We start from the raw sequence: 57301 nt of genomic DNA, 5'->3' as shown, positions 1-57301 counted from the left end.
TCGTACGGCACGAGGCCGTTCGCCCAGCGGAACTGCTGGCCGGGGATGATGACCCCGTTCTGCTCCAGCGCCACCGCCTCGGCGGCACTGACCTGCTTCGACTCGATGAGGTCGAGGATGATGTCGCCCTCGAAGACGGGCCGTCCGTCGACCTCGGTGTACTGGACGGCCTTCGGCCCCTTGCCCGCCAGCTGTACCAGACCCGCCTGCACCTCCGGGCCGACCTGGTACGGGCCGAACCCCGAACCGGCGGCCGGCGCGGTCGTATCGGCTGCCATGCGTTCCCCCTTACTGACGTTGTTCCCCCAGTGGTCGTGAGGTGCTCAACGTCGACGAGGCGGGCCTTTGCGTCAATGGCGGGCGTAAGCGGCTATTGCCTCGTATGGAAGGGCTACGGCACGCGGTACGTCACGCCGTACACCTTCCACTCCAGCGGGGTGCGGAGGTCCAGGTTCCCGTCGTACAGGAACCTCCGCTGAGCCGTGTCCACGCGGGTCGTGTCGCGTTTCTCGGACTTCATGGTCGCGCGGCGGGTGTCCAGGAAGATGTCGAGGTAGCTCTGCTCGTCGCCGCCCTCCGCGGGGGTGTCGGCCTCGGCCATGGCGCGCTCGCGGATGCCGTGGAAGCCGGGGTCGCCGGGACCGTGCATGACCATGGCGTCGTAGTAGATGAACTGGCCCAGGGCGCCCAGGCCGTCACGCTTGGCGAGGCGGACCGCCGGGTCGAAGTAGACGCGGTCGCGCTGGGAGTCCTGGACGCGCTTGAAGGCGTCCTTCTGAGCCTCCTCCTTCCAGGCGGCCGTGAAACCGGGGTCCAGGCCCTCGTGGGAGTCCGAACCGTCGACCGAGCGAAGCGCCGGGAGATACCGCTCCAGGGCGTTGTCCGGATGGGACTCGGTGTACAGCTCGACCAGCGTGAGCAGGTCGTGCGTACCGGTGGTGAAGCCGATGATCCCTGCGGTGTAGCCCCGGCCGTCGCCTATGTCCTCGATGTAGTCGTACTGGGCACGCCAGTCGAGGCTGGAGTTCTCGGCGCTCGACACGATCCGCTGGGCCAGCTCCTTCACCTTCGGGGAGTCCAGACCGGCCGCCGACCCGGAGGAGGCCGACGGGGAGGAGGAGCTCCGGCTGTCGGAGGGCCCGTCGTCGCCCTTCTGACCGGGCACGGCGACGTACACCGTCACCGCTACGAGAGGGACGGCGACGAACATCAGACGGCCAGCGCGTTTCATGGGCAAAGAGTACGATCGGCCCGGAGTGCCGTGCCGCATCGGGTGGAGAAACCAGTGAGCATCGGGGGAGGACCTGTGAGCGCGGAGGAACTGGCGCTGCTGCGGGCGGAGTTGGGCGCTCCACCGCCGGAGAGTTTCGGAACGCTGGACGACGCACAGACCCGGACCCTCACACAGGCACTGCGCCGGGCACGGGAGCGCCGGGCATCCGGGCTGAACGAGGCCGTCGAGGACGCCCTGACCCTCGTACCGGCCCTGACCAGGGAACCCCTCCGCCGGATGCTCTTCCGTTAGCCAGGAGACCCCTCCCGCATGGACACACTGCGCAGCAGGGCCGAGATCCTCAAGCTCGCCCGCCTGCTGGACGTCGAACCACGGCAGCTGGCGTTCCTCGAAGAACTGCCCGTCGAGGACGTGCGCGCCTTCCGCGAGAGATCCGTGGCCGCGCTCTTCGACGACGCACCCCGGATCCTCGACCGCATCGCCGCGAAGACGAAGCTGCTGCCGGCGGGCATCGCCGCGGGCATCTCGCAGAAGGCACTCGGACCGCGGCTGGCCGCCGCCCTCGCCGGACGCCTCGAACCGGGCCGCGCCGCCGACATCATCGAGCGGCTCCCGCCCGAGTTCACGGCCCGCTGCTGCCACCACGTCGACCCACGCCGGATCGCCGGGATCATGGGCAGACTCGACGACGACATCGTCGTACGGATCGCCCTCGTCCTCGCCGACCGCCGCGACCACCTCACGATGGGCCGGTTCGTCGGGCATCTGCGGGACTCCGCTCTGCTGCGGATCCTGCCGCGGCTCGACGACACGACCCTGCTGCTCACCGGCTTCGTCATCGACCACCCGGAACGGCTCGGCCACATCGTCGAGCTGCTCGGCGAGGAGCGGGTGTCGTCGGTCATCGCGTCCGCCGCCGACGGCGGGCTGTGGCCCGAGGCCATGGCCGTCGCGAGCATGGCCTCCGGTGAACAGCGGGCCAGGATCGCCTCCCTCACCGCCGCCCAGCCCGAGGCCCGGCTCGACTCGCTCGTCCGCACCACCGCCGAGCAGGACCTGTGGGAGTCGCTCCTGCCGATCGTGGCCGCGCTCGACGAGGACGAGCTGCGGGCCGTCGCCGCGCTGCCCGCGCTGCGGGACCGTGCGGTGCTCGACGGGCTCGTCCGCGGGGTGGTGGCGACCGGGCTGTGGGCGGAGTTCCTCCCGATGGTGGCGGCGCTGCCGCCGACCGCCAGGCGGACCGTCGCCAAGGTTGCGGGGGCACTCTCCGATCCCGATCTCGACGCGCTGGCCGTCGGCGTCGAGAAGGAGGATCTGTGGGAACTGGTGTTTCCGCTGGTCGAGTTGATGGGGGACGGGGCCAGGCGGCGGCTCTTCGAACTGCCGGCGTTCCGGGAGCGGGCGGCCGGTTAGGCTCACCCGGTCGGATCATGGCCGGAAGGAGCCCGCATGGCCGGGATCAGCCTCACCAAGGTGGAGGAGACCGCACCCGCGCTGGTCAGCCTCTACAAGAGCGCGGGGGTCTCCCTCACCAAGCACGGCCTGAGCGGGCAGCGGGCCGCCGTCTATCTCGTCGTCGACTACTCGGGGTCGATGAAGCCGTACTACGCCGACGGCAGCGTGCAGGCGCTCGCCGACCGGGTCCTCGGCCTGAGCGCGCACTTCGACGACGACGGGACCGTGCCTGTCGTCTTCTTCTCCACGGACGTCGACGCCGTGACCGACATCGCGCTCGACAGTCACGCGGGGCGTGTGGAGCGGATCGTCGCCGGGCTCGGGCACATGGGGAAGACGAGCTACCACCTGGCGATGGACGCCGTCATCGACCACTACCTCGACAGTGGCTCCAAGGACCCGGCCCTCGTCGTCTTCCAGACCGACGGCGGCCCGATCAACAAGCTCGCCGCGGAGCGGTACCTGTGCAAGGCCGCGAAACTGCCCCTGTTCTGGCAGTTCATCGGCTTCGGGGACCCGTCCAGCAAGCAGTTCGACTTCCTGCGCCGGCTCGACGACCTGGCCGTTCCGGGCAAGCGGGTCGTCGACAACGCCGGGTTCTTCCACGCCGGTTCGGATCCCCGCCGGGGTGTCTCCGACGGTGAGCTGTACGACCGGTTGCTGGGCGAGTTCCCCCGGTGGCTGTCGGCTGCGCGGGCGGCGGGGATCGTCGAGTGACACGGGTGTCTGAGCCGGTGGGTTGGCTGCGGGCCGGTGGGGGCTGGTCGCGCAGTTCCCCGCGCCCCTGACGGGGCGCGGTCGACACACGGCCCCAGCCACGTCCTTGTTGGGGGCGCGGGGAACTGCGCGACCAGCCCCCACCGGGCCGCAGTCGAATCGGGAACCCCGCAACCCCTTTGGCTTCGCAGACCCCCGTGACACTCTGAACTGAGCCTATGGGGAGGGCCAGGAATGGACGCGCGGAGCAATGGGCGAGCGGCACAGACGGGCAAGGGCGAGAAGGTGGCCGACTGGGCCGACGGACGGCTCGGTGTCTACTCCCTGGCCAAGACCCAGATGCGCAAGGTGTTCCCGGACCACTGGTCCTTCATGCTGGGCGAGGTCTGCCTCTACAGCTTCCTCATCCTGATCCTCACCGGCGTCTACCTCACCCTCTTCTTCGAGCCCAGCGCCGCCGAAGTCGTCTACAACGGCTCGTACGAACCCCTCAACGGCATCATCATGACCAGGGCGTACGAGTCCACGCTCGACATCAGCTTCGACGTGCGCGGCGGACTGCTGATCCGGCAGATCCACCACTGGGCCGCGATCGTGTTCGTCGCCGGAATGCTCGTGCACATGATGCGCGTGTTCTTCACGGGCGCCTTCCGCAAGCCGCGCGAGCTGAACTGGCTGTTCGGCTGGACCCTGCTGTTCCTCGGCATCATCACCGGCCTGACCGGCTACTCGCTCCCCGACGACCTGCTCTCCGGCACCGGCCTCCGCTTCGCCCAGGGCGCGATCCTGTCCGTGCCGATCGTGGGCACGTATCTCGCGTTCTTCCTCTTCGGAGGGGAGTTCCCGGGACACGACATCATCTCCAGGCTGTACCCGATCCATGTCCTCCTGCTGCCCGGGATCATGCTCGGCCTGGTCGTCGCCCATCTGATCCTGGTCTTCTACCACAAGCACACCCAGTACCCCGGGCCCGGCCGCGACCAGAAGTCCGTGACCGGCATGCCGTTCATGCCGGTCTACATGGCCAAGGCCGGCGGCTTCTTCTTCCTGGTCTTCGGCGTGCTCTCGATGATGGGCGCCATCGCGACGATCAACCCCGTGTGGGCCTTCGGGCCCTATCGTTCCGATCTGGTCACCACCGGCGCCCAGCCCGACTGGTATCTCGGCTTCTCCGAGGGACTGATCCGGGTGATGCCGGGATGGGAGATCAACGCCTGGGGCCACACCCTGAACCTGGGCGTCTTCATCCCCTTCTCCCTCTTCCCGCTGATCATGGTGGCGATCGGCGTCTACCCGTTCATCGAGGCGTGGATCACCGGGGACAAACGCGAGCACCACATCCTGGACCGGCCCCGCAACGTCCCCACGCGCACGGGGCTCGGCGTGGCCTGGCTGAGTCTGTACGGCGTACTGCTGATCGGCGGCGGCAACGACATCGTGGCCACGCATCTGCATCTGTCGATCAACTCGATCACCTGGTTCGTACGGATCGCCTTCTTCGTGGTGCCGGTCATCGCCTTCGTCATCACCAGACGCTTCTGCATGGGGCTCCAGCGCAGCGACCGCGACAAGGTGCTGCACGGCAGGGAGTCCGGCGTCATCAAGCGGCTGCCGCACGGCGAGTTCGTCGAGGTGCACGAACCCCTCACCCCGGCCCAGTTGTTCACCCTCACCCAGCACGAGCAGGACCCGCCCTACGACGTGGGCCCGCTCGTCGACGCGAACGGCGTCGAGCGCAAGGTCAAGCCGTCCCAGCGGCTGCGGGCCCGGCTGGCCCGGGCCATGTACGGGCAGAACGCGCAGATCCCCAAGCCGACCGTCGAGGAGTACCGCGAACTCACGAGCAGCGACGACCACCACCACTGAGCGCGCGGCTCCTCGCAGGGTCCAGCTATTTGAGGACCAGTTCCCGGCACTCCCCGGGCGTGCCCCAGGCCGTGCGCAGCGCGCGGGCCTTGGTCAGCCACAGCGACAGGTCGTACTCCGCCGTGTAGCCGATCGCACCGTGCAGCTGCAGGGCGGTACGGGCGGTCGCGTACGCCGCCTCGCAGGCCGTGACCTTGGCGGCGGCCACGTCGGCGGGCTCCATGGTCAGGGCCGCACCGAAGAGGAGCGGGCGCGCGAACTCCAACGCGACCTTGGCGTCCGCCAGTCGGTGCTTGACCGCCTGGAACGAGCCTATGGGGACGCCGAACTGGCTGCGCTGCTTGACGTACGCCACGGTTCTGTCGAGCAGGGTCAGTCCCACACCGAGCGCCTGCGCGGCGGTCGCGAGCCGGGCCCAGGTCAGGGCGTGGGCGGCGGCCGCGGTGACCTGGGGGCCGGTCGCGAGGAGTTCACCGCCCACCTCCTCCAGCCGGGTGAGTCGCCGTGCCGGATCCATGGACGTACGGACCGGCCCGGGCCCGTATCCCTGGGCCAGCCTCAACTCGCCGCCTGCACCGCCTTCACCACGCTCGCCGTCCTCGCCGCTCTCGACCGTGAGGTGGATGGTGGCCGCGTCTCCGTCCAGCGCGTACGAGCCGTTCAGGGCCATCGTCGCGATCGTCTCCCCGGATGCCAGGCCCGGCAGGAACCTCTTCGCCAGGCCCGGTTCCGTCAGCAGTGCGGCCGCCGCCACCGTCTCCACGAGCGGGCCCGGTACCGCGTGCCGCCCCAACTCCACGAAGGCGACGGCCAGTTCGACGGGGAGCGGCCCGACCCCCTCGTACGCCTCGGGGACCGCCAGCGCGAACACTCCCGCGTCGGCGATACGGGTCCACAGGGCCCGCCCGGCCGTATGGTCACCGGCGCCCCACGACCGTACGACCGACGGGGTGTCCGCCGCCGTCAGCAGGGCGTCCAGGGAGTGGGCGAAGGCGCGCTGTTCGTCGTCCAGGAGGAAACGCATCAGCGGCGTCCCTTCGGCAGGCCCAGGAGGCGTTCGGCGATGATGTCGCGCTGGATCTCGTTCGTGCCCGCGTAGATGGGACCGGCGAGGGAGAAGACGTATCCCTCGGCCCACCCGCTGTCCTCGTCGTCAGCGGTCGCCGCCAACTCCCCGTCCCCGCCCAGGAGATCGAGTGCCGTCTCGTGCAGCGCGATGTCGTACTCGGACCAGAAGACCTTGTTCAGGCTGGACTCCGGGCCGATGGGCTCGCCGTCGAGGAAGCGGGAGGCGCCCGCGTAGGTGAAGAGCTGGTAGGCGCGGGCGCCGATCACCGCGTCGGCCACCCGGTCGCGGGTGAACGGGTCCCGGCCGCGCGCCCGCCAGAGCGCGGCCAGGCGGTCGGCCGAGGCCAGGAAGCGGCCGGGGGAGCGGAGGGTCAGACCGCGTTCGTTGCCCGCTGTCGACATGGCGACCCGCCAGCCCTGGCCCGGCTCGCCGATCACGTCCTCGTCCGGTACGAACACGTCGTCCAGGAAGAGTTCGGCGAAGGCCGGCTTCCCGTCCAGGCGGCCGATCGGGCGGACGGTCACGCCCGGCGCGCGCAGGCCGAACATCAGGTAGGTGAGGCCCTGGTGGGGCTTCGGGGTGTCCGGCTCGCTGCGGAACAGGCCGAACGCGCGGTCGGCGAACGCGGCCCGCGACGACCACGTCTTCTGCCCGCTCAACAGCCAGCCGCCGTCCGTACGCACCGCCCGGGACCTGAGGGAGGCGAGGTCGGACCCGGCCTCGGGCTCGGACCAGGCCTGCGCCCAGACGACCTCGCCGGAGGCCATCGGCGGCAGGATCCGGGCCCGCTGCTCCTCGGTGCCGTGGTCGAAGAGGGTCGGCGCGAGGAGGTTGATGCCGTTCTGGCCGACCCGGCCCGGCGCGCCCGCCGCGTAGTACTCCTCCTCGAAGACCAGCCACCGCAGGAGCCCCGCGTCCCGTCCGCCGTACGCGGCCGGCCAGGACACCACCGACCAGCGGTCCGCGGCGAGTTCGGCCTCCCAGACGCGGTGGGCCGTGAAGCCCTCCTCGGTCTCCAGGGAGGGCAGCGGCGGCGACGGGACGTGCGCGTGCAGCCAGGCGCGCGCCTCGGCGCGGAAGGCGTCCTGGTCGGCCGTGAAGTCGAGGTCCATCAGCGGCGATCCTTCCCTAACAAGTGTTTGGTAGGTTAGCGTGGCGTCATGACAGGCGTCGAGAGTCCGGCATATGTGCCCGGGCACGGGCTGCTGAAGGGGCGCACCGCTGTGGTGACCGCCGCCGCGGGCGCGGGCATCGGCGGGGCCACCGCGCGCCGCTTCCTGGAGGAGGGCGCGCGCGTGCTGATCAGCGACGCGCACGCGCGACGGCTCAAGGAGTACGAGGCCGAGCTGGCCGGCGAGTTCGAGGGCGTCTCGGCGCACGCGTGCGACGTGACCGACGAGGCCCAGGTGCAGACGCTCTTCGACGCGGCCGTGGGGCAGCACGGGCGGCTCGACATCGTCGTCAACAACGCCGGTCTCGGCGGGACTTCGGACCTCGTCGACATGAGCGACGAGCAGTGGTCGAAGGTGCTCGACGTGACGCTGAACGGCACCTTCCGGTGTACGCGAGCGGCCTTGCGGCTGCTGAAGGCGCAGGCGGACGGCGGTGTGATCGTCAACAACGCCTCGGTCGTCGGCTGGCGCGCCCAGGCGGGGCAGGCGCACTACGCGGCGGCGAAGGCGGGGGTCATGGCGCTGACCCGGTGTGCGGCCCTTGAAGCCGCCGCGTTCGGTGTGCGGGTCAACGCCGTCTCGCCGAGCCTCGCCATGCACCCGCACCTGGTGAAGGTGACGACCCCCGAGCTGCTGGAGGAACTGACGGCCCGCGAGGCCTTCGGGCGGTACGCCGAACCGTGGGAGGTGGCCAACGTGATCGTGTTCCTGGCGTCCGGCTACTCCTCGTACATGACCGGCGAAGCGGTCTCCGTCAGCAGCCAGCATGCGTGAGCGCTCCGCTGGGTTGGGTGGGTTGAGTGAGGTGGCGGTGTGGTGATTCGTCTGCGGGGCCGTCGTGGCTTGTCGCGCAGTTCCCCGCGCCCCCTGAGGGGCGCGGCCGTTGCCCACGCCCCGCGGACCACAATGGAACCGTGCCTACCAAGAAGAAGCCCCAGGTGACCGCCGCGCTCGACCGCCGTCGCGAGCTCCTCGACACCGCCGCCGAGGTCTTCGCCGAGCAGGGCTACAACGCCACCACCGTCCGCAGGATCGCGGACCACGCGGGCATGCTCGCGGGCAGCCTCTACTACCACTTCGACTCCAAGGAATCGATGCTGGAGGAGATCCTGCGGACCTTCATGGACGAGCTGTGGGACGGGTACGACACCGTCCTGGAGGCCGAGCTGGGCCCGCGCGAGACGCTGGAGGCCCTGGTCACCGAGTCCTTCCGGGAGATCGACCGGCATCGCGCGGCCGTCGCGATCTACCAGCGGGAGTCCAGGCACCTCGTCGCGCAGGAGCGGTTCGCGTTCCTCGCCGAGTCGCAGCGCAAGTTCGAGAAGACGTGGCTGTCCACGCTGGAGCGGGGCGTGGCCGGCGAGGTCTTCCGGGACGACCTCGACATCCGGCTCACCTACCGGTTCGTGCGCGACACGGTGTGGGTCGCCGCGTCCTGGTACCGGCCCGGCGGACAGCACAGCCCGGAGGAGATCGCCCGGCAGTACCTGTCGATGGTCCTCGACGGAATCGCCGTACGGACGTAGCCCGCTGGACCTGCTCAACCCACTGAACCTGCTCAACCACTGGACCCACCGAACTCATTGGAACCCACTGAGGAGCCTGAGGAGTCGTCATGGCCGAGGCCTACATAGTCGAAGCGGTCCGTACGCCCGTGGGGCGCCGGAAGGGGGGCCTCGGCGGGGTCCATCCCGCCGATCTGGGCGCGCATGTGCTGAAGGCCCTGGTCGCGCGGTCCGGTGTCGACCCGGCAGCCGTCGAGGACGTCGTCTTCGGGTGTCTGGACACCGTCGGGCCGCAGGCCGGGGACATCGCGCGGACGGCCTGGCTGGCGGCCGGGCTGCCCGAGGAGGTGCCCGGGGTGACGATCGACCGGCAGTGCGGCTCCTCGCAGCAGGCCGTGCACTTCGCCGCGCAGGGTGTCCTGTCCGGCACCCAGGACCTGGTGGTCGCGGGCGGCGTCCAGAACATGACGCAGATCCCCATCGCCTTCGCCTCCCGCCTGGCCGCGGAGCCGCTGGGGCTCACGGAGGGGCCGTTCGCGGGGAGCGAGGGGTGGCGGGCGCGGTACGGGGACCGGCCCGTCAACCAGTTCTACGGCGCCGAGCTGATCGCCGAGAAGTGGGGGATCAGCCGGCGGGACCAGGAGGAGTTCGCCCTGCGGTCGCATCAGCGCGCGCTCCGGGCGATCGACGAGGGGCGTTTCGAGCGGGAGGTCGTGCCGTTCGGGGACGTCGCCTTGGACGAGGGGCCGCGGCGGGACACCTCGCTGGAGAAGATGGCCGGGCTGAAGCCGGTGGTGGACGGCGGCACCATCACCGCCGCCTGTTCCTCCCAGGTGTCCGACGGCGCGGCCGCGATGCTGCTTGCCTCCGAGCGGGCCGTGCGGGAGCACGGGCTCACGCCTCGGGCGCGGGTTCACCATCTGTCGGTGCGGGGGGAGGATCCGATACGGATGCTGTCGGCGCCGATTCCGGCTACCGCGTACGCCTTGAAGAAGGCCGGGATGTCCATCGGGGAGATCGACCTCGTCGAGATCAATGAGGCGTTCGCGCCTGTGGTGCTGGCGTGGTTGAAGGAGACCGGGGCGGATCCGGACAGGGTCAACGTCAACGGGGGTGCGATCGCCCTTGGGCATCCGCTGGGTGCCACGGGCGTGAAGCTGATGACGACCCTGCTGCATGAACTGGAGCGGACCGGGGGGCGGTTCGGGTTGCAGACGATGTGTGAGGGCGGGGGGCAGGCGAACGTGACGATTGTTGAGCGGCTTTAGGTTGTTCGGTTGCGTGCGGATCCGTCGTGGCTTGTCGCGCAGTTCCCCGCGCCCCTAAAGGCCTTGGCTTGTCGCGCCCACGCGGCGGAGCCGCAGAGTGTCACAGCCCCGCGCCCCTGAAAGACGGGCGCTCATGGTGAGCCGGGGTCCGGGAGGGTGCGGAGTGTTTCCTGGGCTTCTGTCATCACCCGGGCCACCAGTTCCGCGCACGACGGCAGGTCCTCTATCAGGCCCGCCACCTGGCCCGAGGCCATTACTCCCAGGTCCGTGCGGCCCTCGACCATTGACGCGCGCAGGAGCATCGGGGTGTTGGCGGCGAGGAGGACCTGGCTCCAGGTCAGGTCCTTGCCGTGTTTCATGGCCAGGCCGTCGCGGATCAGCTGCTGCCAGCTGAGGTTCGAGAGCTTGCGGAAGCGGGCGGCCCGGCGGATCGCCCGGGTCAGGGTTCTCGTACGGCCTGCCTCCTCAAGGGAGTTGACCAGGTCCGTGCGGAGCATGCGGTGGGGGAGGCCGTCCACGGCGGTCGTCACCGTCACGTCCTTCACCGTGGCCGCGAGGTACTGGGCCTTCACCGCGTCCGGGACCGTGGAGTCCGAGGTCAGGAGGAAGCGGGTGCCCATGGCGATGCCCGCCGCGCCGTACGCCAGTGCCGCGACCAGGCCCCGGCCGTCGAAGAAGCCACCCGCCGCGATCACCGGTATGTCCACGGCGTCCACGACCTGGGGGAGGAGGACGGTGGTCGCCACCTCGCCGGTGTGGCCGCCGCCCTCGCCGCCCTGCACGATCACCGCGTCCGCGCCCCAGGCCGCGACCTTCTCGGCGTGACGGCGGGCGCCGATGGAGGGGATGACGACCACCCCCGCGTCCTTGAGCTCGGCGATCAGCTCACGGGAGGGCGCGAGCGCGAACGAGGCGACCTTCACGTCCTCCTCGACGATCAGACGGACGCGGTCGCGGGCGTCCCCCGCGTCCGCGCGCAGGTTCACACCGAACGGCGCGTCCGTACGGGACCTGACCTCCCGCACCGCCGCCCGCAGCTGGTCGAGGGTCATCGTCGCGGAGGCCAGGATGCCCAGCGCTCCCGCGTTCGCCGAGGCCGAGACCAGACGTGGGCCCGCCACCCAGCCCATCCCGGTCTGCACGATCGGGTGCCGGACGCCGGCCAGTTTCGTGAGCGCGGTCTCCATCAGCCCGGGACCTCACGGTCGCGCAGCCCCCGCGGGTCGATGACCTCGCGGATCAACTCCAGCTCCGCCGGGGTCGGTTCGCGGGTGTACGGGACGTCGTCGGGAACCGTCGGCTCGAACCCGGTCGCCGCCAGGACCTCCTCGACCGTCACCCCCGGATGCAGCGAGGCGAGCCGCATCGAGTGGTCCGGGGTCGCGAAGTCGAACACTCCCAGGTTCGACACGACCCGGGGGATGCGGTGATAGCGGGTCGCCGTGGGACCGGCCGCCGCCGCGCTGTCGTACCCCACCCCGCTGATCATGTCGACCTTCGCCACGAAGACCCGCGTCGAGTGCTTGGGCACCCAGTAACTCACCGGGTTGTTCAGGGTGTTGACCGGCGCACCCCGCACCCCGAGCAACTGCCGGGCGGGCCGCTCCCAGTCACCGATGCAGGAGATGTTCTGGTTGCCGAACCGGTCGATCTGGCTCGCGCCCATCATCACGTGCCGACGCCCGCCGGTGACCATCGTGAGATGCCTGCGGTAGGGCAGCCAGCCTTCGGGCGTGCCGTCCGGACCGACCAGCATCGCCTCGCCGTCGGTGAGCAGGAGATCCGGGGCGAAGGTCCGCCGGGCGAGCCGGGCGCCGACCGAGGGGACGGCACCCATCGGGCTCGCGAGCACCTCGCCGTTGTCCCGCCACGCCTCGGCACAGGCGATCACGCAGTACTCGGCGCGGGTGGGCGGGAGCAGCGGGCCGCGGGTGGACGGGGGAACAGGGGCGCCGGTGGGCGGGGCAGGAGGTGTGCTGGCGGGCCGGAGAGGGCCGGGTCGGGTCGCGTCCGTCATCGCCGCTCCTCGTGCCAGGCCTGTGCGGCCGACTGGTAGGCCTTCTCGTCCCCGTACAGGAACCGCTCGGTGAACTCGGGCCACGGTGTCGTCGCGTACAGCTTCTGGAAGGGCTCGTCGCGGTCGTGGTCGGGGACGCAGGAGGTGGGGTGCGCGCCACCGGGCGTCTCGACGACTCCCGTGACCGAGTGCCGGTTGACGAGGAGGGTCTGCGGCACCGCGTCGTCGAAGCGGTCCACCAGCCGCTCGCAGGAGACGTACGCGTCGTCCGCGGCCTCGCAGAAGAGGTCGTCGAAGTACGGGTCCGGGCCCAGATACTGGCCGTTGCCCGAGCGGTCCGCGCGGTTGACGTGGACGAGGGCCGCGTCCATGCGCAGGGCCGGCATGGCCACGAACGTCTCCCGGATCCCGGTCGACGGGTCCTCGTACGGTGAAGTGACCGTCCGCAGACCGGGGTTGACCCGCATGACGTCCGAGCCGATGCCGGCCCGGACCGGCATGAAGGGCAGCCGGTTCGCGGCGGCGTGCAGCCCCCACATGAACATCGCCTCGTCGACCTCCGTCAACTCGAAGGCCCCGCTCTGCCGGGCGGCACGGAAGTGCGGCTCCAGAGGGATCGAGTCGAGCGTCACGAAGGCCGCGACCAACTTGCGGATCCGCCCCGCGGCGGCGAGCATCCCGACGTCCGGGCCGCCGTACGACACGATCGTGAGGTCGGTGACCCGGGAGCGGAGCAGTGCTCTCACCAGGGCCATCGGTTTGCGGCGCGAGCCCCAGCCGCCGATGCCGAGGGTCATCCCGCTCCGCAGCCGGGAGACGACCTCGTCGGCCGTCATCGTCTTGTCGCTCATTCCGTACCCCCTCCTTCCCGGTCCTTCCCGAACGTGTCCCGGACCCGGTCGCCCACCCCCGCGAGGTTCGCCTCGAACGTGAAGCCCTGCTCGAAGCGGTAGCTGCGGCGTACGTCCACGGGGTCGATGCCGTTGATCGCGGCCTTGGCCAGCCGGATCAGCTGCCCGTCCTTGCTCGCGATCTGACCCGCCAACTCCAGTACGGCGGCACGCAGTTCACCGCGCGGCACGACCCGCCACACCGACCCGTGCCGGTGCAGCTCGGCGGCGGTCGCCGTGCGCGAGGTGTAGTACAGCGCGCGCATCAGATGCTGCGGCACCAGCCGGGCCAGATGGGTGGCCGCGCCCAGGGCGCCCCGGTCCAGCTCGGGCAGGCCGAAGGTCGCGTCCTCGCTCGCCACGATCGCGTCCGCGTTGCCCACCAGGCCTATTCCGCCGCCCAGGCAGAAGCCGTGCACCTCCGCCACCACGGGCACCTCGCACTCGTACACCGCGGCGAAGGCGTCGGCGCAGCCGCGGTTGGCGCCGAGCAGCGCGCTGCCGCCCTGCGCCTGTATCTCCTTGATGTCCACGCCCGCGTTGAACCCCCGCCCCTCGGCGGCCAGCACCACACAGCGGACCTCGGCGTCGCGGCCCGCCGCGCGCAGGGCGTCGGCCAGCTCGAACCAGCCGCGCACCGGCAGCGCGTTCACGGGCGGGAAGTCGACCGTGACGACGGAAATCCCCTTTTCCGGGGACGAGGTGGAGACACCCATCAGCTCATCAGCTACCTTTCGACCAAACATTTGTTAGGTGCGCCGGTTGTGAAGGTAACAGCGAATACCGACGAGTGGGAGGCCCTGTGGACAAGCCGTCGGACAAGCCGTCGGACAAGCCGTCCGGCAAACGGCTCGTGGTGGTCACGGGCGGCACCCGGGGCGTCGGCGCAGGCATCGCCCGCGCGTTCGCCGAGGCGGACACCGAGGTGGTGGTCTGTGCGCGCAGACCGCCCGAAGTGCCGCTCGACGGCGTCGAGTTCGCCCCCCTCGATCTGCGGGACCCACCGGCCGTACGCGCCTTCTTCGACGGGCTGCCCCGCGTCGACGTCCTCGTCAACAACGCGGGCGGCGCCCCCCACCGGCTGCTCGCGGAGACGGACGCCGAGCGGCACGCGCGCGTGATCGAACTCAACCTCACCGCACCGCTGACGGCGTCCCTGGCGGCGTACGAGCAGCTCAGGCGTGCGCGTGGCTCCGTCGTGATGATCGGCAGCGTCAGCGGGACACGGCCCTCGCCCGGCACGGCGGCCTACGGGGCGGCCAAGGCGGGCCTGGAAAATCTCGCCCGCTCGATGGCCGTGGAGTGGGCGCCGGACGTGCGGGTGAACACCCTCGTCGTAGGCATGGTCCGCACCGAGCTGTCCCACCTTCACTACGGGGACGAGGACGGCATCGCGGCCGTCGCCCGCACCGTCCCGATGGGGCGGCTCGCCGAGCCCCTGGACGTCGGCCGGGCCGCCGTTTTCCTCGCGTCGGACGCCGCCGCGTACATCACCGGGGCCGGCCTCCTCGTACACGGCGGGGGCGAGCGGCCCGCCTTCCTGAACGCGGCGACCGCCAACAAGGAGAAGCCCAACGAGCAGAAGCCCAACAAGGAGAGGCCCAGCAAGGAGAAGGCCGACGAGGGGGAAGAGAGAGGGGAAGCGGGATGACTGCAGGCAGCGGGATCTGCGACGGGCGGGTCGTGATCGTCACGGGTGCGGGTCGCGGGCTCGGGCGGGCGCACGCGCTCGCCTTCGCGGCGGAGGGGGCGCGCGTCGTCGTCAACGACCTGGGCGTCGGGCTCGACGGTTCGCCCGGCCCCGACAGCCCGGCCCGGCAGGTCGTCGAGGAGATCACGGCGGCGGGCGGCGAGGCGGTGGCGCACGGCGGGGACATCGCCACGACCGAGGGCGCCGCATCCCTCGTACGCACGGCAGTGGACGCCTTCGGGCGGCTCGACACGCTCGTCAACAACGCCGGGTTCCTGCGCGACCGGATGCTCGTGAACCTCGACGAGGACGACTGGGACGCCGTCATGCGCGTCCACCTGAAAGGCCACTTCCTGCCGCTGAAGCACGCCGCCGCGCACTGGCGGGCGGAGGCGAAGGCGGGGCGCGTGCCGCAGGCGCGAATCGTCAACACCAGTTCCGGAGCAGGCCTGTTGGGATCCGTTGGGCAGGGGAACTACAGCGCCGCCAAGGCCGGGATCGTGGGGCTCACACTGGTGGCCGCCGCCGAGATGGGTCGCTACGGAGTACAGGTCAACGCCATCGCGCCCGCCGCGCGGACCCGGATGACCGAGGGCACCTTCGCCGAGACGATGACGGCACCCGACAGCGGTTTCGACGCGATGGTACCCGGGAACGTGTCGCCGCTCGTCGTCTGGCTCGGCTCCGCCGCGAGCGCCGGCGTCACCGGCCGCGTCTTCGAGACCGAGGGCGGCCGCATCACCGTCATGGAGGGCTGGCGGCCCGGCCCGAGCACCGACAAGGGCGCGCGGTGGACCCCCGCCGAGGCCGGGGACACGGCGCTCAAGCTGCTCGCGGAGGCGCAGGCACCGCAGCCGGTCTACGGAGCGCAGTAGTGCGATCGGCGTACGACACCTAGGAGGCCGACGCGCGGGGAACCCTTTGACCGCGCACCGCCCGCTCGCGAGGATGCCCAGCAGGGCGGGCCGGGCGGAGGTGGCTCAAGGTGGAGTTCGTAGGGCGAACGGACAGCCTCGCGCTCCTCGCGGCGGCCCGCGAGCGCGCCCGCGCGGGACACCCGCAACGCGTACTCGTCGAGGGCCCGGCCGGCATCGGCAAGACCGCCCTGATACGCCGCTTCCTGCGCGATGACACACATGTGCTGTACGGGGCGGGGGAGGAGGCCGAGTCGGGGCTGGCCTTCGGAGTACTGGAGCAACTGCTGGGCCGGGGCGGCAGTGGCGCCGGCGGCGGACGTTGGGCGGATGCGCACGCTGCCGGGGCGGCACTGCTGGAGGCCCTGGACGAGGCCCAGGGGGCGAGCGGTGGCCCGGGCTCCGACGATCGGGCAGCACGTGGCCCCGACGTCCCGGGCTCCGACGATCGGGCAGCACGTGGCCCCGACGTCCCGGGCTCCGACGATCGAGCCGCACGCGGCCCCGACGCCCCGGATACTCCCGCTCCCGCCACCTCCGCTCCCGATACCCCCGCCCACGCCACCCCCGACACTCCCGCCCCCAACACCCCAGTCACGCCAGTCACCCCCGTCAAACCCAACACCCCCGTCACCCTCGTCCTCGACGACGCCCAATGGGCCGATCACCTCTCCCTCCAGGCGCTCGCCTTCGCCGTGCGGCGGTTGCGGGCCGATCGGGTGCTCGTTCTCGTCGTCGTGCGGGACGCCGAGGACACGCGGCTGGCCGCGGGGCTGCGGAGGCTGTTCACGGCGGACGACGCCGTGCGGGTACGGCTCGACGGGCTCGGGCCCGCCGAACTGGCCGAACTCGGCGGAGGACTGGGCGTACAGGGACTCACCGCGCGGGCCGCCGCACGGCTGCACGCGCACACCGCCGGCAACCCCCTCCACGTGAAGGCACTCCTGGAACAGGAAGGGGCCGGACTCCTGGAGGCTCTCGGCGAGCCCGATGTGACGCCGCCGGCCCCCAAGTCGTTCACGGCCCTCGTGCTGGCGAAGCTCGCAGCCTGCTCGCCGGCCGCCGACGCCCTGGTCTGCGCGGCTGCCGTACTGGGCACGCACTGCACGCCGGCCGACGCCTGGGAGGTCGCGGGCGCGGACCTGCTCGACGAGGAGCGCAGGGCCGCCGACGTCCTCACCGCACTCGAAGAGGCCGTCCACACAGGCTTGTTGACCGAAGCCCCGGGCGATCCGGTGATCCGCTTCCCGCACCCCCTCGTACACGCCGCCGTCTACCACCAGCTCGGCCCCTCGCGCCGCGCCGCCCTGCACCTGAGCGCCGCCCGCACCGTCCGCGACCAGGCACACCGACTGCGCCACCGGGCGCTCGCCGCGGCCGGCCCCGATCCGGAACTCGCCGCCGAACTCGCCGCCCTGGGACGCAGGTTCGCCGCCGAAGGAGCCTGGGCGAACGCGGCCGGACAGCTGACGGCCGCTGCCCGGCTCTGCCCGGACCCGGCGGTGTACGAGCAGTACACCCTCGAAGCCGTCGAGTGCGCGCTGCTCGCCGGAGACGTACCGGACATGGGCGAAGTCGCCCAGCGGATCGCGCAGTTCACCCCCGGCGGCTGGCGCAGCTATCTCCTGGGACGGCTGAGCCTGTTCGACCTGGACCGCGCCGAGGCACTGCTCACGGACGCCTGGCACCGGTGCGATCCGGAGGCCGAACCCGTCCTAGGGGCACGTATCGCGGGCCAGTTCGCGGCACTGCACGGCAGCATGTCGCACGGCGCCGAGATGGCCGAGTGGGCCGACCTCGCGATCCGCCTCGCGCCCGACGACACGGCCACCGACATGATCCGCGTCCTGCGCCTCAACGGCCTTGCCATGAGCGGCCGGGCCCCGCAGACGCTCGACGCACTCGGCCCGCTGCCCGACCCGGCGCTCGCCACCCCCGCCCAGCTGGAGGAAATCCTCGGCCGCGGCACCCTGCGCGAGTGGACCGGCGACCTCACCGGCGCCGTACGGGACCTGGGCGGGGTCTTCGGAGCCTGCCACGGGCGCGCGGCGTCCTTCAGGGTGGTCGCCGCGACCGCGCTCGCCTCCGCCGAGTACCGCGCGGGCCGCTGGGACGACGCGATCGTCCACACCGACCTCGCGCTGTCCCTGGCCGCCGACACCGACCAGCCGCACATCGCCCTGTACTGCAGGATGCTCGCCGCGCAGGTGCACGCGGTGCGCGGCGCGTTCGCCAAGGCACAGGCACACGCGCGCGTGGCCCGCGTCTACGCGGCCGGCGGCCATGTGAACCCCACCCTGTGGGCCGCTCTTGCCGAGGCCCACCTCGCCCGCGCCCAGGGCCGGCCCGAAGAGGTCCTCACGGCCCTGGGCCCCCTGCTCGCGCTCGCCCCGCGAGGCGATCTGGAGGAGCCCGGCACGGTCCCCTGGGCGGACCTGCTCGCCGAAGCCTGGGCCGCCCTCGGCGACGAGAAGCGCGCCGTCCAGGCCCTCGCCCCGTACGAGGTCCTCGCCACCCGGCGCGGCCACCACGGCGCGCTGCTCGTCGCCGCCCGGGCCCGCGGCACCCTGGAGGCCGCACGCGGCGACACCGTGGCCGCCGAGCGCGCCTTCCGCTCCGGCCTCAAACACGCCGCACACGTCGAGGCACCCTTCGACCGCGCGCTGCTGCACCTCGCGTACGGCGGCTTCCTGCGCCGGGCCGGCCGCCGCACCCGCGCGGGCGAGCAGCTGCGCACCGCCCGCGACCTCCTCGTACGCCTCGACGCGCCGCCCGATCTCGGGCGCTGCGAACGGGAGTTGGCGGCCTGCGGACTCGGTCCCGCCGGATCCGCAGCCGGGCGGGAGCCACGGACACGTGGAGCGGCGCTGCTCACACCCCAGGAACTGGCCGTCGCCCGCCTCGTCGCGTCCGGGCTCACCAACCGGCAGGTGGCACGCGAACTCGTCATCAGCGTCAAGACCGTCGAGTACCATCTCGGCCGGATCTTCCCCAAGCTGGGCGTCGACTCCCGTACGCGGCTCACGGCGGCGCTGGCCGCCGACGGCCCCGAGTCCTGAGCCGGCCCGGGTCCCAGCCCCGGACGCTGACCCTAGGGATTCCCCCGGGGCGCATCCCGGGGCGCCCCGGCTCCCCCTGTCCGTACCGTCGGTCGGACCTTCGCGGAAACAGTCGCGAAGGGAGCAGTAACCAACGGGGGATGAACACATGCCGGAGAACACTCATCGAATGGTGACCGACGTCCCGCATGCCAAGGTGCGGGCCGTCACCGAGCGCGTCGTCCAGGAACTCACGCTCGCCGCCGACAAGGTCGCCGCCCACTACGCGGAACCCGCCAAGTACCCGCTGCCCGCGGACAGGACGGCCGCCGAGCACCTCGTCGCGCGGCGCTTCGACAGCCTCACCGACGAAAGGAAGAAGAAGGCGGCGGCCACGGTCCTCGCCGACCTCAAGACCGGTGCCGTACGGACCCGGCGGCTCGGTGACCTGGCCCGCGTCGACCTACGCTCGCCCGCCTCGGTGGACACGCAGGTCAAGCGCCTCGGCTTTCCCGAGCGGCTGAAGTTCCCGGCCGACGAACTCAGGAAGCCGCCGACTTCTCTCCTCCCCGAGGAGTCGGCCCCGCAGGGCCTGGCCGCCGTACCGGCCGCCCTGCACAAACTCGAACTGCGCATCCACAAAGTGAAATGCGTGGACGAGACGTCCGAGTGGGGATCCGACGAGATCCATCTCGCCGGGACCAGCGTGGACGAGAGCGGCGACACCCTGAAGATCGGCCAGTTCAAGGTCCGCAGCTTCGACGACGGCGACGTCAAGGTGTACGACCCGCCGCGCCGCTTCCACTGGTTCGGCCTCGACGAGGGCACCAAGTACCCGAAGTCGTACTTCGTCACGCTGGTGCTCGCCGAGGTCGACTGGGGCGGCCTCGCCGACTACGTGGGCGCACTGCTCGACCTCATCAAGAAGAAGGTCACCGCCTACCTCGCCGCGGCCATCGGGGGCGCGATCGGCGCCTCCGGCGGACCCGTCGGCATCCTCATCGGGATGGCCGTCGGCGCGGCCGTCGGCTGGGTCTTCGACCGGCTCAAGGGCCTCTTCGGCGACGAGGTCTTCAAGCCCGTCACCGTCAACGCGGTCATCCCCTCCCTCACCGGCCGCTGGTCCGGCCGCCCCTTCACGGCCCCGGCGGTCGCCGACTACCGCGGCCACGGCGGCCACTACCAACTGACGTACGACTGGCGCATGTACGACTGAGCGAGCGGCGCAGCCGTACGGCTGGAGCCAACCTCCGGGGGAAACAGGGGGATGCGGGGGCCGGAGGGCCGCCACCCGTCAACGGCACAGACGGGAGGCGGCCTTCCGCTGCAGCGCCCCGTCAGAAGCGCGGGGATCTGCTTTCGGGCGCGCGCCGAACCGCAGTCTTTTAGGCGCGCGCCGAGCCGCTGTCTTTGGGCGCGCGCCGAGCCGCTGTCTTTCAGGGGCGCGCCGAGCCGCAGTCTTTTAGGGGCGCGGGGAACTGCGCGACCAGCCCCCACCGTCCCGCACTCGACAACCCAACCCCCATCTACATCTACGTATCGCACTCCAGAACAGTCCGACAAAGCCCACACCGCGCCCGAACCCGCCCCCGGACCGGCACCCGAATCCGCTGATGACACGTCGGACAGGGAAACGACACCCGCAACGACCCACGCCCCTCCGGCGTGAACGCGTACGGCACGTCGGCCGGCCCGGCCGCCACGACGGCGTCGTCCTGCGCGTGACGCCGGTCCTTCGCGTAACGCCGCCGCCCCGCCCACCCCGCCGCGGTGAGCGGCGGCTGCCGCTCGTCGTGACGGGCCCGCGTCATGCCCTTCGTGTACGCGGTGTACGCCTGCGGACTGGTGAACCAGGTCGCCGGGTCCTCATCGAAGACCAGCGACCGCTTCGCCAGCACGTACCCGAACTCCTCCGGCGTCAGATAGCCCAGCTTCTGCGAGGACGCCGCGTCCTCCCGGTACGCGTCGAGCAGCAGCCAGCCCGCGCCGAGATACGTCGTCGCCGTGTCCGTGAGGATCTCGTTGTCGCGCGTGCCGGGGAACGACAGGTCAAGGCGGTGCAGATAGACGTGCATCACCTCGTGCGCGAGCGCCGCGCCGATGTCCCTGCGGTGGGTGCGGAACCGGTCGTTCAGCTCGATGAAGTACTCGGGGCCCGCCGCGAGCTCGACGTTCGCCGCGTGCTCCATCTCGCGGAAGCTCACGATCATGCGGGCATCCGGGAGGCGGAAGTGCCGCACCAGCTCGCGGGCGACCCGCTGGGCGCCCAGATGGAGATCGTCCGTGTCGCAGAACGCCACGTCGGCGGGGGCCACGCTGGTGTCGAAGGTGTGGATGGTGTCGTACGAGAGCCGTTTGTACAGCGCGGTGATCGCCGCCCGCACCGTGTCCAGATGCGGGTAGCCGTGCTCGACCGGACCACCGTTCGTCACGTCCGTACCCCCAGAGAGGCCCTGAACCCCCATTCCACTTTAAGGGGACGCGAGCGGATTCTCCCGGGTTGGGTTGTCCGGTGGGGGAGTGAGATCCGTCCTTGCCGCCCATGCGTCATGATCCTCATACTTCTGTGCGCTCTTCTGCGCACCCAACCCCCCACGAAAGGGATCATGTTGACAAACAGGGCAGTCAGTCTCCTCAAGAGATCCGCCTTCAAGCGGGCCGCGGCGATCGGTGCCGTCGCTCTCGCGACCGCCAGCCTCCAGCCCGTCGCCGCGCACGCGGCGCCCGTGCCGGTCGTCGGCGGTACGCCCGCGGCGCAGAACGAGTTCCCGTTCATGGTCAGTCTGTCCATGGGCTGCGGCGGTGCCCTCTACAAGAAGGACGTCGTACTGACCGCCGCGCACTGCGTGGACGGCTCGGGCAACACCACCCGGATCACCGCCACGGCCGGGGTCACCGACCTCAACGCCTCCGGCGCGATCAAGGTCAAGTCCACCAAGGTCCTCCAGGCCCCGGGCTACAACGGCAGCGGCAAGGACTGGGCGCTCATCAAGCTCGCCCGGCCCATCAACCTGCCCACGCTGAAGCTCGCGACGAACACCCGCTACAACAGGGGCACGTTCACCATCGCCGGGTGGGGCGACACCTCGGAGAACGCGGGCACCGGTTCCACGCAGCTCCTCAAGGCCAAGGTGCCGTTCGTCGCCGACCGCCAGTGCAAGCGCCACTACGGCAGCCGGCTCATCGCCGCGCAGGAGATCTGCGCCGGGGTTCCGCGCGGCGGGGTCGACACCTGCCAGGGCGACTCAGGCGGGCCCATGTTCCGCAAGGACGACAGCGGGAAGTGGCTCCAGGTCGGGATCGTCAGCTGGGGCGACGGGTGCGCCCGGCCGCTCGTGCCGGGGGTGTACACCGAGGTCTCGACGTTCTCGGCGGCGATAGCCCGGGCCGCGGCGACGCTTTAGTCCCGGACTTTCGCAACGGCTCGTTGGTTCGTCCGGCGGGCCGTTTCGGCTTGTCGGGCGTCACCCGATCCCTCCCGGCATTCCATCCCGGCATTCCATACGGCGAACCGTGGAAGACGTGCACCAAGGCGAACAGCAATGAATTCGCAACGCGCGCGTCAAAACGTGGCTTCCGTCCGCGACGGCAATGCAAGACTGCGCGCAAGAACCGTGTGCAGGCAAGGGAAGGCAACAATGGAAATCAGTCGTCGTCGATTTTCCGCGCTGGGCGCGGGAGTCGCAGCAACCACGCTTTCCGGGGCCCCGGCGGCCCGGGCGGCAACCTCTTCGGGCAAGCACGCGGTGCGCAATGTCGTACTCGTTCACGGCGCCTACGCGGACGGCTCCTCCTGGGCGAAGGTCATCCCGCTGCTGCAGGAGGCGGGAATGAACGTCACCGCGGTGCAGAACCCGCTCACCTCGCTCGCCGACGACGTCGCCGCCACGAACTTCGCCCTGGCCCGGCAGGACGGGCCCACGCTCCTGGTCGCGCACTCCTACGGAGGCACGGTCATCTCCGAGGCAGGGCTCGCCCCGAACGTCACCGGGCTCGTCTACGTCGCCGCCCGCGCCCCGGAGGCCGGCGAGGACTTCGCCGCGCTCTCCGCCAGGTTCCCCACCCCTCCGGTCACCCCCGGGATCATCACCTCGGGCGGCTTCAAGTGGATCGGCCGGTCGGCTTTCCTGAGGGACTTCGCCAACGGCGTGCCCAGGAAAGAGGCCCTCGTTCTCTACGCGGCCCAGGGTCTGCTCTCGACCGCTCCGCCCACCACGAGCGTCGCCGCCTGGCACGAGAGGCCTTCGTGGTACGCGGTGTCGAAGAACGACCGCACCATCAATCCCGACCTTGAGCGTTTCATGGCTCACCGTATGAATGCCACGACCATCGAGGTCGACTCCGGCCATCTGTCGCTCGTGACGCACCCGAAAGCCATCGCCAGGCTCATTCTGCGAGCCGCGGCAAATAGCTGACCCCTGGTCGGTCAAATCCGCGTACAGGATTTCAATCCGCGTACACGACAAGACCGTCACACCTGGGCGAGAAAAGGAGCGGCCGCGGACGCCTCCTCGAACTCCAGCAGCCATACCTCGTTGGCACCCTCCCGCAGGACCGGTCCGGGGACGTACAGGGACCGTTGCGGGCCGACGGACCAGTAGCGGCCCAGGTTGAAGCCGTTGATCCACGCGAACCCCCTTGTCCAGCCGGGGAGTTCGAGACGGGCGTCCCCCGCGCCGCATACCGTGACCGTGCCGCGGTACAGGCCGGGGGCGCCGGAATCGGGGAGCGGCCGGAACGGCACCGGCTCCACACCGGTGTCGAACGCGTCAAGGCGCAGCGCCCGCGCCCGCACCCCGTGCAGATACTGCCGTTCGTGCAGTACGCCGCCGGTGATGCCCTTCGTCTCCCCGGTGCGCGGGCCGTAGTTGACCCGGCCCAGCGACTCCACCCACAGGTCCACGCGCGCGGGACCGGCGACCGGCTCCTTGAGCCGCGGCTCCTCCTCGGTGAGCACCCCGGCCGGCTCCCCGTCGACGTACACCGTCGCCAGATCCCGCAGACCCCGCACGGTCAGCGGGTACGGGCGGCGCGGTCCCGGAACGTCGACCGTGTAGCGGACCAGCCCCCGGTCGACGTCCATCTCTTCGAAGGCCGGCGGCACGGGCCCCTCGGTCTCGGGCCCGCCGAGCGCGTCGAGCACGGCGGACAGGGACGCCCATCCGGTCAGGTCCACGGCGGCCGGGGAGCCCAACGGGGCCGGTGCGGACGGCAGTTCGGGCAGCGGGCCGTCCGTGTACGCGGCGAGGAGTGACCGGAACCGCCAGAACTTCTCCGTGGGGCGCCCGTACTCGTCGATCGGCGCGTCATAGTCGTACGACGTCACGTCCGGCTCCAGCACCCCGTCGTGCAGCGCGCCGCCGCCCCGGTTGGCGCCCGCCCAGCCCGCGAAGTTCGTGCCGCCGTGCGCCATGTAGAGATTGACCGAGGCCCCGCACTCCAGGATCTCCCGCAGCGCGTCGGCGGCGTCACCGGGATCGCGTACGACGTGCTCGGCGCCCCAGTGGTCGAACCAGCCGCACCAGAACTCCATGCACATCAGCGGACCCGTCGGCCGGTGCCGGCGCAGCGTCTCGAAGGCCACGCGCCCGTCCGACCCGAAATTCGCGGTCGCCAGCACGCCCGGCAGGGAGCCGCCGGTGAGCATGTGGTCCTCGGGACCGTCCGACGTGAACAGCGGCACGGTCACGCCCCCCTCACGCAGAAGGCCGGCGAGCCGGCGCAAATACACCTGGTCCGAGCCGTAACTCCCGTACTCGTTCTCCACCTGCACCATCAGCACCGGACCCCCGCGGTCGATCTGGCGAGGCACGATCTCGTGCAGCAGGTGGGCGAACCAGCGCTCCACATGACCCAGGAACCGTTCGTCACGGGTGCGCACACGGGCCCCCGCCTCACCGGTCAGCCAGTGCGGCAGCCCGCCGTTCTCCCACTCGGCGCAGATGTACGGACCCGGCCGTACGATCGCCCGCAGCCCGGCCCGCTGGGCGGCGTCCAGGAAACGGCCGAGCGCCCGGACGTTCCGGAAGGAGCCCGGCCGCGGCTCGTGCAGATTCCACGGGACGTACGTCTCCACACAGTTGAGGCCCATCGCCCGCAGCATCGCCAGCCGGTGACCCCACTGCCCCTCGTGCACCCGGAAGTAGTGCAGCGCCCCCGACAACAGCCGCACCGGCCGCCCGTCCAGCAGAAAATCGGTGTCCCCCACCGTGAACTCGGTCATGAGCACCACCCTGACCCCTGGCGGCGACCCGGTCCATGGACAAAGATCAGCGGTGATTGGACGCAGCCGACACAGGCGACACAGTCGACGGAGCACGGGACGGGCCTACCGGCCAGGTGGGAGGACAGCCGATGTACCACACCTGGATGCGGTTCTTCAGCCCCGGACCCGCCCACCACAAGCTCGGCCTCGTCTGCCTCGGCGTCGGCCTCCAGTACGGGGCACTGCCCACCGTCGGACCCCGCACCCTCGACCACCACGTCGCCGTCGTGGTCAGCGCGGGACACGGCTGGTTCCGTACCGTCGACGGGCGGTGCACCGCCGTCACCGCTCCCGCCCTGCTCTGGCTCACCCCCGGCGTACCCCACCACTACGCACCCGACCCCGAGACCGGCTGGGACGAGGCCTTCGTCGACTTCACCGGACCCACCGCCGACACGTACACCGAACTCGGCTACATCGAACCCGCCCGGCCCGTCGTCCCCCTCTCCGACGCGGGCCCGGCCCGCACCACCGTCGCCCGCATCGCCCGCGCCGCCCGCCTCGGCAACCCCCTCCTGGAGGTCGAGACCAGCGCCGCCGTCCACGAACTCCTCGTCACCCTGCGCCGCGCCCGCGCCGACACCGCCCCCGACGGCGAACAGGTCCTCCAGGCCCTCGCCCGCGACGCGTTCAAGCCGCTCTCCGTCGCCGACCACGCCGCCCGCCACGGCATGACCCCCGCCGAACTGCGCACCGCCGTGCGCCGCGGCGCCGGCTGCAGCCCCAAGGACTACCTCCTCGGCATCCGCCTCGGCCGCGCCAAGGAACTCCTCGCCGCCACCGAACTCCCCGTCGCCGCCGTGGCCAGACGCGTCGGCTACGACGACCCGGCCTACTTCTCCCGCCTGTTCACCCGCCGCGTCGGCACCGCACCCGTGCGCTTCCGGGAACAACAGGGGCGTACGGTCCCCGGCGGCTGGAGCAACCAGGTCCCCGACCCCGACGATCCGCCGATGCTCCGCTCCCCGGGAACACGATGACCGGGACCCGGCCGGGGCAGGACGGCCGGCACTCTTCGGGAGCACGCTGCTCGAACGGCCGCGCACCACCCGCGGCACGCCACGTAAAGTTGCCCACCATGACCACCAGCAACACCGGAAACGCGGGCGGCGTCGACCCGGCCGTCCGCGCCGAACTCGCCCGGCTGCGCGAGAGCATCGACAACATCGACGCCGCCGTCGTCCACATGCTCGCCGAACGCTTCAAGTGCACCCAGCAGGTCGGCCACCTCAAGGCCGCCCACCAGCTGCCGCCCGCCGACCCCTCCCGCGAGGCCCAGCAGATCGCCCGGCTGCGCAGCCTCGCCGAGAACGCCAGACTCGACCCGGCGTTCGCGGAGAAGCTCCTCAACTTCATCATCGCCGAGGTCATCCGCCACCACGAGAGCATCGCGGACAGCGCGGGCGGCGCAGGCGGCGCGGACAAGTTGTAGGTCCGCCCTCTCGGCGTGCGCGCCGAAATGAGGCATCCTGCGCTGAGCACTCCTTGTCAGTACACGAGTACTCCCTGTCGGCCGGTTCGGACATAAGCTTGTCGTCCAAGCGAGGGGACTTCGCTCCATGCCGCCGGATGCCAAGATCCTCATAGTCGACGACCATGAGGAAACGCTCTACGCCCTGGAAAGCGCCCTGGCCCCGCTCGGCTACCACCTGACGCGGGCGACCAGCGGCGACGACGCGCTCAAGGAAGTCCTGCGCGGCCACGTCGGCCTGCTCCTCCTCGACGTACGCATGCCCGGCGTCAGCGGCCTCGACGTGGTCCGCTACATGCGGGGCGTGGAACAGACCCAGCTCATCCCGATCATCCTGGTCACCGGCTTCGGCCCCGACGCCGAACTCACCGCCACCGCCTACCGCCTGGGCGTCGCCGACCTCGTCATGAAACCCATAGACCCCTGGGCCCTGCGCACCAAGGTCCGCTACCTGTACGACGCCCACCAGCGCTACCGGTCCCTGGAACGCGAAGTACGCGAACTGCGCGCCCTGGTGAAGGAACAGCCGAGGGCCGGGCGCTACGTGGGCCCGGGGACGTAACCCCGACCGGCCCGAGGGGACGACGTAACCCCGACAGGCCGCAGGGGGCGCAACCCCGCCCGGACCAGGACACCCCTGTGCCGGATCACGCCCATCAGGCAGCATGGCACCCATGTCCGTACTGACGCGCGACGAAGCGCAGACCCGTGCCAAGCTCCTCGACGTCCACCGCTACCAGATCGAACTCGACCTGACGCGCGGCGACGAGATCTTCGACTCCCGTACCGTCATCCGCTTCACCACCCGCGCGGACGGGGACACCTTCGTCGAGCTCAAGCCCGCCGAACTGCGCTCCGTCACCCTCGACGGCCACCTCCTCGACCCGGACACCCTCTCCCTGGACGAGAACCGGCTGCCGCTCAAGGACCTCACGGCCGGCGAGCACGAACTGCGCATCGACACCACCATGCGCTACTCCCGCACCGGCGAGGGCATGCACCGCTTCACCGACCCCACCGACGGCGAGACATACGTCTACACCCAGCTGTTCATGGACGACGTGCAGCGCGTCTTCGCGGCCTTCGACCAGCCCGACCTCAAGGCCGTCTTCGAACTGACCGTGACGGCCCCCGAAGGCTGGACCGTACTCGCCAACGGCATCACCGAGCGCCAGGACGACGGCCGTTGGCGGGCCGCCGCCACCCCGCTCATCTCCACCTACCTCGTCGCCGTCGCCGCCGGACCCTGGCACTCCGTACGCACCGAACACCGCGGCCTGCCCTTCGGCATCCACTGCCGCCGCTCGCTCGCACCCCACCTCGACACCGACGCCGACGAGATCCTCGACATCACCCGCGCCTGCTTCGACCGCTACCACGAGAAGTTCGAGGAGCCCTACCCCTTCGACTCCTACGACCAGGCGTTCGTCCCCGAGTTCAACGCCGGCGCCATGGAGAACCCCGGACTCGTCACCTTCCGCGACGAGTTCGTCTACCGCTCCGCCGTCACCGACACCGAACGCCAGACCCGCGCCATGGTCATCGCCCACGAGATGGCCCACATGTGGTTCGGCGACCTCGTCACCCTGCGCTGGTGGGACGACATCTGGCTGAACGAGTCCTTCGCCGAGTACATGGGCTACCAGACCCTCACCGAAGCCACCCGCTTCACCGACACCTGGACCGACTTCGGCATCGTCCGCAAGGCCTGGGGCTACGACGCCGACCAGCGCCCCTCCACCCACCCCGTCGCCCCCGACCCCGAGGCCGTCCCCGACACCGCCTCCGCGATGCTCAACTTCGACGGCATCTCCTACGCCAAGGGCGCCTCCGCACTACGCCAACTCGTCGCCTGGCTCGGCGAGAAGGACTTCCTCGCCGGCATCAACACCCACTTCGCCCGCCACAGGTTCGCCAACGCCACCCTCGCCGACTTCATCGAATCCCTCGCCGCGGCCACCGAACGCGACGTCCACGCCTGGGCCGACTCCTGGCTGCGCACCACCGGCGTCGACACCCTCACCGCGTCCGTCACCGACCGGCCGGGGGAGTGGACCCTCACCCTCGACCGCGCGGGCAGCCGGCCCCACCGCGTCACCGTCGGCGTCTACGACCGCGACCTCAACGACAGCCGCGCACTCCTCCTGCGCGAACGCTACGAGACGGACGTCCCGCAACAGCCCGCCCCCGAACCCCGCCCCGGCGCCCGCCCCGCCCTCGTCGTCCCCAACGACCTCGACCTCACCTACGCCAAGATCCGCCTCGACGAGGTGTCCTCCGAAACCGCCCTGCGCGGCATCTCCGAGGTCCCCGACGCCCTCACCCGCGCCGTCCTGTGGAACACCCTGCGCGACATGGTCCGCGACGGAGACCTCGCCCCCGCCGCCTACCTGGAGACCGCCCGCGCCCACCTCCCCGAGGAGACCGACCTCGCCGTCGTCCAGGGCGTCCTCACCTTCGCCGCCGCCCAGGTCGCCAACCGCTACCTGCCCGCCCACGAACGGCCCGCCGCCCTCGCCACCCTCACCTCGCTCTGCCGCGACCTCCTCCGCCGCACCGAGGACGGCGACCACCCCGGCCTGCGCCTCATCGCCGTACGCCACCTCATCGACGTCGCCGCCCAGCCCGACACCATCAGCGCCTGGTTCTCCGAAGGCACCGTCCCCGGCGGCCCCGAACTCGACCCCGAACTGCGCTGGCGCATCCTCGGCCGCCTCGCCGTCCTCGGCGCCATCGACGACGCCGTCATCGACACCGAACTCGTCCAGGACCCCAGCGCCACCGGCCAGGAAGGCGCCGCCCGCTGCCGCGCCGCCCTCCCCGACCCGGTCGCCAAACGCGCCGCCTGGGACGCGATGTTCACCACCGACGACCTCTCCAACTACCTCTTCACCGCCACCGCCCAGGGCTTCTGGCAACCCGAACAGACCGACCTCGTACGCCAGTACGTCGACCTCTACTGGAACGACGCCGTAGCCGTGGCCGCCCGCCGCGGCCCCGCCATCGCCGAGGCAGCCGGCCGCTGGGCCTTCCCGGCCTACGCCATCACCCCCGAAACCCTCCAAGCAGGCGAACAATGCCTGACAGACTCCACCCCCACCCCAGCCCTCCGCCGCAAACTCACAGACCAACTGGACGACCTGGCAAGGGCGTTGCGAGTACGAGAGGCATAGGGAACGGATCGGCAGGCCCACGCCCCTTGCAGTCCAGGCAGTCCAGGGGCGCGGGCAACTGCCTGCTTTTGGTCTTTAAGGGGCGCGGGGAACTGCGCGAGCAACCCAACTCAACCCGCACGTTGCCCACCGGCCCAAGCCCCGCAGGGGAGGCGCGGAGCGCCAAGACCCCCGGTGTGGAGCGCCATACCCCTTTCGAGTGCTGATCACCGCACTCTCCGCGCACGCACCCCCAAACACAGACACGCTGGAAGTCCCCGCCCGCGCCCCGGAGGACGACCATGAGCCCGCTCGCATCAGGCCCCCAAGGCCCAGACACCCTGCGACCGCTGCTCACCACCGTGCTCGACGCACTGAAAGCCGGCGCAGCCACCCGAGACGGCCCCCTTCCCGCTGGCGGCCCCACCGAGGTTGCCGCCCGCCTCCGCGAGGCCCTCGGCGACCCCCTCCCGAACCACGGCGACGAAGACGCCCTCCGCACCCTCGTCCAAGCCCTCGCGGCAGGCGCAGCCGACCCCGCGGACCCCCTCTGCACGGCCCACCTCCACTGCCCACCCCTCGCCGTCGCCACCGCCGCGGACCTCGCCGCCTCCGTCCTCAACCCCTCCCTCGACTCCTGGGACCAGGCCCCGGCCGCCTCGGAACTCGAAGCCCTCGTCAGCAGGGCTCTCGCCGCCGAGGTCTACACAGAGGGTCACGCGAAGGCAGGACAAACCAGGACAGACAGTGACAGTAACGCCCTCGTCACCACAGGCGGCACCGAGTCCAACCAACTCGCCCTACTCCTCGCCCGCGAACAGCACGGCCACACCCAGCTCGTCTGCGCCGAGAACGCCCACCACTCCCTCCGCCGCGCCACCTGGCTCCTCGGCCTCCCCGAACCCGTCACCGTGCCCGCCCCCGCAGGCACCATGGACCCCGCCGCACTCGGCGAAGCCCTGACCGCGCTCCAGGGCCCCCGCGGCTCCCTCCTGGTCGCCGCCACCGCGGGCACCACCGACGCCGGCCTCATCGACCCACTCCCCGACATCGCCACCCTCTGCGAAACCCACGGCGCCCGCCTCCACATCGACGCCGCCTACGGCGGAGGCCTCCTCTTCAGCGACCGCCACCGCCCCAAACTCGACGGCCTCGCCCGCGCCCACACCGTCACCCTCGACCTGCACAAACTCGGCTGGCAGCCCATCGCCGCAGGCCTCCTCGCCGTACGCGACAGGCACGACCTCGCCCCGCTCGCCCACCACGCCGACTACCTCAACGCCGACGACGACACCGAAGCAGGCCTGCCCGACCTCCTCGGCCGCTCCCTGCGCACCACCCGACGACCCGACATCCTCAAGATCGCCGTCACCCTCAAAACCCTCGGCCGCACCGGACTCGGTGAACTCGTCGACCGGGTCTGCGAACAAGCCGCCCAGTTCGCCGAACTCATCCACCGGCACCCCCGCTTCGAACTCCACGACCGGCCCACCATCAGCACCGTCCTGTTCCGGCCCACCCACGCCACCGACGACACCGTGGCCGCCGTACGCCGCACCCTCCTCACCGAAGGCCGAGCCGTCCTCGGCCGCGCCCGCCTCGACGACCGCCTCTGGCTCAAAGCCACCCTGCTCAACCCGCACACCGGAGCCGACGACCTGGCCGCGCTCCTGAAACTGGTGGAAGGACACACCCCGCGATGACGCCCCCCACGTCCCCGACACCCCCCACGCACCCCAAACACCCCGTACACCACGAGCCCGAAGCCCCCCGCGACCTCGTCGGCATCGGCATCGGCCCCAACAACCTCTCCCTCGCCGCCCTCGCCCACCCCCTGGCCGAACTCGACACCGCCTTCTACGAACAGCGCCCCGCCTTCGACTGGCACCCCGGTCTCCTCATCGAAGGCACCACCCTCCAAGTCCCCTTCATCGCCGACCTGGTGACCCTCGCCGACCCCGCGAGCCCCTGGACCTTCCTCAACTACCTGAAAGCCCGCGAACGCCTCTTCCCCTTCTACTTCGCCGAACGACTCCACATCCACCGCGCCGAATACGCCGCCTACTGCCGCTGGGTCAGCGACAGCCTCCCCGGACTCCACTTCGGCCACCAGGTCGACGCCGTCCGCTGGAACCCCGAACGCGACGTCTTCGAAGTCGACTTCACCCAACTCGACAGCGACGGCGAAGCCGAAGCACTCGGCCGCACCTACACCAAGAACATCGCCCTCGGCATCGGCACCGCCCCCTACATCCCCGAACCGCTCCGCCCCCTCGTCGAAGCCCCGGGCGTGCCCGTCATCCACGCCGCGGACTACCTCGAACACCGCGAACGCTTCCTCACCGCCGAACACATCACCGTCATCGGCTCAGGACAGTCGGGCGCCGAAGTCTTCCTCGACCTCCTCAGAAACCGCCCAGCAGGACGCGAAAAAATCCACTGGCTCGCCCGCACCGAGGCCTTCGCACCCATGGAGTACTCAAAACTCGGGCTCGAACACTTCACACCCGACTACACGCGCTACTTCCACGCCCTGCCCGAACCCGTACGCGACCGGCTCGTCCCCGCCCAATGGCAACTCCACAAAGGCATCGACGCCGACACCATCGCCGCCATCCACGACGAGCTCTACCGCCGCACCCTGGACGGCGGCTGGCCCGACACCGTCCTCACCCCCGGCGTCCACGTCCGCACCGCGGGCCGCATCGCCACCACCAAGGTCGAACTCCACCTGGAACACGCCCAACAGGCCGGCCGCTCCCGCATCACCACCGACGCCGTCGTCCTCGCCACCGGCTACCGCGAACGCCCCCTCGGCCGAATCCTCGCCGGGCTCGACCCCTACATGCGCCGCGACGCCTCCGAACGCCCCCGCATCGACGACCGACACCGCCTCGTCCTCGACCCCTCCGTCACCGGAGCCGTCTACGTCCAGAACGGCGAACGCCACACCCACGGCGTCGGCGCCCCCGACCTCGGCCTCACCGCCTGGCGCAGCGCGAGCATCCTCAACTCCCTGACAGACAAAGACCCCTACCCACTGCCGAGCCGAACAGCCTTCACGACCTTCGGACTCACCCAGCAGCCCCAGATCCCACCCGCCAGGCAGCAGCCAAGGATGCTCACACCACTCGCCGACTAGAAGACCGGCGTCCCCTCACGCGTCAGCTTCCAGTCCACCGACGCGAACTCCTTCGGGTCCAGCGAACCCTTCGCCGTCACCCACTCCGCGATCCGCGTACGGATCTCCGTCGACTCCGCCCACAGCTCCTTCGCCGACGCCACATGCGGGAACGCCCCACCACCATTGGCCCGGTAGTTGTTCACCGCGAACACGAACTGCTGCGCGTCGTCCAACGCCACACCGTTGTACGAGAGGTTCCTGATCCGCGAACCCGCCGCCTGAGCGATGTCGATGTCGTACGTCAGACCCGACACATAGTCGTAGTTGTAGTCCGGCCGGTTGCCCGCGTTCGTCAGCTTCTCCACGTCGACCGCGGCACCGACCGCCGTCTGCACGAAATACTGCGCCGAGAACTCCAGGTACGCCCGCACCTGCGCACCCGTCATCAACTTCGCAACCAGCGTGTTGTCGTACACATACAGACTCGACAGATCCCGGATCGTCACATCCCCGGCCGGGATCTCCGACGTACGCGAGAACGGCGACGCCTGCGACAACACCGGCAACGACGCGTACTCCGTCCCCGCCAACGCCGCCTTGACCACGTCCTCCTGGACCTTCGTGATCAAGTCGATGATCGGAGCGTCCTTGTACCGCGCCTCGACCGTCGTCAACGCCTGAGTCGCCGTCCCGACCACCTGGTTGACGTACGCCACGACCACGTCGTGCTCGTCCTTCAACAGCCTCGTGATCCTCGGGTCGTCGGCCACCGAGTTCGAATTGCGGACCGACGCCGAGACCGACTCGACCGACCAACGCCCCTTCTCGAAGACCAACTCGAAGTCGAACAGCGACAACCGCTCCGCATACGCCAACGGCTCCGACAGAACGACCGTCCTCCCCGTCTTCGTGTTGGTGACCTTCAGCTCCGGAATCTCCACATGCGCGTGCCCGACCAGAATCGCGTCGATCCCCGGCACCTGCTGCGCCACCAACCCCGCCGAGTTCTCCACGTACGGCAACTGATCACCGTACGAGGACGTGCCCGACGAACCCGAGTGCGCCGACACGACCACCACGTCCGCACCCATCGACCGCAGCTTCGGCACCCACTTCGCCGCCTGCTCCTCAAGACCCGGGAACGTCAACTTCCCCTGCACATAAGCCTTGTCCCAGATCGCGATACCCGGGTTCGTCAGACCCAGCACCGCCACCTTCACCGGCGGAGCGCCCTTCACACGGAACGTCTTCATGAAGTACGGAGGAAAGGCCGGCTTCAGCGTCTTCGCGTCCAGCGCGTTCGCACCCAACAGTGGGAAACGGCACTGCGACTCGAACTTCCGCAGCGTCTCGATTCCGTAGTTGAACTCATGGTTGCCGAGCGCCACCGCGTCATAACCGATCGCGTTCATCGCCTGCGCCATCGGATGCACCGGACCACCCTTGGCGGTGATCGGGTCCACCTTCGCGTAGTAGTACGTCAAAGGCGTGCCCTGAATGGTGTCACCGGCGTCCAGCAACAACGTGTTGCGCCGGCCCTTCTCCTTGCGGACCGCGTTCACCAGCGTCGAGATCCGCGCCAGACCCTGCGCATTGCCCGCCGCGTCCTTGTACTCCGCGTCCTTGAAGTAGTCCCAGTTGAAGACGTGGCCGTGCAGATCGGTCGTACCCATCACCGTCAGCGAGTACCGCTTCGGCTTCCTGCCACCCTTTGCCACCGCAGCCTCCGCCGCCTGAGCGCTCGGCGCCACGACCGCACCGGCCAGGGCGACACCCGCGCCGGTCACGGCGGACTTCTTCAGGAACTTCCGACGGTTCAACGCCATGACGGGCCACTCCTAGGGAAACGGTCGACAACACACGCAGATACGCGCGTAGATTCTGACCCGGACATGACGCACGGCAACAGCCCCCGCAGGTTTCGATCTGATGACCGACAAGCCCCGGAAACGGGCCGCCGGTGACAGAGTGGGACGTATGACCTCACCCTCCGAAAGCCCCGAGGAAACCCGCTCCGCAGTCCCCTACGGCACACCCGACGCACCCCGAATCGCAGTCCGCGGCGAAGCCCACCTCGAAGTCGACCCCGAGATCGCCCGCATCGGCATCACCGTCAGCGCCCGCGGCACCGACCGCCGCGACGCCCTCACCGACCTCACCCGCCGCAACACCACCGCCCTCGACCTCGTCAAAACCTACGGCGACGCCGTCGAAAAACTGGAGACCGGCGCCTTCTCCATCACCCCCGAACTCACCAAACACGGCCGCGGCGAACGCATCCGCGCCTACCACGGCCGCGTCCACATCACCGCCGAACTCACCGACTTCACCGCCCTCGGCGAACTCACCACCCGCCTCGCCGACCTCGACCTCACCCGCGTCGACGGCCCCTGGTGGGCCCTGCGCCCCGACTCACCCGCCCACCGCCAGGCCAGGCAACAGGCAGTACGCGAAGCCGTCCAACGAGCCCGCGAATACGCCGAAGCCCTCGGCACCACACTCGCCGCCCTCGTGGAACTCGCCGACATCGGCGCCGAGAACGCCCACCCCTACGGCATGGAAGCCCAGACCGCCCGATCCATGCGCACCATGGCATTCGACGCGGCCGCCCCCGAAGGAGCCCCCGCCCTCGACCTCGAACCCGAACGACAGCATGTCTACGCACAGGTCAACGCCCGCTTCACAATGTCACCGCCGGTGCTCTGAACGCCCTCCGAAATGCTCATCGGAGCGGCCCCCTGCACAATTCAACCCTTGTCAACAACCCTTCACGCAAAGGTTGTTGAGTAGTCATGCCCGACCAATTCCCTACCCGCTGGTAAGGCCTAGGCTCGAACCATGCGCCGAGCAAAAATCGTCTGTACATTGGGCCCCGCCACCGACTCGTACGACCAGATCAAGGCACTGGTCGAAGCCGGAATGGACGTAGCCCGCTTCAACCTCAGCCACGGCAGCCATGCCGACCACGAGGAGCGCTACCAGCGCGTGCGAAAGGCCTCCGACGAGACCGGCCGCAGCGTCGGAATCCTCGCCGACCTTCAAGGCCCGAAGATCCGACTCGGCCGCTTCACCGAAGGCCCCGTACTCCTTGAACGCGGAGACACCTTCACCATCACAGTCGAAGAGGGCACAGAGGGTGACCGCCAGACCTGCGGAACCACCTACTCCGGCCTCGCCGCCGACGTCACCACCGGCGAACGCATCCTCGTCGACGACGGCAAGGTCTGCCTCGAAGTCACCTCCGTCGACGGACCCCGCGTCCACACCACCGTCATCGAAGGCGGCATGGTCTCCGACAACAAAGGACTCAACCTCCCCGGCGTCGCCGTCTCCGTCCCCGCCCTGTCGGAGAAGGACGAGGCCGACCTCCGCTGGGCCCTGCGCACCGGCTGCGACGTCATCGCCCTCTCCTTCGTCCGCAGCGGACGCGACATCGAGGACGTCCACCGCATCATGGACGAAGAAGGCCGACGCCTCCCCGTGATCGCCAAGGTCGAGAAACCCCAGGCCGTCGAGAACATCGACGACATCGTCGCCGCCTTCGACGGAATCATGGTCGCCCGAGGCGACCTCGGCGTCGAAATGCCCCTCGAACAAGTCCCGATCGTCCAGAAGCGCGCGGTCAAACTCGCCAAGCGCAACGCCAAGCCCGTCATCGTCGCCACCCAGATGCTCGACTCGATGATCGACAACTCCCGCCCGACCAGGGCCGAGGCGTCGGACGTCGCCAACGCCGTCATCGACGGCACGGACGCCGTGATGCTGTCCGGCGAGACGAGCGTCGGCAAGTACCCCATCGAAACGGTCCGCACGATGTCCCGCATCGTCGAGGCCGCCGAGGAGGACATCCTCGCGAAGGGCTTGCCGCCGCTGACCGACCGGAACAAGCCCCGCACACAGGGCGGCGCGGTCGCCCGGGCCGCCGCCGAAATGGGCGACTTCCTGGGCGCGAAGTACCTGGTCGCCTTCACCCAGTCCGGCGACACGGTCCGCCGCCTGTCCCGCTACCGCTCCCCGATCCCCCTCCTCGCCTTCACCCCGGACGCGGCCACCCGCTCCCAGCTCAACCTGACCTGGGGCGTCGAGACCTTCCTCGGCCCGCACGTCGACTCCACCGACGCGATGGTCAACCAGGTCGACGAGCTGCTCCTGAAATACGGCCACTGCGAAAAGGGCGACATCGTCGTCATCACGGCCGGCTCCCCGCCCGGAGTCTCCGGCTCGACGAACCTGGTCCGCGTCCACCACATCGGCGAGGACGACAGCCCCAAGTAGGCCCAAGTGGGGGTGTGGGGTCAGTACTTGGGGCCCACGTGGGCGTCCATGAGGGCTACGGAGGCGCGGCGGGCGACGGAGATGTTACGTGAGTTCGCTTGCCTCCAGTCGACGCCGACTGCGTCGAGGGTGTCGGTGTAGAGCTGCCTGATGTCCGCCGAGAGGTTGGTGAAGAAGTAGCGGGGATATTCGTAGCGCTTGCGTTCGCCTTTCACGAGGCGGGTGGCCCAGTTGGTGATACGGCAGCCGTCGGAGTGGACGAGGCCGCGGATGAACCCCCACGGGTGGGCGTCGACAATCTCCTGTTGCCAAGGTTCCAGCGCGATGGTGCGTTCATGTTTCTTGCCCGGGCCGTGCTGGGGGAAGAAGCAGGGCCAGTGCTTGCTGGTCGCGGTGACTGCTACACAGCCGTCCTTCCTCACGCGGAAGACGCTGTTGTCCGGGCGTGCGGAGCGAATTGCGGCTTCGCACGCGTCGATGAGTCCTGGCCAGGCGTTGTCGCACACGATGCGGAGGAAGTAGACGCCTCTACGGTGGGCGTTGATGCAGCCATCGCCGAGATAGAGGCCCAACAGGTACGCGTACGCCGCAGGGTCCTCGGGTGGGCCCGGCGTCTCGTCACACCTTGGGCATGGGCGGCCGGTGCGCCCGACTGGCTCAATGCGTGTTTGCCAGGAGCGGATAGCGAACCGGGAGACCCTGAGTTCCTTGCTTACGGAGTTCAGGCTGCGCCCCTGAGCGACCAGAGCCAGAGCCCGCTTGCGTGTGCCCATGTCGTACATGCGCCCACTCTGCGAGGCTGATCGTCTCGACACGCAGCAAAAAGCGGATGTTCACGAGAACGTGGACATCCGCTTCTGGGTGGCGACCTTGGAATCTAAGGAAAAGTGCCCCGGGTGGGACTCGAACCCACACTGTATGCTGTTTGAGAGCATCGCCTGCTGCCGATTGGGCTACCGGGGCCCAGTAAATCGAAGGTTTCCCTCGACCCGCTGCCCGTCCACCATACCGCAGCTAGGTAGGCTCTTGGGAGCAGTATCTGCCCCGCAACGAGGAGCCCCCGTGACCGCCCCCGAGTCGCCCCAGCCCGTAGACGCGCCCGACGACGACAAGTCGCACGTGCCTCCGCTGACGACCCGTGTCGTCATCGCCGAGGACGAGGCGTTGATCCGTCTCGACCTCAAGGAGATGCTCGAAGAAGAGGGGTACACGGTCGTGGGCGAGGCCGGTGACGGTGAGCAGGCCGTCGAGCTCGCCCGGGAGCACCGCCCCGACCTCGTCATCCTCGATGTGAAGATGCCGAAGCTGGACGGCATCTCCGCGGCCGAGAAGATCGCCGAGGAGTCCATCGCCCCGGTGCTGATGCTGACCGCGTTCTCGCAGCGCGACCTCGTCGAGCGGGCGCGTGACGCTGGCGCGATGGCGTATCTCGTCAAGCCGTTCAGTAAGAGCGATGTCGTGCCGGCGATCGAGATGGCCGTCTCGCGCTTCACGGAGTTGAAGGCGCTGGAGAAGGAGATCGAGGATCTCACGACGCGTCTGGAGACCCGGAAGCTGGTCGATCGTGCGAAGTCGGTGCTGCAGACGGAGTACGGCCTGACGGAGCCGGCGGCGTTCCGTTGGATTCAGAAGACGTCGATGGATCGTCGTATGTCGATGCAGCAGGTCGCGGAGGCGGTTATTCAGGACGCGGACGAGAAGAAGGCCGCGAAGGGCTGAGCAGCGAGCGTACGTACGGCTGAGGCCCGCACCCCGTGTCATCGGGTGCGGGCCTCAGCCGTATACGAGTAGCCGCGCTGTGAAAGCCGGCTCAGTCCTCGCCGAGGTACGCCTTGCGGACCGACTCGTCGTGGAGGAGGTCCTGGCCGGATCCGGAGAGGACGATGCTGCCGACCTCCATGACGTGTCCCTGGTCGGCGAGCGAGAGTGCTGCCTGGGCGTTCTGCTCGACGAGCAGGATGGTGGTGCCCTGGGACTTGAGTTCGGAGATCGTGGCCATGATCTTCTGCATCATGATCGGCGAGAGGCCCATGGAGGGTTCGTCGAGCATGAGGAGCTTGGGCTGGGACATGAGGGCCCGGCCCATGGCGAGCATCTGCTGTTCGCCGCCGGAGAGGGTTCCCGCGGCCTGCTTCCTGCGTTCCCCGAGGATGGGGAAGAGGTCGTAGGCGCGCTGGATGTCCTTCTCGATGCCTGTCTTGTCGTTGCGCAGGAAGGCTCCGAGGCGGAGGTTGTCCTCGATGGTCATGCGGGGGAAGATGTGCCGCCCCTCGGGGGAGTGTGCGAGTCCGAGGGAGACGATCTGGTGGGCGGGGGTCTTCTTGAGTGATTTGCCCTGGAACTTGATCTGGCCGCCGACGGGCTTGAGGAGGCCGGAGAGGGTGCGCAGGGTGGTGGTTTTTCCGGCGCCGTTGGTGCCGATGAGGGTGACGACCTGGCCGGCGTCGACCTTGAAGGAGATGCCCTTGACGGCTTCGATCTTGCCGTAGGCGACTCGGAGGTCCTCGACTTCGAGCAGTGCGGTCATCGGTCGTTCTCCTTGCGGGGCGCGGCGTCCGTGGAGGCGTCGGCCTGTGCCTCGGCGGCTTCGACCTCGGCGACCTCCTCCTGGCCGGGTGCGTCTTCGAAGGGTTCGCCGAGGTAGGCGGCGATGACGCGTTCGTCGCCCTGGACGGTGGCGCTGTCGCCTTCGACGAGTTTTTCGCCCTGGACGAGGACGGCGACGCGGTCGCAGAGGTTGAAGATGAACCGCATGTCGTGCTCGATGACGAGGACGGCGATGCCCATGTCCCGGATGGCGAAGACGAGTTCTTCGGTGGCCCGGGTTTCTTGGGGGTTCATGCCGGCGGTGGGTTCGTCGAGGAGGAGCAGGCCGGGTTCGCTGGCGAGGGCGCGGGCGATTTCGAGCTTGCGCTGTTCGCCGTAGGGGAGGTTCCTCGCGAGGTGGTCGCGCTTGGCGGCGAGGCCGATGAACTCGAGGAGTTCCATGGCGCGGTCTTCGGAGGCTTTTTCGGCCTTCTTGAAGCCGGGTCCGCGCAGGAGTGCGGACCAGAGTCCTTCTTTGGTGCGGGTGTGGCGGCCGACGAGGACGTTTTCCAGGACCGTCATGTTGGCGAAGAGACGGATGTTCTGGAAGGTGCGTGCGACGCCGGCTGCGGTGACCTTGAAGGACTGTGACGGCAGGACGGTGCCCTTGTAGCGGACTTCGCCTTCGGTGGGGATGTAGAGGCCGGTGAGGCAGTTGAAGAAGGTCGTCTTGCCGGCGCCGTTGGGGCCGATGAGGCCGACGATTTCTCCGCCGTTGACCTGGAGGTCGACGTTGCGTACGGCGGTGAGGCCGCCGAATCGCATGGTGACGCCGCGTGCGTCGAGCACGGTTTCGCCGGGGGCGGTCGCGCCGGGGGCGGCGCCCTTGGTGGTGATGTCGGTAGTCATCGTGGTCAGGCCCCTGCCTTGCTGAGGACTGTGGGCGCTTCGGCTTCCTCGTGGAATTCGAGCTGGCGGCGCCGGTTCGGGATGAGGCCTTCCGGTCGGAAGCGCATCAGCAGGACGAGCGCGAGGCCGAAGGCGAGGAGCTGGTAGTCGCCGAGGAACTGGAGCTTGGCGGGGATGAGGTAGAGCAGTGCGGCGCCGACGAGGGGGCCGCTGATGGTGCCCATGCCGCCGAGGACGACCGCTGCGAGCAGGAAGGCCGAGTTGGGCGGGACGACGTGGGCGAACTGGTACTGCTCGGGGGTCACGGTGTAGGTGACGTGTGCCTGGACGGATCCGGCGAGGCCTGCGAGGGCGGCGCCGAGTGCGAAGGCGATGAGTTTGACGCGGAAGCCGTTGATGCCCATGGCGAGCGCGGCGGTCTCGTCCTCGCGGATGGCGACCCAGGCGCGGCCGATGCGGGAGTCGCCGCTGCGGCGGAAGACGATCACGACGACCAGCGTGATGAGGAGCATCAGCAGGAAGTAGTTGGCGAAGCGCGCGATGGTGAATCCGGCGATGCTGTGTTCTTGGCCGAAGTCGAACCCGAGGATGTTGAGGTTCGGGATCGAGGAGATGCCGTTGGAGCCGTTGGTGATGTCGGGTCCGCTGGTGCCGTCCATGTTGAGGACGGTGATGCGGAAGATCTCACCGAATCCGAGGGTGACGATGGCGAGGTAGTCGCCGCGCAGTCGGAGGGTGGGGGCGCCGATGAGGACGCCGAAGACCATGGCGACGGCTGCGCCGAGGAGGGCGGAGGCCCAGAACGGCAGGTGGATGTCGAAGGGTGAGGAGGGGGAGCCGGAGACCATGGCCGCGGTGTAGGCGCCGACGCCGAGGAAGGCGACGTATCCGAGGTCGAGGAGTCCGGCGAGGCCGACGACGATGTTGAGGCCGAGGGCGACGGTGGCGAAGATCAGGATGTAGACGCCGATGGTCGCGTACTGGTCGTCGGACTGGGTGAAGGGGAATGCGGCGGCGGCGACGAACGCGCCGATCATGGTGACGTTGCGGTGCTTCGAGGTGAGTGCGGAGAGCCTGTTGACGAGTCCGGCCTTGGCGGCGGCGGCGAAGCTGAGGCCCGCGGTGATGAGGAAGCCGATGAACTGTTCGTCGTATTCGGTGCCGATGCCGTAGGTGAAGACGGTCAGGCCGAGGGCCAGTGCGGCGACGATGACGAGGATTTCGGCGTACGCGGGCAGCTTGTGGGCCGGGGCCTTGGTGGTGCCGGAGGCGAAGGCTGCCTTGACGACGGTGATGTCGTACCGGCGCTGGTGGCGGAACTGCTCCCAGGCGGTGTCGTCGGGGTCGTACGGGTCCGGTGCCGGTCGCTGGAACGGCAGGGAGAGCGAGCCGACCAGGGCGGCGAGGGTGGCGACGGCCACGACCCAGCCGCCGGGTTCGAGGTTGGCGAGGCCGCCGAGTTTGGTGCTGATCGCGATGATCGTGTACCAGGCGGTGGCGAACGCTGCGAGCGCGGCGAGCTTGATGGCGCTGTCGGCGCCTGCGGGGGTGAGCCAGCGCAGGCCCTTGACGCCGTAGGAGGAGAGGCCGAAGAGCGTGGTGAGGGCGCCGCCGATGAGGACGAGGACCTGCAGGCCGCCGGGGTAGCCGTAGAAGGTGAGGTCGCCGGGGAACGCGGAGGTCCAGGTCCAGGCGAGGAAGGTGGAGATGATGGTGAGGATGCCGCCGCCGGTGGCGAGGGCGCGTCCGATGTTCGGGGGGATGCCGATGAGTCCGGCGGTGGAGCCGGCCGGCTCCTTGGCGGGCGTCTGGGCGCTGGTGGTCTGTGTGGTCATAGGTCTCACGCCCTGTCCGCGACGCGCTCGCCGAGCAGGCCCTGTGGCCTGAAGAGGAGCACGAGGATGAGGAGTACGAAGGCCCAGACGTTGGCCCAGGACTGGCCGCCGAGCTGTGACATGCCGGGGACGTCGGCGATGTAGGCGGTGGCCATGGTCTCGGCGAGGCCGAGGACGACGCCGCCGATCATGGCTCCGTAGATGTTGCCGATGCCGCCGAGGACGGCGGCGGTGAAGGCCTTGAGGCCGAGGATGAAGCCCATGCGGAAGTCGATCTGGCCGTACTTGAGGCCGTAGGCGAGGCCTCCGACGGCGGCGAATGCGGCGCCGAGGGCGAACGCGACCACGATGATGCGGTCGGTGTTGATGCCCATGAGCTTGGCGGTGTCCGGGTCCTGCGCGGTGGCCTGCATGCCGCGTCCGGTCCGGGTCTTCATGACGAAGTAGGCGAGGACGGCCATGCTGATGGGGGCCGCGACGAAGAGGAAGACGTCACCGGTCTGGATGGTGACGCTGCCGATCTCGAAGGGGCCGCCTTCGATCTGCGGGAAGGTCCGCGCCGACTTGGCGTTGGGGTACCAGGCCCATACCGCCTGCTGGAGGGCCAGGGAGAGGCCGATGGCGGTGATGAGGGGGGCCAGGCGTGGTGCGGTGCGCAGGGGGCGGTAGGCGAACCGTTCCGCTCCGACTGCGACGGTGACGGCGACGAATATGGCGCCGACGAGCATGAGCGGCAGGGCGATCCACATGGTGGTGCCGTCGGGGAGTACGTACAGATAGACCGTGAGCGCGCCGAAGGCCCCGGTCATGAAGATCTCGCCGTGGGCGAAGTTGATGAGCTGGACGATGCCATAGACCATCGTGTAGCCGATGGCGACCAGCCCGTACATGGATCCCAGTAGCAGGCCGTTGACCAGCTGCTGCGGCAGTTCGTTCACCGCATGTCCTCCGAGCGTTCGGATAGTCGAGGGATGTGACCGGATGCGAGTCCGCGCGGGGCGCTTGTGGTGCAGCGCCCCGCGCGGCTCATGTGGTGATGCGGGTGTGGATCAGCCTGTGTAGGTGCCGGACTTCACCGGCTTCCAGGTACCACCCTCGACGGAGTAGACGGTGAGCTGCTTGTTGGTCGCGTCGCCGAACTCGTCGAAGGCGACCTTGCCGGTCACGCCGTCGAAGGTGACGCCCTGCATGGCCTCGGTGACCTTGGCGCGGGCGTCGTCCGGAAGCTTGCCGTCGTTGTCCTCGACGACCTTCTTCACGGCTTCGATGATCGCCCAGGCCGAGTCGTAGGAGTAGCCGCCGTACGCCTCGTAGGCCTCCTTGTAGCCCGCGGCCTTGTAGCTGGCGACGAACTCCTTGGCGGAGGGGAGGTCCTCGACGGGCGCGCCGACCGAGGTGGCGAGGTCGCCGGTGCCGCTGGCGCCGGCCAGCTTGATGAAGTCGGCGCTGTAGATGCCGTCGCCGCCGACCAGCGGGATCTTGGCGCCTGCGGCCTTGATCTGCTTGCTGAGCGGGCCGGCCTGCGGGTATTCGCCGCCGTAGTAGACGACGTCGGCACCGGAGCTCTTCACCTGGGTGGCGACGGCGGAGAAGTCCTTGGTGTCGGGGTCGATGTGCTGCGTACCGACGACCTTGCCACCGAGCTTCTTGAACTCCTCGGTGAAGGTGGCGGCGAGGCCGGCACCGTAGGTCTTCTTGTCGTCGATGACGTAGACGCTCTTCTTCTTGGCGTCGTTGAAGACGTACTGCGCGGCGAACGGGCCCTGGATGGCGTCCGTGGTCGCGGTGCGGAAGTACGACTTGTACGGGCGGGCCTTCTCGCCGCCGTTCCACTTCGTGCCCTGGGTCAGGGCCGGGTTGGTGTTGGCGGGGGAGACCTCGACGAGCTTGGCGTCGTCGAAGACCTTCTGCATGGACTCGGCGACCGAGGAGTTCAGCGGGCCGACGACACCGAGGACGTCCTTGTCGGCGACCAGCTTGGTGGCGTTCTGCTGGCCCGAGGAGGGCTGCGCCTGGTCGTCGAGGGCCTCGACCTTGAAGGTGACACCTTCGACGGTCTTCTCCTTGTTGGCCGTCTTGGCGGCGAGGTCCACGGAGTTCTTGATTCCGAGGCCCAGCGCGGAGAGGTCGCCGGTCAGCGGGGCGTCGACGCCGATGACGACGGTGGTGCCACCGCCGTTCGAGTCCGAACCGCCGCCGTCCTCGTCGCGCGAGCCGCAGGCGGTGAGGGTGAGTGCTCCCGCCGCCAACGCGGCGGTGATGGCGATGAGCGAACGTTGACGCACGATCAGCAGTCCTTTCCCTGGCACGGCCCTTCCTCGTGGAACGGGCCGAGTCGAGCGCTGGGCCGAAAATAATTCGAATCCGATGGCGCGGTGACTGGCCGTGACTCTAAGCGTGTCGGGGGAACGTGGAGGAGAGTCTGACTCATGCTGTGACGCTCTTGTTATGACACGAGGTAATGCAGAGCGGTACTCAGTGGGTGGATGGGCAGAATTCCGGCCGATTCGTCCCGTCCACATAGTGAGAACCTGCAGGACGTGCCGCGGTCATTTCAGGAGCGTCCTACCGTTTTGGTGATGACCGGGAGTCGTTGCTGCAGGCTACTTGCAGGGCTCCTGAAAGGTCGTGCGCATAGCGCTCACCCAGGATGAAGCTGTGGTCCTCTATTGCACGCGTATTACGCAGAGTTACGTCCAGGAAAGGGAGAGCGGCGTTTGACGGCACATTCGCGCATTCCGTGACATGCATCGTGACGACGATCTTGTGGCCGAAACCGGGCTTGGTCCGGAACGGGGGGCGCGGAACCGACGTCAGCGAGAGGGACGCGTAGGGCTGCGAGATGCGCACGATGGTGATCGTGGGTCCGGACTGTGCGGTGACCTGCACCGCGAAGCTGAAGCTTCTGCTCGGAGCGTCCGCGGGCGGGCCCTCCGTGCCGAGGTAGGTGATGGCCACCGCCTGGGACGGATAGGGCGCTTCGGGCGGCGGCGGATCGTGCGGCCGGGTCGCGAAGAGGTAGCCGCCGCCCGTGACGACGGCGACCGCGGTGGCGGAGGCGAGCACGGCACGGCGATGCCGGGCGTACAGGCTTGTCAGACGTTCGCGCGGGGGCCCGGGCAGGAGGGGCGGGGCCGGTTCGACGGTGTCCCACGCGTGTGTGCCCTCGCCCGGTTCGACCGGACCGACGCCGTTCAACTCCAGGGCCCTCCCGTCGGGTTGCCGTCGCGGTACCGCTCGGTGCAGCGCTCGCGCGCCCCGCGGTCGATCAGTTGCCGCGCCGCCTGTTCGCCGGAGCGCTTCTTCTCGGCCCGCGCCGCGTCCACGACCTCCATGAGGATCTCGTACTGCCCGTTGGACAGGCCCATCGACTGGTAGTCCCCGTAGGTGTCGCTGTCCAGCACCTCCCGCGACCAGTGGGCGACGATCCGGGCGCACAGGTCCTCGGGAGGCGTGGCCGACGGCGTGCCGGAAGCGGCCCGCGTGCCCGCTGCCCCGCCCTGCGGCCCGGACTCGCCGCACCCGGCGGCCAGAGCGCCGGTCACGAGCACCAGCGCAAGCACCGGCCCCCGCCAGGGGGCCCCACCCGTTCCCATCCCATGACGCTATGCCGCCGGGTGCCCGGGATCAACGCCGCCCGCGGCAAGGGTTTTCCGGTGGGTCAGTTCGTCGCGTTGACGCGCTCGGCGTCGCTCGGATTCACCTCGCGCAGCATGCACGTCAGCCGCGCGCTGCACACCCGCTTGCCGTCCTCGTCACTGATCACGATCTCGTACGTGGCCGTCGAGCGGCCGCGGTGCAGCGGTGTGGCCACTCCGGTCACCAGGCCGGAGCGGGCGCCCCGGTGGTGGGTGCAGTTCAGGTCGACGCCGACGGCGATCTTGGAGCTGCCGCCGTGCAGCATGGCGCCGACCGAGCCGAGTGTCTCGGCGAGCACTGCGGAGGCGCCGCCGTGCAGGAGCCCGTACGGCTGGGTGTTGCCCTCGACCGGCATGGTGCCCACCACGCGGTCCGCGGAGGCCTCGACGACCTGGACGCCCATGCGCGTGCCGAGATGTCCGGCGGAGAACATGGCGACCAGGTCCACGCCGAGCGCCGCGTACTCGTCGATGACCTCTTGCGGGAACTTCGCGTGGTGCTGCTCACCCATGGGTTCTGCTCCTTCGTCGTCGATCACGCCGCCCGAGCGGACGCGCTGGCTAAGCGAACGCTCAGTTGGCTGCCGATTGTTCCAGACGCACGACGACGGACTTGCTGGCGGGCGTGTTGCTGGTGTCGGCGGTGGCGTCCAGCGGCACCAGGACGTTCGTCTCCGGGTAGTACGCGGCCGCGCAGCCGCGGGCCGTCGGGTAGTGCACGACCCGGAAACCGGGGGCGCGCCGCTCCACGCCGTCCTTCCACTCACCGACCAGATCGGTGTACGAGCCGTCGGCCAGGCCCAGCTCGCGGGCGTCCTCGGGGTTGACGAGGACGACCCGGCGGCCGTTCTTGATGCCGCGGTAGCGGTCGTCCAGGCCGTAGATCGTGGTGTTGTACTGGTCGTGCGAGCGCAGCGTCTGCAGGAGGAGCCGGCCCTTCGGGAGCTTCGGGTACTCGACGGGGGCGGCAGTGAAGTTGGCCTTGCCGGTGGCGGTGGGGAACCGGCGCTCGTCGCGCGGGGCGTGCGGCAGGGCGAAGCCGTTCGGGTCGGCCACGCGCGCGTTGAAGTCCTCGAAGCCCGGGATCACCCGCGCGATGCGGTCGCGGACCGTGGCGTAGTCCTTCTCGAACTCCTCCCAGGGCGTGCGGGATCCGTCGCCCAGGACGCGGCGGGCGAGGCGGGCCACGATGGCGGGCTCGGACAGCAGGTGCTCGCTCGCGGGCTCCAGGCGGCCGCGCGAGGCGTGCACCATGCCCATGGAGTCCTCGACGGTCACGAACTGCTCGCCGCTGCCCTGGAGATCGCGCTCGGTGCGGCCGAGGGTCGGCAGGATCAGGGCACGCGCGCCCGTGACGGCGTGCGAGCGGTTGAGCTTCGTCGACACGTGCACGGTGAGGCGGGCGCGGCGCATGGCCGCCTCGGTGACCTCGGTGTCGGGGGAGGCCGACACGAAGTTGCCGCCCATCGCGAAGAAGACCTTCGCCTTGTCGTCCCGCATCGCGCGGATGGCCCGTACGACGTCGTAGCCGTGTCCGCGCGGGGGGACGAAGCCGAACTCCCTCTCCAGGGCGTCCAGGAAGGCGGGCGCGGGGCGTTCGAAGATGCCCATCGTGCGGTCGCCCTGCACGTTCGAATGGCCGCGCACCGGGCAGACGCCCGCGCCCGGGCGGCCGATGTTGCCGCGCAGCAGAAGGAAGTTGACGACCTCGCGGATGGTCGGCACGGAGTGCTTGTGCTGGGTGAGGCCCATGGCCCAGCAGACGATGGTGCGCTCGGAGGCGAGGACCATGCGCAGGGCCTCGTCGATCTTCTCGCGCGTGAGGCCCGTCGCGGTGAGCGTCTCGTCCCAGTCGGCGGCGCGGGCGGCCTCGGCGAACTCCTCGTAGCCGTGGGTGTGTTCACCGACGAACGTCTCGTCGACGGCGCCCTCCGTGTCGAGGATCAGCTTGTTCAGGAGGCGGAAGAGGGCCTGGTCGCCGCCGAGGCGGATCTGCAGGAACAGGTCGGTGAGCGCGGCGCCCTTGAGCATCCCCTGCGGGGTCTGCGGGTTCTTGAAGCGCTCCATGCCCGCCTCGGGCAGCGGGTTCACCGTGATGATCCTCGCGCCGCCCGCCTTCGCCTTCTCCAGGGCGGAGAGCATGCGCGGGTGGTTCGTGCCCGGGTTCTGCCCGGCGACGATGATCAGGTCGGCCTTGTAGAGGTCCTCCAGGAGGACGCTGCCCTTGCCGATGCCGATCGTCTCGTTCAGCGCGGAACCCGACGACTCGTGGCACATGTTGGAGCAGTCCGGCAGGTTGTTCGTGCCGAACTCGCGGGCGAACAGCTGGTACAGGAACGCCGCCTCGTTGCTCGTGCGCCCCGAGGTGTAGAACAGCGCCTCGTCGGGGGAGGCGAGGGCGGTGAGCTCCTCGGCGACGATGTCGAAGGCGCGCTCCCAGGGCACCGCCTCGTAGTGGTCGGCGCCCTCCGCGAGATACATGGGCTGCGTGAGACGGCCCTGCTGGCCCAGCCAGTAGCCGCTGCGGGTCGCGAGATCGGCGACCGTGTGCGCGGCGAAGAAGTCCGGGGTCACCCGGCGCAGGGTGGCCTCCTCGGCGACCGCCTTCGCGCCGTTCTCGCAGAACTCCGCCGTGTGCCGGTGCTCCGGCTCGGGCCAGGCGCAGCCGGGGCAGTCGAAGCCGTCCTTCTGATTGACCCGCAGCAGCGTCAGCGCCGTGCGCTTCACACCCATCTGCTGCTGGGCCATGCGCAGGCTGTGCCCGATCGCGGGCAGTCCTGCGGCGGCGTGCTTCGGGCCGGCGACCTGCGGCGCGTCCTGAACCGGATCACTGTGGGGCGGCTTGCCGGCCATCTCGGCCTCCTCTTCGAGCACACGTATGAGGTACGCCTTCGATCCTCCCACGTGGTGGTGACAACGATCGCGGCCCGTCCGGGGCGAAGATCGCGCGCGGTGCGAAAGGTGTGACGACCGCGCCGTGAGGGCGGTCGTGGAGGGCGGGGCGGGTCCGACTGTCAGTGGGGCGTGGCAGGATCGGGGGCGTGGCAGATTCAGCATCGAAGAAGACCGAGAAGACCTCCGGCGGCGGACGCCCGCGGCTGATGCTCATGGACGGGCATTCGCTGGCGTACCGAGCGTTCTTCGCGCTGCCCGCGGAGAACTTCACGACGGCGACGGGCCAGCCGACGAACGCGATCTACGGCTTCGCGTCGATGCTCGCCAACACGCTGCGCGACGAGGCGCCCACGCACTTCGCGGTGGCGTTCGACGTCTCGCGCAAGACCTGGCGCTCAGAGGAGTTCACCGAGTACAAGGCGAACAGGTCGAAGACCCCGGACGAGTTCAAGGGCCAGGTCGAGCTGATCGGCGAGCTGCTCGACGCGATGCACGCGGAGCGGTTCGCCGTGGACGGCTTCGAGGCGGACGACATCATCGCCACGCTCGCCACCCAGGCCGAGGCCGCGGGCTTCGAGGTGCTGATCGTCACCGGCGACCGGGACTCCTTCCAGCTGGTCTCCGAGCACACCACCGTGCTCTACCCGACGAAGGGCGTCTCCGAGCTGACGCGGTTCACCCCGGAGAAGGTCTTCGAGAAGTACGGCCTGACGCCCGCGCAGTACCCCGACTTCGCGGCCCTGCGCGGCGACCCGTCCGACAACCTGCCGGGCATCCCCGGGGTCGGCGAGAAGACCGCCGCGAAGTGGATCAACCAGTTCGGGTCGTTCGCGGAGCTGGTCGAGCGCGCCGACGAGGTCAAGGGCAAGGCCGGGCAGAACTTCCGCGACCATCTGGACGCGGTCAAGCTCAACCGCCGCCTCACGGAGATGGTGCGTGACGTCGAGCTGCCGAAGGCGGCCGCCGACCTGGAGCGCGCTCCGTACGACCGCACGGCCGTCGCGATGGTCCTGGACACCCTGGAGATCCGTAACCCCTCGCTGCGCGAGCGGCTGCTGGCCGTCGACCCTGGGGCGGAGGAGGCGGACGCCGGTCCGCCGGCCGCCGCGGGCGTGGCGGTGGACGGCACGGTCCTCGGCGCGGGCGAGCTCAAGCCATGGCTCGCCGAGCACGGCACCGCGGTCCTGGGCATGACCACGGTCGACACCTGGGCGCTCGGCACGGGCTCGGTCGCCGAGGTCGCCCTCGCCGCGGCCGACGGCGCCGCCGCCTGGTTCGACCCGTCCCAGCTGGACGAGGCCGACGAGAACGCGTTCGCGGCCTGGCTCGCCGACGGTGACAAGCCCAAGGTCCTGCACAACGCGAAGGCCGTGATGCGGGTCTTCGCCGAGCACGGCTGGAGCATCGAGGGTGTCTCCATGGACACCGCGCTCGCCGCCTACCTCGTCAAGCCGGGCCGCCGCTCCTTCGACCTGGACGCGCTGTCCCTGGAGTACCTCGGCCGTGAGCTGGCTCCCGCCGCGACGGCCGACGGGCAGCTCGCCTTCGGCGCCGACGAAGGCGCCGAGGCCGACGCCCTGATGGTGCAGGCCCGCGCGATCCTCGACCTGGGCGAGGCCTTCACCGAGCGCCTGAAGGAGGTCGGCGCGACCGACCTGCTGCGCGATGTGGAGCTGCCCACCTCCGTGCTCCTGGCCCGCCTGGAGCGGCACGGCATCGCCGCCGACCGGGCCCACCTGGAAGCCATGGAGCAGATGTTCGCGGGCGCCGTCCAGCAGGCCGTGAAGGAGGCCCACGCGGCCGCCGGGCACGAGTTCAACCTCGGCTCGCCCAAGCAGCTCCAGGAAGTCCTCTTCGGCGAACTGGGCCTGCCCAAGACGAAGAAGACGAAGACCGGCTACACGACCGACGCGGACGCCCTGGCCTGGCTGGCCAACCAGACCGAGAACGAACTGCCGGTCATCATGCTCCGCCACCGCGAGCAGGCGAAGCTCCGCGTCACCGTCGAGGGCCTGATCAAGACGATCGCCGCGGACGGCCGCATCCACACCACGTTCCACCAGACGGTGGCCGCGACGGGCCGTCTCTCGTCGCAGGACCCGAACCTGCAGAACATCCCGGTCCGCACGGAGGAGGGCCGCGCGATCCGTCGCGGCTTCGTCGTCGGCGAGGGCTTCGAGTCCCTCATGACCGCCGACTACAGTCAGATCGAACTGCGTGTGATGGCCCACCTCTCCGAGGACGAGGGCCTCCTGGAGGCCTTCACCTCCGGCGAGGACCTCCACACCACCGTCGCCTCTCAGGTGTTCTCCGTGGAGGGCACGGCCGTCGACGCGGAGATGCGCCGCAAGATCAAGGCCATGTCGTACGGCCTTGCGTACGGGTTGTCGGCCTTCGGCCTCTCCCAGCAGCTGAACATCGACGCCGGTGAGGCCCGCGCGCTGATGGACACGTACTTCGAGCGCTTCGGCGGCGTACGGGACTATCTGCGCCGCGCGGTCGACGAGGCGCGGGCGACGGGCTACACCGCGACGCTCTTCGGGCGCCGCCGCTACCTCCCCGACCTCAACAGCGACAACCGCCAGCGCCGCGAGGCTGCTGAGCGCATGGCTCTGAACGCGCCGATCCAGGGCACGGCGGCGGACATCGTCAAGATCGCCATGCTGAACGTGGACCGGGCTCTCCGTGAGGCCGACCTCAAGTCCCGGATGCTCCTCCAGGTCCACGACGAAATCGTCCTGGAGATCGCCCCGGGTGAGCGTGCGAAGACCGAAGAACTGGTCCGCCACGAGATGGCCAACGCGGTGCACCTCCGGGCACCCCTGGACGTCTCGGTCGGCTCGGGCCCGGACTGGGAGTCGGCCGCGCACTAGCTCCGCTGGGGCGCGGTATTCGGCTGCGGGCCGGTGGGGGCTGGTCGCGCAGTTCCCCGCGCCCCTGGGTGGGTGGGGGTCGGTGTGGTGTGTCGGGTGCGGGTTCGCTTGGGCTGAGCGCGCAGTTCCCCGCGCCCCTGAAGACAAGGGCCGAGGGCTGCGCCCCGGCCCTTGTCTTCAGGGGGCGGTAGCCCCTGCTTTTAAGGGGCGCGGGGAACTGCGCGGCCAGCCCCCACCGGCCCGCACCCGACAAACAACGGCCCCCGACCCCACCCAACCCCCGGAGGCCCCGTCACCCACGTGGCCCCCGACCAGAAGCCCCCAGCGGAGCGCCCCGCAAGGATGCGGGCATGGGTCCTCACATACGACACATACAGCGCGACACACAGCGCGTACACGGACGGCGCGTACAGCGCGCACGGTACGTACGACACTGCCGCACCGCCCTAGTCGCAGCCCTCGCCTCCGTGCTCCTCACCCCGGTCCCCGCCATCGCGGCCACCGCGGCCAGCCCCAGAATCCCGGCCGGCGCCACGACCAGACGCGTCCCGGCCGACACCGCCGACTGGAGAGACTGGACCGGCCGGCACCCCCGGCAGGGCGCCACGGGCCACCACACCCCCTCGGCCGACCCCACCGACACCGTCACCTGTCAGGCACCCCAGGCCCCCGACCTGGCCGCCCGGCTGGCCCGGGACATCCAGGCGGCCCTGTCGGGGAGGGACGGCACGGTCTCCGTGGCGGTCCACGACGACTCGGGACTGACCTGCGCACGGGCCGGCGAGCGGCAGTACGACTCGGCGAGCGTCGTCAAGGTGCTGATCATGGAAGGGCTGCTCCGCCGCGCCGAGGAGCTGGGGCGCCGGCTCACCCAGTGGGAGGAGACGAACGTACGCCCCATGATCGTCAGCTCCGACAACGACTCCGCCGCGCGCCTCTGGGCCGACCTGGGCCGCAGCTATCTGAACGACTTCCTCACCCGCGTCCGCACCAGCGCCACCCTCCTGGGCCCGGGCCGCTACTGGGGCCTCACCCGCACCACGGCCACCGACCAGCTGCGCCTGCTGGACGTACTGACGAACGCCCAGTCCTTCCTCCGCACCCGCGCCTACGGCCTGAAACTGCTCTCCGAGGTCCGCGCGGACCAGCGCTGGGGCGTCCCCGCGGGCATGCCGCAAGGACTGACGGCACATGTCAAGAACGGCTGGCTGCCCAGAGCCACCCACGGCTGGCGCGTCCACAGCATCGGCGCCTTCACCGGCGAGGGCCGCGGCTACCGCATCGTCGTCCTGTCCCACGACAACCCGACGATGGCGTACGGAGTCCGCACCATCGAGCGCATCGCCCAGGCCGTCCACCGGGGCCTGGGCCAGGGCCGCGGCGCAGGCCGCGACCTCACGCCGGAGACCGCGATCAGCGAGGAGTCGGACGGCTCGGCTCCGTACGAACCGCTGCCGGGCTGGGACGAACCGGAGCCGGACGCCACACCCTGACCGCCACCCCGTACAGCGCGAGGCCGACGGCGAGACCCGCCCCCGCCCCGAAGCACACGGTGGGAATCAGCTCCCAGGGCTTCGCGTCGGCCGACCAGTGGTCCCACCAGCGCGTCGCCCGCCGCACCGCGGCCACCGTCGCGCAGCCACCGATCACGGCCGCCGCCAGCCACCGGTCCCGTACGGACAGCACCGGCACCCCCACGGGCTCGGTGTCGCGCTGCCGTCGGAGGGCGACCACCACGAAGGCGGCGATCACGACCGCGGCGACGGCCGAACCGCCGTACTGCAGGTACCAGTAGAGCGGCGAGCCCGCGATCTCCTGCCCGAGGACCGGAAAGACGCGCATGCCCCACCGGTCGAGATGTGTGAACGCGTCCCACACGACATGCGTCAACGAACCGGCCACCGCGGACACGTACCACCACAGGGCCAGTGAGGGCCGGAAGCGGGCGCGCGGCGCACCGCAGCGCAGAAGAGCCGCGACCCGTCCCTGCCGGCCCCGCGGCAGCAGAGCCACCAACGGCTCGCGCAGCACCAGCCAGGCACCCACCAGCGCCCAGGCGACCAGCACATCGACCGTGAACACCCCGGTGAAGGAGTGCGTGAAGTCGCCGAACTCCATCGCCTCCGGCAGCACACTCGCCGCGTAGTAGGTCATGTCGGGCGCGAACGAACCGGCCACGAGCAGGGCCGGAACCAGTCGGCCGCGCCCGGTCCCGTCGGTGCGCACGGCAGGCAGAACGGCCGCGGCATGGCTGAGGGTGAACGGCAACGGGGCTCCTTGCGAACGACATTGACCGCGACTGACCGCAACTGGGCGCGACCAACCGTGCGCGACGGCCTGGCGGCCCCGAACGGTCCGGGCGATCCCTTGATCGATGACGCTCAGTATGCGGTCGGCAGTTCCCGTCGGTCCCGCATGCACCCAGGGCGCCAGGGCAGGAGAAACGGGATATGGCCAACCGGTGAAAAACGGGCACGAACGGGTGTCTGCGCAACGGAAGTTGTCGTAGGGTCGCCTGGGTCGCCGTGCTGGGGAGCGCGGCCGGAAAACAGGAAACGCGCGCAGCGCGGGCGATCGTCCACGGGAGGGGTTCACGCAATGGCGGCGCAATTCGGCAGGCGAGTTGTCAAGGGGGCGGCAACCACCGCTGTGGCCGCGGTCGCGGTCGCGGCGCTGTCCGCGTCCCAGGCGCCGGGCGTGACCGACACCGCACAGGGCAGACAGAACACCGGCTCCCAGCCCTCGTCCGACGACCCGGACGCCGGCAACAGTGCCACCGGCAACTCGCCGTACTACACCGACCTTCCGCCGCTCAACAGCCCCACCCCGACGCCCACCACGGGCACCGGAACGCCGACCGTTACGGGAGAGGCCGAGGCCGGCATACCCGCGACCGTCCTCGACGCCTACAAGAAGGCCGAGGCGGCGCTGGGCGAATCCAAGCCCGGCTGCAACCTGCCCTGGCAACTCCTCGCAGCCATCGGCAAGGTCGAGTCCGGCCAGGCCCGCGGCGGCCGCGTCGACGCCAACGGCACCACGACCACCCCGATCCTCGGCCCGGTCCTCAACGGCAACGGCTTCGCGAGGATCACCGACACCGACGGCGGCGCGTACGACGGGGACACCACCCACGACCGTGCCGTCGGCCCCATGCAGTTCATCCCCTCCACCTGGGAGTGGTCGGGCCGCGACGGCAACGGCGACGGCAAGAAGGACCCCAACAACATCTACGACGCGGCCCTCGCCGCCGGCGGCTACCTGTGCCGGTTCGGCTGGGACCTGTCCGACAAGGCCGACCTCAGGCGCGCGATCCTCAGCTACAACAACTCGACGCACTACCTGAACACGGTCCTGTCGTGGCTGGAGTACTACCGCAAGGGCACCCACGAGGTCCCGGACGGCACGGGCACGCTGCCCTCCAGCCGCAGCGACGACAACAACGGGTCGAGCTCCTCCCCGACGCCGACCGCGCCGGGCACCACCCCGCCCGGCTCCCAGGCGCCGGGCGGCGGCGGTTCCACGAGCCCGAGCCCGAAGCCGCCCACCACGACCCCGCCGCCGAGCACACCGCCGACGACTCCCGCCACGCCCACCGACACGGTGGACCACCTGGAGGACGCGGGCACCGCCAAGCTCACCGCGACCGCGGGCGACGCCTTCGCCGAGAAGATCGCCACCCGCACCGAGACCGAGGCCGGCAAGGCCGTCGCGAAGGTCCGGGTCCGGTTCACGATCGTCGGCGACACCGACTCCGTGTTCACCGGCGGCGAGAGCGTCGCGACCGTGGTCACCAACAGCTCCGGCGTGGCCACCGCGCCCGCGCTCAAGGCCGGCGAGAAGACGGGCGACTTCACGGTCCGCGCCACCGTCGTCGGCCGAGCCGTGGTCGGCCTCGACTACAAGGCCTCGGTCACCGCGCGCCAGGCCGACGCCCTCGCCCGTACCAGCGACACCGCGCTGACCTGCGTCGCGGGCGGCGAGTTCGCGGACCAGGTCGAGCTGAAGGCCACCTACAAGGGCGCCGCCGCGAACGGCGTCGCGGCCACCGCCACGCTCATCAAGGCGGCGGACGACGCGACCGCCAACGACAAGGGCCCCTACTTCAAGGACGCCGACGGCAAGACCGTACGGACCCTCGCGGGCCTCAAGACGGACGCGAACGGTCTGTTGAAGCTGCCGGAGCTGTACGCGGACGACACGGCCGGTACGTTCCTGCTCCGCATCAGCACCACCGGCGGTGCGACGCTGACGGTCGAGCTGAAGGTGACGGCGGCGGCAGCGACCGCCTCACCGAGCCCCTCCGCCTCGTAGCCCCGCAGGCCTTCAGAACGACGGTGCCCCTCCACCCGCTCGGGTGGAGGGGCACCGTCGTTCTGTGTGTGCAACGTGTTCTCATCTCGCCCGCCCGTTGCTACGGTGCCCGACCTGACGATGTATCAGCTTCGCCGAGTCGGGAGGCCCGCATGCGTGCCCTGATCGCCGCCGCGACCGGTCTCGCCGTCGCGCTCGCGCTCGTCCTCACCATCACTGCAATGGGTTCACCGGCGGGCAAGACGTCCCCCAAGCCACTGCTCACGACCGTCCCGAGCCACCCGTGACGCACACCCCCAACGCACAGGGAGGGCCGCCGAGATGCGCCGCAAGGCCAGCCTGATCCTGCTCGCCCTCGCCGTGTTCTTCGCGGCGCTGTCCCCGCTGATGCGCTGGTACGCCTTCCCGCGCCTCGCCAAGATCCCGGCCGACCAGTACCAGGACATGGTCCTGGAGGCGAAGGACGCGACCCTCCTCGACTACGGCACGATGACGGCCAAGAAAGTCGACAAGGTCACCGTCGTACAGACCCTCAAAGGAAACGTCGAGGCCTCCGAGAAGATCGAGAAGACCGCGGGCCGCGACGTCGTCGTCTGGGACGGCCTCTCCTACGTCCAGGGCCCCGACGGCAAGATGGTCTCCAAGATCCCCGAGCGCTACATCTTCGACGCGCACACCCAGGAACCCGTCCACGCCACCGGCGAGATGGTCGACGGCGACCCGGTCAAACGCGAGGGCATCGAGTTCAAGTGGCCCTTCCTCACGGAGAAGAGGGACTACGAGTACTTCGACGCACAGGCCCGCATCACCGCACCGATCCACTACGAGGGCGAGCGGGACTTCCGGGGCGTAAACGTTTACTACTTCGAGCAGACCATCCCCTGGACCAAGGTGCCCTTCCCGAAGATCATGCCCGTCGAGGGCATCACTCCGGAGTCGGTCGCCAAGACGGGCACGACCCGCTGGTACACCACGGTCCGCAGGTTCTGGGTCGAACCCACCACCGGAGCACCCGTCTACGGAGAAGAGATCCACAAGGAGGAACTGCGCGGCGGCACCCTCCTCGGGGACCGCGAAAAGGTGACCGCCTTCGCCGGGCACGTGAAGATGCGCGAGGACTACATCCGCTCGACGGTCGACCTGGTGAAGTCCCAGCGGCTGCTCGTCCTGCTGATGACCTCGTACCTTCCGT

49 protein-coding genes and 1 tRNA gene (2 of these 50 only partly in view) are annotated in these 57301 nt (G+C 70.0%); 27 read left to right on the top strand and 23 right to left on the bottom strand.

Annotation, left to right across the window (positions count from 1 at the left end; translation table 11 throughout):
* Together legP and ACFWXQ_RS27110 are read right to left on the bottom strand one after the other, a co-directional pair.
* Positions 1–278, bottom strand: the start of a protein-coding gene (legP, locus tag ACFWXQ_RS27115) for a Dot/Icm T4SS effector Zinc-dependent metalloprotease LegP (protein ID WP_383950829.1). It extends 811 nt beyond the left edge of the window; only the first 278 of its 1089 coding nucleotides appear in the window; the start codon lies at positions 276–278; the stop codon falls past the left edge of the window.
* Between the two features lie 113 nt (positions 279–391).
* On the bottom strand, positions 392–1231 hold the full coding sequence (locus ACFWXQ_RS27110) for a chitosanase (protein ID WP_383950831.1): 840 nt from the start codon (positions 1229–1231) through the stop codon (positions 392–394).
* A gap of 75 nt (positions 1232–1306) precedes the next feature.
* On the opposite strand from ACFWXQ_RS27110, the gene ACFWXQ_RS27105 reads away from it, so the two are divergent.
* The 4 genes from ACFWXQ_RS27105 (at position 1307) to ACFWXQ_RS27090 (ending at position 5272) form a co-directional block, all read left to right on the top strand.
* Complete coding sequence (locus ACFWXQ_RS27105; RefSeq protein ID WP_383950834.1) at positions 1307–1525, top strand: hypothetical protein; 219 nt, start codon at positions 1307–1309, stop codon at positions 1523–1525.
* Between the two features lie 18 nt (positions 1526–1543).
* A complete protein-coding gene (locus ACFWXQ_RS27100) occupies positions 1544–2647 on the top strand; it encodes a hypothetical protein (RefSeq protein WP_383950836.1) in 1104 nt (367 codons plus the stop codon).
* A 36-nt stretch (positions 2648–2683) separates the two neighbouring features.
* Positions 2684–3406, top strand: coding sequence for a VWA domain-containing protein (locus tag ACFWXQ_RS27095; RefSeq protein ID WP_143637719.1), 723 nt, complete (start codon positions 2684–2686; stop codon positions 3404–3406).
* Positions 3407–3640: 234 nt separating this feature from the next.
* Entirely contained in the window at positions 3641–5272 is a 1632-nt protein-coding gene (locus tag ACFWXQ_RS27090; RefSeq protein WP_383939370.1) for a cytochrome bc complex cytochrome b subunit, read from the top strand.
* Positions 5273–5297: 25 nt separating this feature from the next.
* Here ACFWXQ_RS27090 and ACFWXQ_RS27085 read toward each other — a convergent pair whose 3' ends face one another.
* A complete protein-coding gene (locus tag ACFWXQ_RS27085; RefSeq protein ID WP_383939367.1) occupies positions 5298–6296 on the bottom strand; it encodes an acyl-CoA dehydrogenase family protein in 999 nt (332 codons plus the stop codon).
* Positions 6296–7453: an acyl-CoA dehydrogenase family protein gene (locus ACFWXQ_RS27080; protein ID WP_383939363.1), complete on the bottom strand. Its 1158-nt coding sequence runs from the start codon at positions 7451–7453 to the stop codon at positions 6296–6298. Before ACFWXQ_RS27080 ends, ACFWXQ_RS27085 begins: the two co-directional genes overlap by 1 nt.
* A 48-nt stretch (positions 7454–7501) precedes the next feature.
* Between ACFWXQ_RS27080 and ACFWXQ_RS27075 the strand changes: the two genes are divergently transcribed.
* The 3 genes from ACFWXQ_RS27075 (at position 7502) to ACFWXQ_RS27065 (ending at position 10286) form a co-directional block, all read left to right on the top strand.
* A complete protein-coding gene (locus tag ACFWXQ_RS27075) occupies positions 7502–8287 on the top strand; it encodes an SDR family oxidoreductase (protein ID WP_383939361.1) in 786 nt (261 codons plus the stop codon).
* Between the two features lie 140 nt (positions 8288–8427).
* Entirely contained in the window at positions 8428–9039 is a 612-nt protein-coding gene (locus ACFWXQ_RS27070; RefSeq protein ID WP_383939359.1) for a TetR/AcrR family transcriptional regulator, read from the top strand.
* Between the two features lie 89 nt (positions 9040–9128).
* On the top strand, positions 9129–10286 hold the full coding sequence (locus ACFWXQ_RS27065; protein WP_383939355.1) for an acetyl-CoA C-acetyltransferase: 1158 nt from the start codon (positions 9129–9131) through the stop codon (positions 10284–10286).
* A 131-nt stretch (positions 10287–10417) separates the two neighbouring features.
* Here ACFWXQ_RS27065 and ACFWXQ_RS27060 read toward each other — a convergent pair whose 3' ends face one another.
* The 4 genes from ACFWXQ_RS27060 to ACFWXQ_RS27045 are packed head-to-tail and all read right to left on the bottom strand — an operon-like array spanning position 10418 to position 13909.
* Positions 10418–11473 carry an NAD(P)H-dependent flavin oxidoreductase gene (locus ACFWXQ_RS27060; RefSeq protein WP_383939352.1) on the bottom strand — a complete coding sequence of 352 codons (1056 nt, stop codon included), beginning with the start codon at positions 11471–11473 and terminating at the stop codon, positions 10418–10420.
* Positions 11473–12303 (bottom strand): CoA-transferase subunit beta, encoded by an 831-nt coding sequence (locus ACFWXQ_RS27055; protein WP_383939349.1) that lies wholly within the window; start codon positions 12301–12303, stop codon positions 11473–11475. Before ACFWXQ_RS27055 ends, ACFWXQ_RS27060 begins: the two co-directional genes overlap by 1 nt.
* A complete protein-coding gene (locus ACFWXQ_RS27050; protein WP_383939347.1) occupies positions 12300–13154 on the bottom strand; it encodes a CoA transferase subunit A in 855 nt (284 codons plus the stop codon). Before ACFWXQ_RS27050 ends, ACFWXQ_RS27055 begins: the two co-directional genes overlap by 4 nt.
* The gene (locus ACFWXQ_RS27045) at positions 13151–13909 is read right to left on the bottom strand and encodes an enoyl-CoA hydratase family protein (protein WP_383939344.1); all 759 of its coding nucleotides are present in this window, start codon (positions 13907–13909) and stop codon (positions 13151–13153) included. Before ACFWXQ_RS27045 ends, ACFWXQ_RS27050 begins: the two co-directional genes overlap by 4 nt.
* Before the next feature lie 86 nt (positions 13910–13995).
* On the opposite strand from ACFWXQ_RS27045, the gene ACFWXQ_RS27040 reads away from it, so the two are divergent.
* The 4 genes from ACFWXQ_RS27040 to ACFWXQ_RS27025 all read left to right on the top strand — a co-directional run bounded on the left by ACFWXQ_RS27040 (position 13996) and on the right by ACFWXQ_RS27025 (position 20051).
* Positions 13996–14844: an SDR family oxidoreductase gene (locus ACFWXQ_RS27040; protein ID WP_383939341.1), complete on the top strand. Its 849-nt coding sequence runs from the start codon at positions 13996–13998 to the stop codon at positions 14842–14844.
* Positions 14841–15758 carry an SDR family oxidoreductase gene (locus ACFWXQ_RS27035; protein ID WP_383939338.1) on the top strand — a complete coding sequence of 306 codons (918 nt, stop codon included), beginning with the start codon at positions 14841–14843 and terminating at the stop codon, positions 15756–15758. Before ACFWXQ_RS27040 ends, ACFWXQ_RS27035 begins: the two co-directional genes overlap by 4 nt.
* A gap of 110 nt (positions 15759–15868) precedes the next feature.
* Positions 15869–18856, top strand: a complete 2988-nt coding sequence (locus ACFWXQ_RS27030) for an AAA family ATPase (protein ID WP_383939335.1) — start codon at positions 15869–15871, stop codon at positions 18854–18856.
* Between the two features lie 169 nt (positions 18857–19025).
* Positions 19026–20051, top strand: a complete 1026-nt coding sequence (locus tag ACFWXQ_RS27025) for a hypothetical protein (RefSeq protein ID WP_383939332.1) — start codon at positions 19026–19028, stop codon at positions 20049–20051.
* A 316-nt stretch (positions 20052–20367) separates the two neighbouring features.
* On the opposite strand, the gene ACFWXQ_RS27020 is transcribed toward ACFWXQ_RS27025, so the two are convergent.
* Complete coding sequence (locus ACFWXQ_RS27020) at positions 20368–21267, bottom strand: hypothetical protein (protein ID WP_383939329.1); 900 nt, start codon at positions 21265–21267, stop codon at positions 20368–20370.
* A 174-nt stretch (positions 21268–21441) separates the two neighbouring features.
* Here ACFWXQ_RS27020 and ACFWXQ_RS27015 point away from each other — a divergent pair, with 174 nt between their 5' ends.
* Positions 21442–22239, top strand: a complete 798-nt coding sequence (locus ACFWXQ_RS27015) for a S1 family peptidase (protein WP_383939326.1) — start codon at positions 21442–21444, stop codon at positions 22237–22239.
* 234 nt (positions 22240–22473) lie between these two features.
* Complete coding sequence (locus tag ACFWXQ_RS27010; protein WP_383939323.1) at positions 22474–23250, top strand: alpha/beta fold hydrolase; 777 nt, start codon at positions 22474–22476, stop codon at positions 23248–23250.
* Positions 23251–23306: 56 nt separating this feature from the next.
* Here ACFWXQ_RS27010 and ACFWXQ_RS27005 read toward each other — a convergent pair whose 3' ends face one another.
* Positions 23307–25058, bottom strand: a complete 1752-nt coding sequence (locus tag ACFWXQ_RS27005; RefSeq protein ID WP_383939319.1) for a beta-galactosidase family protein — start codon at positions 25056–25058, stop codon at positions 23307–23309.
* A 131-nt stretch (positions 25059–25189) separates the two neighbouring features.
* On the opposite strand from ACFWXQ_RS27005, the gene ACFWXQ_RS27000 reads away from it, so the two are divergent.
* From ACFWXQ_RS27000 to ACFWXQ_RS26975, 6 genes are all read left to right on the top strand, one after another.
* Positions 25190–26080, top strand: coding sequence for a helix-turn-helix domain-containing protein (locus ACFWXQ_RS27000; RefSeq protein WP_383939316.1), 891 nt, complete (start codon positions 25190–25192; stop codon positions 26078–26080).
* A 98-nt stretch (positions 26081–26178) separates the two neighbouring features.
* Entirely contained in the window at positions 26179–26532 is a 354-nt protein-coding gene (locus ACFWXQ_RS26995) for a chorismate mutase (RefSeq protein WP_200398898.1), read from the top strand.
* 127 nt (positions 26533–26659) lie between these two features.
* Positions 26660–27133: a two-component system response regulator gene (locus tag ACFWXQ_RS26990; RefSeq protein WP_383939313.1), complete on the top strand. Its 474-nt coding sequence runs from the start codon at positions 26660–26662 to the stop codon at positions 27131–27133.
* A gap of 103 nt (positions 27134–27236) precedes the next feature.
* The gene (gene pepN, locus ACFWXQ_RS26985) at positions 27237–29744 is read left to right on the top strand and encodes an aminopeptidase N (protein WP_383939309.1); all 2508 of its coding nucleotides are present in this window, start codon (positions 27237–27239) and stop codon (positions 29742–29744) included.
* A gap of 281 nt (positions 29745–30025) precedes the next feature.
* Positions 30026–31426: a pyridoxal phosphate-dependent decarboxylase family protein gene (locus ACFWXQ_RS26980; protein ID WP_383939306.1), complete on the top strand. Its 1401-nt coding sequence runs from the start codon at positions 30026–30028 to the stop codon at positions 31424–31426.
* Positions 31423–32865, top strand: coding sequence for a lysine N(6)-hydroxylase/L-ornithine N(5)-oxygenase family protein (locus tag ACFWXQ_RS26975; RefSeq protein ID WP_383939304.1), 1443 nt, complete (start codon positions 31423–31425; stop codon positions 32863–32865). The genes ACFWXQ_RS26980 and ACFWXQ_RS26975 overlap by 4 nt, the downstream gene beginning before the upstream one ends.
* On the opposite strand, the gene ACFWXQ_RS26970 is transcribed toward ACFWXQ_RS26975, so the two are convergent.
* Positions 32862–34673, bottom strand: coding sequence for a 5'-nucleotidase C-terminal domain-containing protein (locus ACFWXQ_RS26970; protein ID WP_383939301.1), 1812 nt, complete (start codon positions 34671–34673; stop codon positions 32862–32864). The genes ACFWXQ_RS26975 and ACFWXQ_RS26970 overlap by 4 nt on opposite strands.
* Positions 34674–34824: 151 nt before the next feature.
* On the opposite strand from ACFWXQ_RS26970, the gene ACFWXQ_RS26965 reads away from it, so the two are divergent.
* Entirely contained in the window at positions 34825–35553 is a 729-nt protein-coding gene (locus tag ACFWXQ_RS26965; protein ID WP_383939298.1) for an SIMPL domain-containing protein, read from the top strand.
* 132 nt (positions 35554–35685) lie between these two features.
* Positions 35686–37122, top strand: a complete 1437-nt coding sequence (gene pyk, locus ACFWXQ_RS26960; protein ID WP_383939295.1) for a pyruvate kinase — start codon at positions 35686–35688, stop codon at positions 37120–37122.
* Between the two features lie 20 nt (positions 37123–37142).
* Here pyk and ACFWXQ_RS26955 read toward each other — a convergent pair whose 3' ends face one another.
* On the bottom strand, positions 37143–37904 hold the full coding sequence (locus tag ACFWXQ_RS26955; protein ID WP_383939293.1) for a transcriptional regulator: 762 nt from the start codon (positions 37902–37904) through the stop codon (positions 37143–37145).
* A gap of 106 nt (positions 37905–38010) precedes the next feature.
* A tRNA-Leu gene (locus tag ACFWXQ_RS26950) sits at positions 38011–38085 on the bottom strand.
* A gap of 99 nt (positions 38086–38184) precedes the next feature.
* On the opposite strand from ACFWXQ_RS26950, the gene ACFWXQ_RS26945 reads away from it, so the two are divergent.
* Positions 38185–38841, top strand: a complete 657-nt coding sequence (locus ACFWXQ_RS26945) for an ANTAR domain-containing response regulator (RefSeq protein ID WP_189840381.1) — start codon at positions 38185–38187, stop codon at positions 38839–38841.
* A gap of 91 nt (positions 38842–38932) precedes the next feature.
* On the opposite strand, the gene ACFWXQ_RS26940 is transcribed toward ACFWXQ_RS26945, so the two are convergent.
* The 9 genes from ACFWXQ_RS26940 to ACFWXQ_RS26900 form a co-directional block, all read right to left on the bottom strand.
* Positions 38933–39649: an ABC transporter ATP-binding protein gene (locus tag ACFWXQ_RS26940; protein ID WP_200398907.1), complete on the bottom strand. Its 717-nt coding sequence runs from the start codon at positions 39647–39649 to the stop codon at positions 38933–38935.
* A complete protein-coding gene (locus ACFWXQ_RS26935) occupies positions 39646–40557 on the bottom strand; it encodes an ABC transporter ATP-binding protein (protein ID WP_383939290.1) in 912 nt (303 codons plus the stop codon). The genes ACFWXQ_RS26940 and ACFWXQ_RS26935 overlap by 4 nt, the downstream gene beginning before the upstream one ends.
* Positions 40558–40562: 5 nt before the next feature.
* Positions 40563–42392, bottom strand: a complete 1830-nt coding sequence (locus ACFWXQ_RS26930) for a branched-chain amino acid ABC transporter permease (protein ID WP_383939287.1) — start codon at positions 42390–42392, stop codon at positions 40563–40565.
* A 5-nt stretch (positions 42393–42397) separates the two neighbouring features.
* Positions 42398–43330, bottom strand: coding sequence for a branched-chain amino acid ABC transporter permease (locus tag ACFWXQ_RS26925; protein WP_143637658.1), 933 nt, complete (start codon positions 43328–43330; stop codon positions 42398–42400).
* Between the two features lie 111 nt (positions 43331–43441).
* Positions 43442–44677, bottom strand: a complete 1236-nt coding sequence (locus tag ACFWXQ_RS26920; RefSeq protein ID WP_383939376.1) for a branched-chain amino acid ABC transporter substrate-binding protein — start codon at positions 44675–44677, stop codon at positions 43442–43444.
* Between the two features lie 280 nt (positions 44678–44957).
* Positions 44958–45590, bottom strand: a complete 633-nt coding sequence (locus tag ACFWXQ_RS26915) for a Tat pathway signal sequence domain protein (RefSeq protein ID WP_383939284.1) — start codon at positions 45588–45590, stop codon at positions 44958–44960.
* Positions 45587–45988 (bottom strand): hypothetical protein, encoded by a 402-nt coding sequence (locus ACFWXQ_RS26910; RefSeq protein WP_383939281.1) that lies wholly within the window; start codon positions 45986–45988, stop codon positions 45587–45589. The genes ACFWXQ_RS26915 and ACFWXQ_RS26910 overlap by 4 nt, the downstream gene beginning before the upstream one ends.
* 65 nt (positions 45989–46053) lie before the next feature.
* Positions 46054–46542: a PaaI family thioesterase gene (locus tag ACFWXQ_RS26905; protein WP_383939278.1), complete on the bottom strand. Its 489-nt coding sequence runs from the start codon at positions 46540–46542 to the stop codon at positions 46054–46056.
* Between the two features lie 61 nt (positions 46543–46603).
* Entirely contained in the window at positions 46604–48883 is a 2280-nt protein-coding gene (locus tag ACFWXQ_RS26900; RefSeq protein WP_383939373.1) for an FdhF/YdeP family oxidoreductase, read from the bottom strand.
* A 188-nt stretch (positions 48884–49071) separates the two neighbouring features.
* On the opposite strand from ACFWXQ_RS26900, the gene polA reads away from it, so the two are divergent.
* Entirely contained in the window at positions 49072–51798 is a 2727-nt protein-coding gene (polA, locus tag ACFWXQ_RS26895) for a DNA polymerase I (protein WP_383939276.1), read from the top strand.
* A 350-nt stretch (positions 51799–52148) separates the two neighbouring features.
* Complete coding sequence (locus ACFWXQ_RS26890) at positions 52149–53291, top strand: serine hydrolase (protein ID WP_383939273.1); 1143 nt, start codon at positions 52149–52151, stop codon at positions 53289–53291.
* Here ACFWXQ_RS26890 and ACFWXQ_RS26885 read toward each other — a convergent pair.
* On the bottom strand, positions 53212–54066 hold the full coding sequence (locus ACFWXQ_RS26885) for a DUF4184 family protein (RefSeq protein WP_383939269.1): 855 nt from the start codon (positions 54064–54066) through the stop codon (positions 53212–53214). The two genes, ACFWXQ_RS26890 and ACFWXQ_RS26885, sit on opposite strands and share 80 nt — an antisense overlap.
* A gap of 330 nt (positions 54067–54396) precedes the next feature.
* On the opposite strand from ACFWXQ_RS26885, the gene ACFWXQ_RS26880 reads away from it, so the two are divergent.
* The 3 genes from ACFWXQ_RS26880 to ACFWXQ_RS26870 form a co-directional block, all read left to right on the top strand.
* A complete protein-coding gene (locus tag ACFWXQ_RS26880; protein WP_383939266.1) occupies positions 54397–56109 on the top strand; it encodes a lytic transglycosylase domain-containing protein in 1713 nt (570 codons plus the stop codon).
* Between the two features lie 152 nt (positions 56110–56261).
* Positions 56262–56396, top strand: a complete 135-nt coding sequence (locus tag ACFWXQ_RS26875) for an SPW_0924 family protein (protein WP_107102620.1) — start codon at positions 56262–56264, stop codon at positions 56394–56396.
* Positions 56397–56430: 34 nt separating this feature from the next.
* Positions 56431–57301, top strand: partial view of a DUF3068 domain-containing protein gene (locus ACFWXQ_RS26870; RefSeq protein ID WP_383936254.1) — the 5' portion only. 122 nt of this gene lie beyond the right edge of the window; 871 of the gene's 993 nt are visible here — the first part of the coding sequence; it begins with the start codon at positions 56431–56433; its stop codon lies off the right edge, out of view.

Origin of the sequence: Streptomyces sp. NPDC058697, assembly GCF_042715345.1 — a bacterium.
Classification (GTDB): Bacteria; Actinomycetota; Actinomycetes; order Streptomycetales; family Streptomycetaceae; genus Streptomyces; species Streptomyces liliifuscus.
Note: the sequence above shows the minus strand (reverse complement) of the source record. Positions and strands in the feature narration are given on the sequence as shown.

Excerpts from the sequence above, each read along its gene's own strand:
- ACFWXQ_RS27110 (WP_383950831.1), bottom strand. The coding sequence starts at position 1,231 with ATGAAACGCGCTGGCCGTCTGATGTTCGTCGCCGTCCCTCTCGTAGCG.
- ACFWXQ_RS27100 (WP_383950836.1), top strand. The coding sequence starts at position 1,544 with ATGGACACACTGCGCAGCAGGGCCGAGATCCTCAAGCTCGCCCGCCTG.
- ACFWXQ_RS27095 (WP_143637719.1), top strand. The coding sequence starts at position 2,684 with ATGGCCGGGATCAGCCTCACCAAGGTGGAGGAGACCGCACCCGCGCTG.
- ACFWXQ_RS27090 (WP_383939370.1), top strand. The coding sequence starts at position 3,641 with ATGGACGCGCGGAGCAATGGGCGAGCGGCACAGACGGGCAAGGGCGAG.
- ACFWXQ_RS27085 (WP_383939367.1), bottom strand. The coding sequence starts at position 6,296 with ATGCGTTTCCTCCTGGACGACGAACAGCGCGCCTTCGCCCACTCCCTG.
- ACFWXQ_RS27080 (WP_383939363.1), bottom strand. The coding sequence starts at position 7,453 with ATGGACCTCGACTTCACGGCCGACCAGGACGCCTTCCGCGCCGAGGCG.
- ACFWXQ_RS27075 (WP_383939361.1), top strand. The coding sequence starts at position 7,502 with ATGACAGGCGTCGAGAGTCCGGCATATGTGCCCGGGCACGGGCTGCTG.
- ACFWXQ_RS27065 (WP_383939355.1), top strand. The coding sequence starts at position 9,129 with ATGGCCGAGGCCTACATAGTCGAAGCGGTCCGTACGCCCGTGGGGCGC.
- ACFWXQ_RS27060 (WP_383939352.1), bottom strand. The coding sequence starts at position 11,473 with ATGGAGACCGCGCTCACGAAACTGGCCGGCGTCCGGCACCCGATCGTG.
- ACFWXQ_RS27055 (WP_383939349.1), bottom strand. The coding sequence starts at position 12,303 with ATGACGGACGCGACCCGACCCGGCCCTCTCCGGCCCGCCAGCACACCT.
- ACFWXQ_RS27050 (WP_383939347.1), bottom strand. The coding sequence starts at position 13,154 with ATGAGCGACAAGACGATGACGGCCGACGAGGTCGTCTCCCGGCTGCGG.
- ACFWXQ_RS27045 (WP_383939344.1), bottom strand. The coding sequence starts at position 13,909 with ATGGGTGTCTCCACCTCGTCCCCGGAAAAGGGGATTTCCGTCGTCACG.
- ACFWXQ_RS27035 (WP_383939338.1), top strand. The coding sequence starts at position 14,841 with ATGACTGCAGGCAGCGGGATCTGCGACGGGCGGGTCGTGATCGTCACG.
- ACFWXQ_RS27025 (WP_383939332.1), top strand. The coding sequence starts at position 19,026 with ATGGTGACCGACGTCCCGCATGCCAAGGTGCGGGCCGTCACCGAGCGC.
- ACFWXQ_RS27015 (WP_383939326.1), top strand. The coding sequence starts at position 21,442 with ATGTTGACAAACAGGGCAGTCAGTCTCCTCAAGAGATCCGCCTTCAAG.
- ACFWXQ_RS27010 (WP_383939323.1), top strand. The coding sequence starts at position 22,474 with ATGGAAATCAGTCGTCGTCGATTTTCCGCGCTGGGCGCGGGAGTCGCA.
- ACFWXQ_RS27005 (WP_383939319.1), bottom strand. The coding sequence starts at position 25,058 with ATGACCGAGTTCACGGTGGGGGACACCGATTTTCTGCTGGACGGGCGG.
- ACFWXQ_RS27000 (WP_383939316.1), top strand. The coding sequence starts at position 25,190 with ATGTACCACACCTGGATGCGGTTCTTCAGCCCCGGACCCGCCCACCAC.
- ACFWXQ_RS26995 (WP_200398898.1), top strand. The coding sequence starts at position 26,179 with ATGACCACCAGCAACACCGGAAACGCGGGCGGCGTCGACCCGGCCGTC.
- ACFWXQ_RS26990 (WP_383939313.1), top strand. The coding sequence starts at position 26,660 with ATGCCGCCGGATGCCAAGATCCTCATAGTCGACGACCATGAGGAAACG.
- pepN (WP_383939309.1), top strand. The coding sequence starts at position 27,237 with ATGGCACCCATGTCCGTACTGACGCGCGACGAAGCGCAGACCCGTGCC.
- ACFWXQ_RS26980 (WP_383939306.1), top strand. The coding sequence starts at position 30,026 with ATGAGCCCGCTCGCATCAGGCCCCCAAGGCCCAGACACCCTGCGACCG.
- ACFWXQ_RS26975 (WP_383939304.1), top strand. The coding sequence starts at position 31,423 with ATGACGCCCCCCACGTCCCCGACACCCCCCACGCACCCCAAACACCCC.
- ACFWXQ_RS26970 (WP_383939301.1), bottom strand. The coding sequence starts at position 34,673 with ATGGCGTTGAACCGTCGGAAGTTCCTGAAGAAGTCCGCCGTGACCGGC.
- ACFWXQ_RS26965 (WP_383939298.1), top strand. The coding sequence starts at position 34,825 with ATGACCTCACCCTCCGAAAGCCCCGAGGAAACCCGCTCCGCAGTCCCC.
- pyk (WP_383939295.1), top strand. The coding sequence starts at position 35,686 with ATGCGCCGAGCAAAAATCGTCTGTACATTGGGCCCCGCCACCGACTCG.
- ACFWXQ_RS26955 (WP_383939293.1), bottom strand. The coding sequence starts at position 37,904 with ATGTACGACATGGGCACACGCAAGCGGGCTCTGGCTCTGGTCGCTCAG.
- ACFWXQ_RS26940 (WP_200398907.1), bottom strand. The coding sequence starts at position 39,649 with ATGACCGCACTGCTCGAAGTCGAGGACCTCCGAGTCGCCTACGGCAAG.
- ACFWXQ_RS26935 (WP_383939290.1), bottom strand. The coding sequence starts at position 40,557 with ATGACTACCGACATCACCACCAAGGGCGCCGCCCCCGGCGCGACCGCC.
- ACFWXQ_RS26930 (WP_383939287.1), bottom strand. The coding sequence starts at position 42,392 with ATGACCACACAGACCACCAGCGCCCAGACGCCCGCCAAGGAGCCGGCC.
- ACFWXQ_RS26910 (WP_383939281.1), bottom strand. The coding sequence starts at position 45,988 with ATGGGAACGGGTGGGGCCCCCTGGCGGGGGCCGGTGCTTGCGCTGGTG.
- ACFWXQ_RS26905 (WP_383939278.1), bottom strand. The coding sequence starts at position 46,542 with ATGGGTGAGCAGCACCACGCGAAGTTCCCGCAAGAGGTCATCGACGAG.
- ACFWXQ_RS26900 (WP_383939373.1), bottom strand. The coding sequence starts at position 48,883 with ATGGCCGGCAAGCCGCCCCACAGTGATCCGGTTCAGGACGCGCCGCAG.
- ACFWXQ_RS26890 (WP_383939273.1), top strand. The coding sequence starts at position 52,149 with ATGGGTCCTCACATACGACACATACAGCGCGACACACAGCGCGTACAC.
- ACFWXQ_RS26880 (WP_383939266.1), top strand. The coding sequence starts at position 54,397 with ATGGCGGCGCAATTCGGCAGGCGAGTTGTCAAGGGGGCGGCAACCACC.
- ACFWXQ_RS26875 (WP_107102620.1), top strand. The coding sequence starts at position 56,262 with ATGCGTGCCCTGATCGCCGCCGCGACCGGTCTCGCCGTCGCGCTCGCG.